The organism is Halopenitus salinus (assembly GCF_042662125.1).
GTDB classification, from domain to species: Archaea; Halobacteriota; Halobacteria; order Halobacteriales; family Haloferacaceae; genus Halopenitus; species Halopenitus salinus.
On sequence record NZ_JBHSXL010000009.1, the window covers coordinates 399,248 to 454,024 of the forward strand.

Consider the following 54,777-nt stretch of genomic DNA (forward strand, 5'->3'; position numbering starts at 1 on the left):
CGCGGTCCCGCCGTGGACGGTGACGGGCAGTTTCCCCTCGAGATCGCGGTCGGGGATCCCGTAGACGTGGACGTCGACTCCACGGCTGCCGACGGTCTCGTAGACCGCCCTGGTTCCGCGTTCGTCCTCGATGCGCGAGAGGCGCTGGAACGACGATCGAAGGGTCCCGGAGCTCGCCTCTGCCGCTGTACGCTCGATCACGCGCGAGATCGTGATCAGCAGCAGCTTCTCCTTGTTCGATTCCGGGTACCCCCGAACGTGAAACGGGACGTCGTCGAGCCGCTCGAGCACCTCGGGGAGTTCGACCTCCGAGAGGGATCGGCCGCCGGTGGTATACAGATCGGAGTTGACGAGGAGGACCGCAGAGAGCAGCTCGTCCATCGTCGATCGCGCCAGAACACGGCCGTCCTCCACGAGCAAGACGACGTCCTCCTCGACCACCTCCTCGTCCGGGTCGAACGATTCGTGCACCGGAACCGGCTGGTTGTCGAGGAGGTCCTCAAGGAGGTTGCGGGCCGCCTCCGGGGAGGATCGATTGTGGACCACGAGCGAGCGTTCGGGATCGTCGAGCCGGTCGAGGAACGCACGCAACGAGTCGGCCATCGTCCGAACACCGTCTTCCGGGTACAAAAACGATCCCCACCCACTCCGCGGTCGTCCGATCGACGCTTACGAAGCCGTTTACGTCCGTGTGAGTGCTGCTGTGGCGTCTCGAGGACGATCCGAGCGGCGACACCGGACCCCCGAACGCGGCGATCGACCGCGTTTCAGGCGTGAACACCTCCGCGCCTCCTGTGGGCTGTCGAGCCGCGGCGACGCGAACCGACGCGGTCGAGATCGTCCCGGGCGATCGGTCGTCGACGCGTCGACTGGGGTGGAACGTCGTGCGCCGGGTCGAAACCATATACCGTTACATTCTCGTGTGAACATCTAACAGCCTGCGGCACCAATATAAGGAACGACCATTACATGACCGAATTCGGCGGATACCGCGACCGGGTGGCACAGATCGACCTCGGGGAGGGCGACGTCTCCTACCGGGGGATCGACGACGAGGACGCGAAGAAGTACATCGGCGCGCGCGGGCTCGGCGTCAAGTACGTCTTCGAGAAGGGACCGGAGGTCGACCCCGACGGCCCCGAAAACCGGCTGGCGTTCATGACCGGACCGCTGACCGGCACGCAGGCCGTGATGAGCGGTCGGATCGCGCTCGTGACGAAGTCCCCGCTCACGGGGACGGTCACCGACTCCCACCACGGCGGCTGGTCCGGCGCGCGGCTCAAGTGGGCCGGGCTCGACGGCATCCTGCTCGACGGCGAGAGCGACGAGCCGGTCTACCTCGTCGTCGAGGACGGCGACGTCGAGGTGCGCGACGCCTCCCACGTGTGGGGCAAGGGCGTCCACGAGACGATCGATACCCTCGGCGAGGAGGTCGAGGGGACCGTGGGACGAAACGTCTCCGTGATGGCGATCGGACAGGGCGGCGAGAACGGCGTCCGGTACGCCTGCGTGGTCAACGAGGACGACCGGGCGTCCGGCCGCGGCGGAACCGGCTGCGTGATGGGAAACAAGAACGTCAAGGCGGTCGTCGTCAAGTCCGGCACGAACATGCCGGCGCCGGCCGACCCCGAGACGTTCCAGGAGGGCCACCAGCAGTCGATGCAGGTCATCCAGGAGTCCGACGTCACCGCCCCCAACGAGGGCGGGCTCTCCCAGTACGGGACGAACGTCCTCATGAACATCACCGAGGAGATGGACGGCCTGCCGACGAAGAACGGCAAGTACACCTCCACGCGAAGCTACGAGGACGCGGAGGGCGTCGACATCGACGCCGAGCGCGTCTCCGGGGAGAACGTCCGCGAGAACATCCTCGTCGACGAGCCGACCTGTCACTCCTGTCCGGTCGCCTGCAAGAAGGAGGTCGAGGTGCAGACGATGCACAAAGGCGAGGAGATGAACGTCCGGATGGAGTCCTACGAGTACGAGTCGGCCTTCGCGCTCGGCCCGAACTCCGGACACACCGAACGCGACGACATCGCCCTCATGATCGACCGGTGTAACGACGTCGGCGTCGACACCATCGAGGTCGGCAACATGATGGCGATGGCGATGGAGATGTCCGAGCAGGGCAAGCTCGACGACTACGGCGATCTCGAGTGGGGCGACTCCGAGACGATGGTCGACCTCATCACGGAGATCGCGACCCGCGAGACCGAACTTGGGGACCTGCTCGCGAAGGGCACGGAGCGGGTCGCAGACGAGGTCGGCGCCCACGACAACAAGCTGTCGGTCAAGGGCCAGACCATCCCGGCCTACGACCCGCGCTGTATGAAGGGCATGGGCATCGCGTATGCGACCTCCAACCGGGGCGCGTGTCACCTCCGCGGGTACACGCCGGCGGCCGAGATCCTCGGCATCCCGGAGAAGGTCGATCCCTACGAGTGGGAGGGGAAGGGCGAGCTCACCGCGACCTTCCAGGACCTCCACGCCATCTCCGACTCCTTCGACATCTGCAAGTTCAACGCGTTCGCGGAGGGGATCGAGGAGTACGTGCTCCAGTACAACGGGATCACCGGACGCGACGTCTCCGAGGACGACCTGTTCGCGGCCGGCGAGCGCGTCTACAACCTCGAGCGCTACTACAACAACCTCGCGGGACTCGACGGCGAGGACGACACCCTGCCGAACCGGTTCCTCGACGGCCACCCGGACGCGGTTCCGGGCCAGGGCGCAAGCGAGGGCGAGCTGTGTGAACTCGAGGAGATGAAGGCCGAGTACTACGAGACGCGCGGCTGGGTCGACGGCGTCGTCCCGGACGAGAAGCTCGACGAGCTCGACATCGACGTCGGGCCCGGTACCGGCGTCTCCGCCGGCAGCGGCGCGGCGCCCGCCGACGACTGAACCGGCCGGCACTCCTCGGGAGCGCCAGCCGATCGCCACGTACCTTTTTATTTACACCCACAGAGGAAGTCGTATGGCCGACCGCCGACTCGTCGCCGTCGGGACGGCGACGACCACGTTCCTCGTCGTCGCGGGCGCGATCACGGGAGCCCTCGAGTCCCGGATCGCGTTTTCGGTGCTCGTCGGGCTCCCGATCGGGATGCTGGTCGGACTCCTCGCCGGACTGGTCGCGTACAGAGCGAGCCCCGGACTCCGCGGGGTCCGCCGCGGACTTCTGGACGGGTTCGCCACGGTGGGTCCGACCGCGCTCGGGCTGTTCACCGTTCGGTACGCGATCGCCTCGACGCGGGGGCTCTTGAGCGGCCGCGTCGTCATGGTGGTCGCGATCCTCGCGGGCGTGATGGTGGCGGCGATCGAAGCGACGTCCGAGTGAGGTCGGCGTTCGAATCGTCGCGGGATGAAAAACCAAAGGAACGTCGAAACAGGCGCCGCGAGGCCGTCTCGGAGCCGATCAGGCGTCGACGTCCGTGTTAGACTCCTCGAGATCCGCGTCCGAATCCTCGGCGACCGCCTCGATCGTCTCGATGCTGCCCGTCAGCTCGCGGTGGACGTAGGGCATGTCGATGCCCGCGTCGTCGAACCGATCTTTGACCGTCCGGACGTACTCCGAGCGGACGCGGACGAAGTCGCCCCGGTCGGGATCGTCGATCCACCACCGCGACTGGAGGCCGACCGCCGAGTCGCCGAGCTCGACGAGACGGACGGAGGGGCCGGGATCCTCGAGGATCTCCGCGTGAGCCTCGGCCGCCTCGACGATGATGTCGGTCGCGAGGTCGATGTCGTCGTCGTAGCCGATCCCGAAGACGAACTTCTGTCGGAGCGTCTCGTAGGCGACCGGGTTCGTGACCGCGTTGTTCGCGAGCTCGCCGTTTGGAACGGTAACGCGCTCGTTGTCGAAGGTACGAACCCGCGAGACGCGGAGGTCGATGTTCTCGACGCGGCCGCTTTGCCCGTTCCACTCGATCCAGTCGCCCACCTGGAAGGGCTTGTCCTTGAGGATGAAGACGCCGGCGACGAAGTTGCCGAGCAGGTCCTGGGCGGCGAAGCCGACCGCGAGCGCGACCGCGCTGCCGAAGACGGCGAACGCCGAGAGGAACGTTCCGTACCCGGCGACGGTCAAGGCGATCGCGAGCGCACCGACCCAGACGACCGCGTTCGCGACGCTTCCGGCCAAGCTCACGACCGCGTCGTCGAATCCCCTCGCGTCGAGCACCCGTCGAACGCCCGGCACGAACGCGAGCCGACCGAACAGTAGCACGACGACGAACCCGACGACGAACGACGCGATCGAGACCCCGATCCCGGCCAGATCGATCGACTCCGCGATCGCCCCCGCCTGTAGTGGTGTCATGTGCGATGCGTTCGTCCGCATTTATAAAGAAAGCACGGTCCGGTCGAGCGCGCCGTCGGCACCCCGCCGAGATCGGAATCGGTCGAGAGCGCACGGCTCAATCGATCGATAGCACGACGGCTCAAATCTCGAGCGGGCCCTCGCGGCGGGCGACCCCCCGAAACCGACGACCGTGGACGTCCCCCTCCAGGATCCGATCGCGGATGGACGCCGCGATCCATTCGCGGTCGTCGGGCGAGCCGGCTGACGCCGCCCCGGATCTGCGGATCTCGTCCGGGAGGTATCGGTCGTGGACGGGGAGCCGCTCGTGGAGGGTCATGTCGCCGGCGTGCGCGACGGCGCGAAGCTCCTCGAGGGCCGGCCACTCGTAGGCCGGGTTGACGTAGTCGTCGGTGACCGGCGAGACGCCGCCGAGGTCGTCGATCCCGCAGTCGACGAGTTCCGCGGCCGGCGAGAGGTTCGGCGGCACCTGTATCGAGACCTCCTCGGGAAGCGCCGCTCGGGCCATCGAAACGACGCGCCGCATCGTTTCGAGGCCGGGGCGCTCGAAGTCCGACCGCTCGTTCTCGACGACGTTCTGGACGATCACCTCCTGGACGTGGCCGTATCGCTCGTGAAGCTCGCGGATCGCGAGGAGGCTCTCCGCCCGGTCGCGCCACGTCTCGCCGATGCCGACGAGGATGCCGGTGGTGAACGGGACGCCCACGCGACCCGCCGCCCGGATCGTGTTGAGACGCTGTCCGGGCGTCTTGCGACGGCCGCCCGCGTGGGCGTCGACGTCCGCGGTCGTCTCGAGCATCACGCCCATCGAGGCGTTGACTCCCCGGAGCCGCTCGAAGGCCGCTTCGGTCAGATCGCCCGGGTTCGAGTGGGGCAACAGCCCCTCCGAGAGGGCGATCGAACACGCCTCCTGCAGGTACTCGAGAACGGAGTCGTGGCCCCACTCGGAGAGCTGCTCGTGGATCGCCGTATACCGGTCGTCCGGCGCGTCGCCGAAGGTGAAAAGCGCCTCCGTACAGCCGGCGTCCGCGCCGACCCGACAACGGCGGCGCACCTCCTCGGGCGAGAGGAGGCTCGCCTCGCCCGGGACGTCGTAGTAGGTGCAGTAGGTGCAGGTGTACCGACAGGCCGTGGTGAGCGGCACGAACACGTTCCGCGAGAACGTGAGCGCGTCCGCGGGCTCGACGTCCGCCGGCGTCACCTCGAGCAGGCGGTCGACGGCCTCGGGGTCGGGCTCGACCGCGATGTCGTAGCGCTCGGCCGCGGGGAACACGCCTTCGAGTCGGCGTCCGAGGCCCAAAAGGATATCACTCCGATCTGACGACCGTCGTGTCCCCGCCGTCGGTGGCGACCTCGAAGCCGGCCTCGAGGAGCCATTCGTGTGCGCGTCGCTCGCCGTGAACGAGCACCTCGAGGAGGTCCTCCCGGTCGTCGACGTCGCTCGCGAGGCGGCGGGAGTCGACCTCGGCGAGGGTCGCCCCGATCGACCGGGCGTTTCGGCGATGATCGCGGATCGAGACGCCGTGGTAGTCGACCCGAAACGACGGGTCGCGAGAGACGAACGCGTTCGTGCCGCCGCCGCGACCCGGCGCGAGCACGACCTCGCCGTCCGCCTCGAGGAGCCGCCGGAGGCTCGCGGGCGTCGCGAGCGGGAGGTCCGCCATCACGACCGCGACCGGCGGTTCGAACGCGTCGGTCCCCTCGAACGCCGTGGCGACGGCGGCGTTCACGGCGGTCGTGAGATCGCGATCGTCGACGATCACGTCGAGGCCGGAATCGAGACTTCCGGCGAGATCGGACTGGAAGGAGCGATTCGAGTTCGGATCGGCATCTCGGAGCGCCTCAAGATCGTGATCGAGCGGGCGGGTCGCGAGTACGTGGGGTGTTCCGCCGGCGGCGACGATCGACTCGAGCACGTCCGCGAGCATGACGCGTGCGAACGCGCGCCGTTCCCCGGGATCGAGAACGTCGGAGAGACGGGTCTTCGGGTCGTGAGCGGCGAACGGAACGATGACGTCCATCGGGACGTGGTGACGCCGAGTTAGAACAGCGACTCGAGCTCGTCCTCGCCGTCGTCGACGAGTTCCTCGAGGTTCTCCTCGCTCTCCTCGCGGATCTCCTCGAGGTTGTCCTGGGCCTCGATGGCGACCTGCTGGAGCTCCTTGATCCGGGGGACGTTCGTCACGCCCGCGAGCAGGATGACCGAGGCGACGAACCCGGAGCCGCGGTAGGGGTAGTCCCCGCCGCGAACCTCCATCGAGCCGGTCTGCTCCTCGAGCCACTTGCGCCCGCGCTCTATGCCCTTGCGGTTGAGGTACTCCGGCGGGCCGGCGAGCACGAGCAGCGCGCGTTCGGCGCCCTCGATCTCACAGGGGAGCGTCAAGCGACCGAGCGCCGCCTTTCGAACCAGGCTCGTGATCCGGTTCGTCGTGTGTGCGGTGTCGAGCTCCTCGGCCGACTCGTCGTTTCGGAGCCGCGAGAGGAGGCCGCCGGAGCTCGTCTCCTCGACCTCCTCCTCGGCGTATCCGACCGTCGAGACGCCGCCGCCCGAGAGCGTGTTGATGATCTCCGAGGAGTCGACGACGCTCTCTGCGACCTCCTGGCCCTGCTTGACCTCGCCGGCGCCGAAGAGGATGCCGAACCGCCGGACGATCTCCTCGTTGATCTGTTCGTAGCCGCCCTGGACGGACTCGCCGGTCTTGCGCCAGGCGTCGTTGTCGAAGACCATCAGGTTGTCGACCTCGCGGACGAAGGTCTGGAACGAGCGCGCCGCGTTCAGGGTGTAGATCCCCCCCTCGTCGCTGCCGGGCAGGATGCCGAGGCCGTAGACCGGCTCGGTGTAGATGCGTTTCAGGTGTTTCGCCAACACCGGCGCGCCGCCGGAGCCCGTACCGCCACCGAGTCCGGCGACCACGAGGAACGCGTCGACCTCGTGAACCGGGATCGAGTCGATGGCGCCCTGCACCTCGTCGATGTCCTCCTCGGCGATCTCCGCGCCGAGCTCGTTGTCGGCGCCGACGCCGTGGCCCTTGACGCGGGACTGTCCGATGAGCACCCGCTGTTCCTCGGAGACGTGTTCGAGGCCCATCAGGTCGGCCTTGGCGGTGTTCACCGCGGCCGCGGCCCTGACGATCTCGGAACCGGTCCGTTTGTCGTACTCGAGAAACTTGTCGACGACCTTTCCCCCCGCTTGCCCGAAGCCGATCATTGCCAGTTTCATGGAATCCCCCAGTCGGTCTTTGAAAAGACCACAGTAGCATGGCAAATATAAGCCTTGTGATGGTGGCGACCGGCGACGCCGGACGAACGGGCGATAAATCGGCTGAAGGCGGCGGATCGTCGGTTATCAGAATTTATTTTCACGCCGGACGGGAGCGAGTTCTGTATCGACGAGTGAATATAAATGATCAACGGTATCACGCCTCACGCCATCCCGAGAAATCGGTCGGGGCGGGATTCGTCTGACGCGCCCGCGCGTCCGTTCCCGTGTCGTCCGACGCATCCCCGTGGAGATCGCGATCAAGATGTCACGGGATCCCGTTCCGCGATCGGGATCCCTCGAAATCGCGTTCGAGCCGGGAGCGACGCGGGGTCCGACACCCGCTCACTCGGCCGCCGTCCCGGACAGGTACTCCCCGAAGGTCGTAAGATCGTCCTCCGTGAGGCCGAAGACGCCGACATCGTTGTTCTCGGTGGTGTTGTCGAACGTCAGCGACCGGTATTGGTCGGGGCCCATCGGGAAGCCCGGAACCACGCTCAACGTCGTGAGGCCGACCCTCGCGAGCGACATCGGTAACGAGACGATCCGCACGTCCCGTCCCTCGGCCGCGTAGACGAGCTCCGTGACCTCACGGAGGGTGAGCCGCTCCGGGCCGCCGAGCTCGTAGGTCTCGCCCGCGTGTTCGGGGTCCTCGATCGCCGTTGCGAGCATCGGGACGAGGTCCTCGACGTGGATCGGCTGGAACCGCGTTCGCCGCCCCCCTCCGGGGAGCGGATAGACGGGGACGCCGGGAGCGAACCACGACTTCAGCCGCTTCGTGAACCCCACGAACTCCCCACCGTCGCCGAAGACGACCGACGGGCGGACGATCGTCTCCTCGAGGTCGGCCTCGCGAACGATGTGCTCCGCGCGACCCTTGGCACGGATGTAGTGTGTCGGACCGTCGGGATCGGCGCCGAGCGCGCTCAACTGGAGGAACCGATCGACGCCGCCATCCTCGGCCGCGGCGACGAGGTTCTCCGTCCCCCCGCGGTGGATCGTGTCGTGGAGCTCGTTGCCCCCGGAGGGCTCGAAGAGCGGCGAGAGCGCGACCAGATTGACGACGGCGCCGTGACCCGCCACCGTCTCGCGGATGGAATCGAGCGCGGTCACGTCACCGACCGCGGTCTCGATCGAGTCGGCGTCCTCGAAGACGTCCTCGGGCGACCGCGAGAGCGCGGTCACCTGGTGGCCCCGGTCGGCGAGTTCACGGCACAGATACGATCCGATGAAGCCCGTCCCGCCGGCGACGAGGATATCCATGACGATCCAATGGGGCAGAAACCACCTAAAACTACCGCGGAATTCCAGTTCGGTTATGTGAGTGGGCCGCCCACCCACAGGCATGCTCGTCACCCTCGAGGGGCTGGACGGAAGCGGGAAGACCACCGTCTGGGAGGCGCTCCAGGCGTCGTATCCGGACGCGACGTTCACCCGCGAGCCGACCGATTCGTGGTACGGTGACGCCGTCTACCGCTCCATCGGCGACGACGACGCGGATCCGATCGCGGAGCTGTTTTTGTACACCGCCGACCACGCGAACCACCTCTCCGGAACGATCGAACCGGCGCTCGAGGCGGGACGTCTCGTGATCTCCGATCGATACAGCGACTCGCGATACGCCTATCAGGCGGCGACGCTCCGCGAGACGCGGATCGACCGACCGATGGAGTACGTCCGGTCGATCCACGAGCCGTTCACGCGCGCTCCCGACCTCACGATCTACCTCGATCTCGACGCCGAACGCGCGGCGGAGCGGTCCGGATCGACGAACAAGTTCGAGCGCCGGGAGTACCTCTCGGTCGTTCGCTCGAACTACGAGCGACTGATCGAGGAGGAGCCGGAGCGATTCGTCCGCGTGGACGCGACCCAACCCCCCGAAGCCGCCCTCGAACGCGTGGAGTCCGCGATCGAGAGGAGACTCGAGGAGTGATCGCCCCCCGCGTCGTCACTCCGCGGGCTCGGGAAGTTCGTACTCGTCGGGATGTTCGACGTAGAGGAGGTCTATCGCCACGCCGAGCGTGCCGGGAAGCAGGATCATCACGGCGAGGACGGCGGTCGGGGTCCCGAGATTCACGCCGATTCCCAACGGGCCGCTGAACACGAGCGTCGAGACGAACAACACGACGGGGACGAGAAACGCGACGTAAACCGCGGTGCCCCAGGTCGTCGCGAGACGCAGCCGGAGATACCGGGTCATCACGGCGGCGATCAGCGTGTGGATCCCCAACACCACGAGAAACGCGAGCACGCCGAGGATCGAGGCCATGACCCCAGTAGCGTCCGCGCGCTTTTTCGTCTATCGGCTCGTGTCGGACGGTCGCTCATCGGCTCGTGTCGGATCGTCGGTCACCTCGAAACGACTCACTCCTCGTCGATGGCGACGTACGTCTTCGTGTCGACGACGCCCGAAAGCTCCTGTAGCCTCGTCGCCGCGGTCGAGAGCACGTCGTAGACCTCCGGCGTCTCGATCTCGACGATGACGTCCCAGTCGCCCGCGACGACGTGTGCCGTCTCCACCGGCTCCACCGAACGGCTCGCCTCCGCGATCCCCGCCGCCGCTCCCACGTCCGCTTTGAGGAGCACGTATGCTCTGACCATGTGTTACCATACACCATGGACCGCAAAAACCTTCGCCCCGGGAGAAAGGTTATTTTAGCAGCCGTCTGTAGGATCTTTCATGAGATTTGTTAACATTGGCTGGGGGCGGGTCGGACGTCGGACCGCCCGCGTCCTCGCGGAGGAGGGCCACACGGTCGTCGTCGTGGAACGCGACCCTGAGACGGCCAGACTGGCGCGCGAGGCGGGTTTCGAGGTGGTCGAGGGGGACGGGGGGAGAGAGGAGGTACTCGAGAAAGCCGGGATCGACTCGGCGGACGCAGTCGGCGCGCTCACGGGCGATCTCAACGTCAACTTCGCCGCGTGCATGATCGCCAAACACCACGGCTGTAGAACGGTGATGCGAATCGACGAGGACTACCGCGAGGAGATCTACCGGAAGTACGCCGACGAGGTGGACGAGATCGTCCACCCGGAGCGGCTCGGCGCCATCGCCGCGAAGAACGCGCTCCTCGGCGGGAACATCCAGGCGATCGCCGACGTCGCCCAACACCTGCAGATCCTGCTCGTCACGGTGACGTCCGAATCCCCGATGCGGGGCTACACGATGTCGGAGGTCGCGCTCCCGGCGGCCTCCCGGATCCTCGCGTTCGGAAAGGCGGACGGCACGCTCGGGATTCCCCTTCCGGACGATACGCTCGAGGCCGGCGACCGGATCGCCGTGCTGGCGGACCACTCCGTTCTCGACGACGTTCGCCAGCTGCTCGTGGGGGACATCGAACCCTCGACCACCGCGGCGACCGCGGGAGGTGAACCATGAGCGTCACCGCCTACGTGATGGTGAAGGCCAACACGGGAGAGGCCGACCGGTTGAAACAGCAGATGGCCGCGATCGACGGCGTCGAGCGGGTGAGCATCGTCGCGGGCGACGTCGACTTCATCGTCACGCTCTCCGTGGAGACGCCCGCGGACGTCAAGGACGTCGCGGCGGCGTCGATCCAGGGGCTCGACGGCATCGAAAGCACGCAGACGTACGTCGCTATGGACTGAGACGTCGAGCGCTCTCTCGGTGGTTCCCTCGCCGAGATTTATACCCGATCGCGAACCAGCGTCGTCGTGTCTTGAACGTCGCCCCGGATCGGACGAGACGGTTGTGTGGCGCTCCGACCGGGAACCGTATCGCCACCTGTCCGCCATTTCACGTCGCAAGCGGCGTGTCGAGCGGTCGTCCCCCGATCAGACGTGCTCCGATCAGATGTGACCCGATCAGACATCGCCGGCGGTTCCCTGCGTTCGGGCCCGCGAGAGGAGCCCCGCGACGGGATCGGCGTAGTCGTATCCCGGAATGATCCCCTGCACGTACGTTCCCTCGACGAAGTCGACGAAGGCGCGTGCGTCCTCGACGCCGCGTTCCGGGTTGGCGTCCGCCAGAGAGACTTCGACCACGATGTCGTCCCCGTCACGACGGACTCCCGGATCCAGATCACGCGAGCGTCGCGTGATGCCGGAGACGTCCTCGATCCGTCGCTCGAACGTGTCGAACCACCCGTCCTCGACCACCTCGGCGACGGCGTCCTCGGTCACGGCGTCGAGCATGGGGACGACGACGGTCACGTCGAACGCGAAACGGACGGAGGGGTCCGGGTCCGTTCCATCGGCGTCCGAACCGGCCTGATCCGAACGGTCCCGAGTCGTTCGTTCTTCATCCGACCCGGCCACCGCTATCGGTTCGGCCTCGATCCGTCCCTCGAAGGCGGTGGTCGTCGAGCGCCAGGTCGTCTCGTCGATCTGCTCGAAGGATCCGGCCGTCTCGAAGGCGTTCCGGACCCGATCCGATGGCTCACGCATACCGATCGGAGGGTGCGAATCGCCAAAAGATCGTCGTGTCGGCGTCCGAGATCACGGTCGCGATCGCAAGCGCCGGGAAGTCGGTCCGCGATCCGATCCGGATCGGTTCTCGGCCGATTCCGTCCCCGGCCGATTCAGTCCTCGACGACGACCTCGACCGGTTCGTCCTGGTCGGTATCGGCGGATTCGGCTTCTTGGGCCGACTGCTTACCCTGCAGGTAGAGTCCGACCGCAACGGCGATGACGACCCACGATCGCCAGTTGGCCAGGTTCAGCGTGTAGCCGATCCCGAAGGGCTTCTCGACGAGCATGCCCCGCCCGGGCTTCCAGTACGAGGAGATCAGTCGGCCGAGGCTCGGCCGATCGAAGTTGTATGGGATCCCGAAGAGTTCGCCGGATGAGGGTTTCTCGACCATACCGTACCTAACGGCACCGGGTGGTAAATCGTTTTGGCTCGAGCGGCCGACCATCGATGACGCCCCGGCCGCTCACGTCGCGTCACCGATATCGACCACGTCCCTCGATCGTTCGGAGCCGGTCGATCACGGCCGAGTCGCCGACCGAGAGATAGCCGGACTCGAAGGCGTCGAGGAGCGACTCCGGATCCATCGCGGTACCGGCGACGGCCTGCTCGAGGACGTGGAGGTCCATCGCGTGGTCCTCGACGTGGCCCGTGTGATAGCCCAGGCCGAAATCGATCAGATACGTATGGGGGCGCGAACCCGGAGCGTCGGCGATCGTCCCGTCGACGTTCGCGTCGGGCTCCTCGATCGATCGGATCCGGACGTTTCGCGTCGTCGGATCGCCGTGGACGATCCCGGCATCGTGGAGCCGTGCGAGGTGTCTACCGACGGTCCGAGTGTGGACCCTCGAAGCGTCCGTTCCGTGCGCGAGCGCGTCGGCGAGATCGCGCTCGCCGACGTGCTGGAGCGTCAACGTCGCGTTCGCAACGTCGACGTCGTGAACGAGCGGAGTCGGAACGCCGGCTCGGCGCGCCTCGTTCAGCAGCCGCGCTTCGAGGGTGGTACGGCTCCGGCGGAGGGTCCCGTCGAGCTCCGGATGTCGGTAGGTCCGCGAGCGGCGACGTTTCCGGACGCGGTTGTCTCCGAGGAGTTCCACGGTCGCCTCGGCGCCGGTGTGATCGCGGTCGGTGCGTTCGACACCGTCGCGAGCCCGCTCAGTGTGCTCCGTTCGAGGGCCCTCCCGGATCGACTCGTCCCCCGGACGCCACGTGACCGGAACCTCGTCGGGCCGGAAGTTCGGATCGACCGACGACTCGCGGATCGGTACGACGTCACCGGCAGCGGCCATCTTCGCGCCGAGGACCGCGATCATGCCCGCGTTGTCGCGAAGGAACCGCGGTTCCGGCGCGAAAAAGGACGCGCCGCGTTGTGTACACATCGCCTCGAGCATCTCGCGGAGGCGATCGTTCTGTCCGACGCCGCCGCCGAGGACGAGCTCGTCGGCGCCGGTGAGCGATAGCGCCCGCTCTGCGACCTCGGTCAACATCGCGAAGACGTGTTCCTGGAGGGCGAAACAGACGTCCTCGACCGGGGCACCCTCGTCGTATCGGTCCTTGGCAGCCGACATGATCCCGGAAAACGAGAAGTCCATTCCCTTGACGACGTACGGGAGTTCGAGGAACTCGCCGTCGGCGGCCGCGGCCTCGACCTTCGGACCGCCCGGATGCGACCAGCCGACGTGGCGGGTGAACTTGTCGATCGCGTTGCCGACGCCGGTATCCATGGTCTCGCCCAGGACGCGATAGCGGTCGTCGTGATAGCCGAGCACGTGGGCGTTCGCCCCCGAGGCGTTCAAACAGATCGGATTCTCGAATCCCGACCGATGGCGACCGATCTCGAGGTGTGCCACCATGTGATTGACGCCGACGAGCGGGACCGAAAGCGATCCGGCGAGCGACCGGGCCGCGGTCCCGGCGGTTCGCAGGCAGGGTCCGAGACCCGGACCGCGAGAGAACGCGACGGCATCGATCGAAGCGCGGCCGTACTCCCGTTCGGCGTATGAAAGCGCCGCGTCGACGACCGACGGGAGGGCGTCGGACATGTGCTCTGCGGCCTCACGGGGGTGAATGCCGCCGCTATCGGGTAGATACGGATCGGATTCGATGTGGACGTCGTCGGTTTCGGAATCGTAGACGGCGGCGCTCGCACACCAGGCCGTCCCCTCGATCCCGAGAACGCGCATTCGGAAGCCGTCGGGGCCGATCAGGCTTCCTCGGCTTCGGCCTCGACGTCCGCCTCGTCGTCGACGCCGATCTTGTTGCGCTCGAGCATGTACTCCTGTTCGACGTCGCGGGCGTGTTCGGGCGTCTCGTAGGCCTTCGCGTAGCCGACGGTCTTTCGCATGCCGAACTTCGTGTCGAGCTCGTGGATGACGACCTCGTCGGAGTCCTTATCGAGGGTGGCCGCGAGCGAATCGCGGACGGAGAGCCTGGAGGGCGTCGCGTCCTCGTGGACGATCTCGAAGCGGATGTCCGTTCTGTGCAACATGGGGTTTTCCTCCTCGGAAACGATGTCGATCTCCATGGTCAGTTAGCGTTATCTCCCCGCGAAAGAGCTAAAAGGATTTCGAAGCCGGGACCTCGCCGCCGGTTCGACCGCCACCTGACGGCGCGTTGGGCGGCGAGGAGTCGGTGGCGCGGCGTTTTTATCTCCGAGCGGCGAAGGCGAAGCGTGGACGTACACGTTCGGTACGAGGGCGACGACGACCCGGAAAAGTGCACGGCCAGGAAGCTCGCCCGCTTCGATCTCGCGACCCTCCACCGGACGGACGGGGCGACGCCCTACGGCATCGTCTTGAACCCGCACGCCGAGCGAGCGCTGTCGCCGGCGGATGCTGGGAACGCGGGCGACGATGAGGAAGGCGGACGAGAGAACGCCGACGGGGGCAACGACGTGCGGGGAGACGGAGGCGACGGGGACGTACTGGTCGCGCTCGATTGCTCGTGGGAATCGGCGGGCGAAAAGCGGTTTTCCCTCCCCGGCGAGCACCGTGCGCTGCCGTATCTGGTCGCCGCGAATCCCGTGAACTTCGGGCGTCCGATGCGGTTGACCACCGTCGAGGCACTTTCGGCCGCGCTCGTGATCCTCGGTGAGCGGGTCCACGGCGAGCGACTCCTCGAGAAGTTCACGTGGGGAGAGACCTTCCTCGAGCTCAACGAGGAGCCCCTTCGTCGGTACGCGGCCTGTGAGGACTCCGCTGCGGTCGTCGACGTGCAACAGGAGTACCTCGACCGCTGACCGGTCGATCCTCGTGTGGTAACCTATCGTTTAATAAATACACCCACATTATTTATTAGTAACACCCAAATTTCGGCCGGGAGTTGACAGTTGAGTTAATAACGATCGAGCGTCTACGTCGAACTAATGAGCGACGACGACCGGCGCTCCGCCGGGGAGACGTGCGGGTGTGGCGGACACGCCGACGCGGATGGGGATCATCCCGAGCGGGACGGACGTCAACCGGGGCCGCCGGCATCCGGATCCGACGACCTCCGATTGTCGGTGCCCGACATGGACTGCAGCTCCTGTGCGGGGAAGGTGGAGTCCGCGCTGTCGGACCGAACGGGTGTGACGGGGATCGACACGCGTCCGACCAACGGGACGGTCGACGTACTGTACGACCCGGAGCGGACCGCCCCCAGCACGATCGTCGAGGCAGTTGAATCGGCCGGTTACGCGGTCGAGCGGGGAGAAACGACGCGGCTGTCGGTTCCCGACATGGACTGTAGCTCCTGTGCGGGGAAGGTGGAGTCGGCCCTCTCCATCGACGGCGTCCTGGACGTGGACACTCGGCCGACGACCGGCACGGTGGTGATCGACTACGATCCGCGGACGATCGGAGCCGACGGACTGATCGCGGCGGTCGAGTCGGCAGGGTACGAGGTGGAGAAGTCCGAGGACACCGTCGGTGGAGACGTGCCGATACATCGGACGCCGCGGGCGATCGCGACCGGGATCGGGGCGATCCTTCTGGCCGGCGGACTGGTCCTCCAGTGGGCGGTTCCCGTCCTCGATCCGTCGTTCGCGACGGTCGGTCCCTGGGCGATAACGGGGTCGTGGCTCGCCTACGTCCTCGCCGTCGCGGCCGCCGCGCCGCCGATCCTCCGAGCGGGATATTACTCCGCGCGCAACCGAAACCTGGACGTCGACCTGTTGATGACGGTCGGAGTGGTGGGCGCGCTCGCGATCGACGCCCCCTTCGAGGCCGCCACGCTGGCGGTGTTGTTCTCGACCGCGGAGCTGCTCGAGCGGTTCTCGATCGATCGGGCGCGAAACTCCATCGAGGAGCTGATGGAGCTCTCCCCGGAGACCGCCACCGTGTTGCGTGACGGAGCCGAGGAGACCGTTCCCGCGAGCGAGGTCGCGGTCGGCGAGCGCGTCGCCGTCCGTCCGGGCGAGAAGGTCCCGCTCGACGGGGTCGTCGTCGCCGGGTCATCCGCGGTCGACGAATCGCCGATCACCGGCGAGTCGGTTCCGGCGGGAAAGGTCGAGGGGGACGAGGTCTACGCGGGATCGATCAACGAGGAGGGCTACCTCGAGGTCGAGGTGACGGCCCCCGCGTCCGAGTCGACGATCGCGAAGGTGGTCGAGCTGGTCGAGGCGGCGAGCGCCGAGGAGACCGAGGCCGAACGGTTCGTCGACCGGTTCGCCGGGATGTACACGCCGATCGTGGTCGGGCTCGCGATCGCGACCGTGGTGCTCGGCACGGTCGTGGCCGGCGGGGGGTTCACGCAGTGGTTCGTCCGCGGACTGGCACTGCTCGTCATCGCCTGTCCGTGTGCGTTCGTCATCTCGACGCCGGTGAGCGTCGTCTCCGGGGTCACCGCCGCCGCCCGCAACGGCGTCCTAATAAAGGGCGGCCAGCACCTCGAGTCGGCGGGCGAGATCGACACGGTCGCCCTCGACAAGACGGGGACGCTCACCACCGGCGACCTCGGCGTGACGGACGTGATCGCGATCGGCCACGAGGACGACGAGGCGGTGCTCGCGTGTGCGGCCGCCCTCGAGCGCCGCAGCGAGCACCCGATCGCGCGGGCGATCGTCTCCCACGCCGAGGCGGCAGGCGTCCCCGACCGGGAGGTCGCCGGGTTCGAGGCGATGGCCGGCGAGGGCGTTCGAGCCGAGGTCGACGGCGAGACGCACTACGCCGGAAAGCCCGGGCTGTTCGCCGATCTCGGGTTCGATCTCGAACACGCCCACGTCCGAACCGACGGCGGAGGGACGCTCACCAGCGAAGAGACGACCGGTATCGAGACGGCGGACATCGAACCGGACGCCTGCGAGCACGGCGCCTACGTCGACCTCGTCGGCGGGACGATCCCGCGGCTCCAGCGGGAGGGAAAGACCGTGGTGCTCGTCGGAACGGCCGAGACCATAGAGGGCGTCATCGCGGTCTCCGATACGGTCCGACCGGAGGCCGCCTGGACGGTCGACCGACTCCACGAACTCGGGATCGACCGCGTCGTGATGGTGACCGGAGACAACGAGCGGACGGCCGCCGCGATCGGCGAGCAGGTCGGCGTGGACGAGGTCCACGCGGACCTCCTGCCGGACGAGAAGCTCGACGTCATCAGGGAGCTTCGCGAGGCGAGCGACGGCGGCGTGTTGATGCTCGGGGACGGCGTCAACGACGCGCCCGCGCTCGCGACGGCGACGGTCGGGGTCGCGATGGGGGCCGCGGGGACCGACGCGGCCCTCGAGACCGCCGACGCCGCGTTGATGGGCGACGACCTCACCCGGCTCCCGTACCTGATCGATCTCTCCGATCGGGCCTCCCGGGTGATCCGGACGAACATCGTCGCCTCGCTGGGCGTGAAGGCGCTGCTCGCGGCCGGCGCTCCCTTCGGCTACGTCACGATCGCGATGGCGGTCCTCGTCGGCGACATGGGCATGAGCCTCGGGGTGACCGGGAACGCGCTTCGTCTCGGCCGGATCGAACCGGCGGAACCCCCGGTCGCATCGGGGTCGGAGCTCGAGGACGGTTCCGAGGGAGCGGAGGCCGAAACGGCGGGACGGACGAGCGAACCGAACGAACCGGAGCGAGCGACGAGCCCATAGCGTGCAAGCGATCGAAATCCGGTAGCGCGCGTCGACGTGGCGATCCTGAGGATATGCACGCTGCGTGAAACACCTCCATACTCATATACGTGCAGCACTAACGTGGCACATGGACGCTCGTCGTCTCGAGTCCGCGCTGGCCGAGGAGTTCGGCGGCAGCGACGCCGAGCGACGAGTGGTCGCCCGCCAGGCCCGTGATCTGGCCGACTCGGGCAAGCCGAAACGCGACCGCGGCCACGCTCTCACGGTGCCGGACGTCCTTCGACACCTGCGGGACGCGCCGGAGGGATCCACGCTGGCCGAACGGTGGAACTGGTGGATCGGGGCGCTCGAGACTGCCTACGGCGGCTACGACCGATTTACGGTTCGTGTCGTCGCCGACGACGACGAACTCGACGTGAACCGGTGACAGGTCCCGACCGGACCGTTCCCCTCCTCCCGTTGTGCCGTCCCGCTTGCCGGCGTCCTGATCGCCTTAGGTACGTTTCGTTCGCCATTGGTACGTCCCGATCGACGTCGCGTACGTTTCGATCGTCGTCTCGTTCGTGGGTTTCAGCCCGCCCCATTTTCAGTTTCACTTTCAGTGCGCTGTTGGATGAGGTATACGTGCGGCGGCGACGAACGTTCGAGTATGAGCACCGAGGCACCGACGTCGATGCGGTATTTCGGGCGAACGCGCGTGGACGTGACGGAGTACGCGGCCGGACGCATCCCCGAGCGGATCGAGGAGAACACCGTCCCCGGGACCGAGGTCTACCTCGAGCGCCGCGGCGGACGGACCTACCTCGTCACGGACGCGCGGTAGCCGGTCCCGGACGCGAGGTGGGGACCGCTCGGCCGCGGCCGAGCCGTTGCGTCGCGGATCGATGCCCACTAGCGTGGGCCGACCCGAGGATCGGTCGATGAAGCTGCGGTTTCTCGGCGGCGCCCGCGAGGTCGGCCGGAGCGCCCTCCTCGTGAACGACTCGCTGCTCGTCGACTTCGGGAGCCTTGCGTCCAACCCGCCGCAGTTTCCGGTGGAGACGCCCGATCCCGACGCAGTCGTCGTCTCCCACGGACACCTCGATCACGTCGGCGCCGTTCCGGCGCTCCTCTCGGGGACGTCCCGGCCGCCGATCCACTGGACGCCGCCGACCCGCGAGCTGGCGCTCACGCTCGCTCGCGACACGCTGAAACTCCACGGCGGGACGCTTCAGTGTCCCTTCACGGAGAACGACGTCCGACGCGTGACGGAGACGTCGCGGACTCACGGGTACCGGGAGCCGTTCGAGGCCGCCAACCACGAGGTGACGTTCTATGACGCCGGCCACATCCCCGGAAGCGCCCACGTCCTCGTCGACGACGGGGACACCCGACTGCTCTATACCGGGGATTACCACACCGACGACCAGCGTCTCGTCTCGGGGACGACGGCGCGTCCGGAGGCGGACGTCGTCGTCTGTGAGAGCACGTACTCGGACGTCGATCACGAGGATCGAGGCGACGTCGAGGAGCGGTTCGCACGGAGCGTGGAGACGACGCTTTGGGAGGGCGGGACGGTCGTCATCCCCGCGTTCGCGATCGGACGGACACAGGAGATGATGCTCGTCTGTGAGGAGTACGACATCCCCTGTTACGTCGACGGGATGGGTGCGCAGGTGACCGAGATGCTTCGGAGACATCCCGAATACGTCCGCGACGCCGACGCGCTTCGGCGTGCGAAATCACACGCCCGGTTCGTCACCGGCCGCGACGGACAGCGCAAGCGTATCACCGATCAGAAGGCCGCGATCATCACCACCAGTGGAATGCTGTCCGGCGGCCCCGCCATGACCTACATCCCCGAGATCCGGTCGAACCCGGTGAACAAGATCACCCTGACGGGTTATCAGGTCGAGGGAACGCCGGGAAGGGACCTGCTGGAGACGGGCAGCGCCGAGATCGACGGTCGCGTGATGCCCGTCAGCGCGCAGGTCGAACAGTACGACTTCTCCGCCCATGCCGACCGCGGCGGACTGGTGGACTTCCTCGACGCCTATCGGGACGTCCCGGTGCTCGTGAACCACGGCGATCGATGCGGGCGGTTCGCCGAGGAGCTGCGGGCCGACGGGTTCAACGCGTCGGCGCCCTCGATCGGCGAGCCGATCGAACGGTGACGGCGGGTCCGTGAGACTCGAGAAAGCGGGGGAACGGCGGAGGACGTCCCGCCGCCGCGGATTTTGCCGGTGATCCGGAGGGCGAATCGTTCACCGCCCCGGCGAGCAGATCGTCCGCCCGCCTCGGCTCCATCGGAGATTCGACGGGTGGTCGAGACGGTTCCGGTCGGGAACGTCCGAGTCCCGCGTGTTCGCTCGTCACCGACGGTCACAGCGTTTGCCAACTGGCGAGGGTATTTTGGTCGTGGGTGCCCACGAACGCGTATGCCCGAGGAGCCACGCGCCGACCGACGATCCCCGGTCGGGGAACCGGTCGTCCGTTCGGACCCGGAGATCACCGGCGAGCGCGCCGCCGAGGCGATCGGTTTCGATCCCGACGACGAGGAGAGCGTCGCGGAGGCGAGCGAGGTCGTCCACCGGTTCGCCACCGGCGACGTCGGCGGGGACGATCACGTCCTGATGTTGCGCGGGGCCGCGGCGTGTGCCGCCCTCGTTCGTGGGCTCGGCTCCTACAAGCAGGCGGCCGAACGCGCCGGTGACGGCGTCTCCGTCGCGTTCATCCGCAAGTGGGCGCGCGTACACGATCTGCCACAGGCGATCCGACGCCACGTCGCCCGCGGCCACATCGCGCCCACGGCCGCGAAACACATCGCCCGTGTGAACGGCGAGAACCGATATCTGATCGCCTGGGGCGTGCTGGACGGCGATCTGACGGTTCGTGACGTTCGGTCGATCGCCTCGGACGTGAACGACGGGACGGCGATCGAGGACGCGATCCGCGATCACGGCGTCACTCCGGGACGGATGAGCCTGGACCTCCCGGCGGACGTCTACGTCGACCTCCGCAGGGAGGCGTCGATGCGAAACGAGCCCCCGGAGACGATCGTCGCCGAGGCGCTCTCGAAGCACCTCTCCGAGGAGTGAACCCGGCGACGCCGAGCGGACGTTCGGGTCCGAAACCGGCGTTTCCAAAGGTCTTTGCCCCTCGCGATCCACGTCGAAAGTGATGGATGACGTCGTGCGGGCTCGTGATGCCGCACGCGAGGCGCTCGCCGACGTGGAGCCGACGCGTCTCCGTACGGTCCTCGACGACAGGCTCGTGGATGCGGCCGTGACGCCGGGCGTTCTCGCGATCGTCACCGCGCGAGCGCTCGCTCCCGAGATCGCCGCGGATCGGGTCGCCGAACGTGCGGCCGGCGTCCAGCTCATCTACGAGGGGCTCAGACTCACGCGTCGGCTCGCCCACGAGGAACCCTGGTTGACCGCCGAGGGGTCTGCGGACATCGACGCGGACCTCGACGTGCTGGCCGCGGACGTGCTCGTCTCCCGCGGGTTCTCGCTCCTCTCGCGGACCGAGGCCGCCGGCGCCGCCGTCGAGGTCGTCCGTTCGTTCGGCCGCGATCAGACCCTTCGTCGCCGCCGCGACGCCGACGTCGACGCCCTCGATCGCAACCTCGAGGAGGACGTCTTCGAGCTCGCCGTCGTCGCCGGCACGACCGCGGTGGGAGGCGATCCGCCCACGGAGCTGCTCGCGTACGCCCGGGAGCTGGCGGCCGACTACGACGGCGGGTTCCCGCCCGCCGGACAGGCGCTCTCCGACGGGACGGCCGACCGGATCGCGACGCTGTCCGAGGAGCGCGCGTGACCGCGATCGGTCGGTGGCGACGAACCGCCATCCCTCCCGCGATCCGTCGACCGTGTGAGGACGTCGCGGTGGTCGATCGGATCGAAACGCCTAAAGACGAATCCGGCCAACCACCATCCGCGCCTGGGTAGCTTAGCGGTAAAGCGCGTCCTTGGTAAGGACGAGAGCCGGGGTTCAAATCCCCGCCTAGGCTCTTTCCTCCGTACACTCCTTGTACGAACACTTTTCTGACTACAGTCGTCTGAACGAAACCCGTTCAAGATTCGCTTCTCTCGCTAAACAGGGCATCCCTCGCCGTAATGCGATTCGGTGATGTATCAGGACACATAAACTAATTCACAGACAGCGACGGATTAGACCCGAAATCGACCGGGGGCGCGTCCCCTCAAGCGACACCCCGGATTTCGCTAACCCGCGCTCACGGAGGGATGACTGAATCGTAGTCAGTAATGTGATAGAAATGCTCCTCGATGCGGCTATCCACGTCGGTTACGCGGTGAGTGAGCCTCCGCCGAAACGATTATTGGTAAGACCAGCGTATTACGTCTATATGTCTGAAGCAGCTACGAATGACGACGGTGGGGACGACATCGCCACGGTCAACTTCAAACTCACCGAGTCGTTCCTCGAACAGATAGACGACACGTGGCAGGGACGCGGGTTCAACAGCCGGAGCGAGTTCATCCGGTACACACTTCGGGACGCCGTTGAGTTCCCGACGTTCGACCGCGACGAACTCGTCGCCCTGCTCGAAGCCGAGGAAGACATCCGCGAGGGACGAACGACGAGCGCCGAGGAAGCCCGCGAGCGGTTCGGCACGAGCGATGAGTGACGACGGGTGGACGTGGGAACTCTCCACGACCGCCGAAGACGACCTCGACGGACTGTCCCCTACCGACCAAGACCAGATACTCGACAAGCTCGATGAAATCGTCTCCTCGCCGTGGCGCGACCCGCCGGACTACGGTGAGCCGCTCCAGAACAGCCCGTACAAGAAGATACGCGTCGGGGAGTTTCGGCTCTCAGTGAGCTTCCGGCAGGACGACGGGCGGCTCGTCGTCGCACGTATCAAGCGTCGGGGCGGCGCGTACACCGCTGACGACGACTAGGTGACGAAAGGCCCTCGATGTGGGGAGTTACCTTCGGTAAGTACTGGCGAAGCAAAGCTCGCTCTGTACAGGCTATTAATTAAGTAGGTTCGCTAAGATTGTATTGCTACCCTCTCCCAGATGAGTTGGAATATTGCTAATCTTTTTAAAAGGAAAGACGGGAACCGTCCACCAGTAGATATTCTCGGCCTTGTAGCTGGATTGGTGGTGTTTGCAGTCATTTCGTTTTGGTTAGCCTTTCTGGTTCCATTCTCAGGGCCGGCCATTGAAGCGGGAAGCAGCTATCAGATACTTGCCGGCTTACAATGGGTTGTCGCAGGGGCTATATTTATTTTCTTAGCAATTCGAATATATCAGCAGAGACGTATCGGTTGGTATGGGACACTCGCAGTTGCAGTATTCGCATTAATTCGAGCGACACTTGATAGCTTTACTTTTGGTTTAGTTCCGGTAGTCTATATCGCAATACCGTTGGTTGTAATCATATTCTTGCTGATTCGCCGTGGCCTATTTTTGAACGGATAGTTCACACGCTCTACTTTCCAGCTGATTCACCACCGCATATCTGAAGCCAACATGGTACTCCCCAGTCGATGAAGTGGGACACACGTATGAACTATACAACACCCCTCACAATTATGATGTGTCGAATAGGACAACACTCACCCGAACACGTTTGTCGTTTTCCGGTGTCCACAGACGGCATACGGGGCCGAATACCCAATTCTTTTATAAGTAGCGTTGCTAATAGAGAGATAAGAAGCACGCAAAGTGGGCGTTTGCGGCAACGGTAGCCGCTTTCAGGGCCGAAGGCCTCCTCGGTAAAGCAAGTCCTTGGTAAGGACGAGACCCCGGGTTCAAATCCCGGCCTAGGCTCTTTCTGCCGTACACCCCTCGGGCGTACATCTTCATGACTGACTTGTCCGAATAGATCTCCGACTTTTATTTTCGTAGATTCCGTATAAGTAACTGAAACGTTTATCTCCTCTCGGACCCTTTATATACGTGATTCTCGCCGAACCGGCCGTTTGAGCCACGTTCGAGGTTTGGACGACTATTTCCTGAGAATACACGGAGAGAGCAATGTCAACAGATACACGATCGCCAGAGAAGCAACCAGTCCACGGTATCGACGTGGCCGCCCACGAAGAGTTCCTCGCGTTCGCCGAGGAGAATCCGGAAGCCGTCCAGTTCGTACTGAGCGCGGTTGGTACCGACGAGGGTCGCGTGCTGCATACCCGCTCGAAGACGCAGTCGTATTCGCTTGGCGGCCAAGAGATCGACCGCTTCGGTCGCGAGTACACCCAGCACTTCGGCGGGCACAAGGAGGTCGAAGAGCACGTCGGATTCGTCGATCCGACGGACAGAGAAGAGGCCATAGAGGTCGCCCTCGCTGCCCTGACCGGGTGCATCAACGGCTCGATCTCGCTGAGTGCCGTACAGTCCGGCGTCGACATCGACGACCTCGAGACGACAGTCTCGGTCGACTTCGACCCGTCGGTGTTCCTCGGACTGGGGGAGGTCAACGATGCTGACGGAGCCCCGACGAATATGTACGGAGACCTTCAGATAGACGTCCGTGTCAGCGGTGCGGACATCGACGACGAGACCCTCGACCGGATCCGGGGATGGGTCAATCGCTCGCCCGTGTACAATCTGATGACGCACGGACACGAGGCCACGCCGCAGGTGTCCTTGAAATCCGAACGGGCGAGCTAACGTCCCAACGCCGGGATTCCCGCTCCCTAACGCCGGGATTTCCGCATCTTCACGCACGGGACGTGGTCGGCGATCCACTTCGTCGACTTCAACGATCCACTTCGTCGACCGGAGCGGACGGGAAGCGGAACCCACCGGATCGTCGCGTGGGCTCCAAGGTCGTCGTTTCGAGTTGGTAGGCTCTATCCGTCGCCTTGATCGCCTCGATCACTTCCTCGGCGATCTGCGTCTCCTCCTCGAGGTCCAGAGACTGGAGAACGGTCGCAAGCCGCTCCGTGGCGTCCCGGATCCGTTCCGGACGGCGTCGGCGTGAGTCGACCGCGATCGTATGGTCGTGCGAACGGGTCATGTTCGCCGAAGGGGGCCCTACCGGTGTAGTAATGATGTGCCTACCGGTTCCGCTCCGGTCGCTCCGACCGCATTACGTCCCGCCGAGAACCCGGTCCCAGAGTCCGGGAAGGTCGTCGATACGCCTCCAGCCGGCCGCCTCGTCGACGTCCTCGTCCACGATCGTGATCTCCGAGAAGTACTCGTCGAGGACCTCGGCACGCTCCATCGCCAGCGGCGGAGTGCAGTAGTCCTCCTCGATCCAAACCGCCTCACCGGTCTCCGGATCGAAACGGGCGCGCTCCAGAGCGGTCGTCAACGCGCGGCCGAACGGGTCCATTCGTTCGATCTCATCACCGTCCAGTCGGTCGCGCAGTTCGGGGAGGCGCTCCCGGTTTGGGTTCGCACGGACGAATCTGTACGCCATATCCCCCGATACGGGGCCACCGGACAAAAACGCATCAGCGCGGCGATCGATCCTCGATCGTGAGAGATATACATATCGAGGAACGAATCGTTAAATACTTCGGCCGATTACTACCGAATTGGTAATCATGTCGGGAAACGGCGTCGAGAGCCGATCACGGGTCTGTGAACTCGAGTTTCAGGTTCACGGCGGGGAATACCCGTTCGTGAGCGTATCCGAGGAGGAGGACTGTACGCTGGCGCTCACGGAGATGTTCCCGCGCCCCGACGGCCGATACGCCGAGTTCTTCAACGTACGCGGGACGGAGCCCTCCCGGATACTCGAACGGGCCGGCACACACGATTCCGTGGAGGCGTCGATCGTCGCCGAGTACGACGACGGGGGGCTTCTCGAGTTCGTGGTTTCGGACAGCTGCCCGGCCTTCCGGCTGGCCGAGCTCGGCGCGCTGCCGCGAGAGGTCGAGGGGCGGGACGGGAGCGGTCACATCGTGGCCGAGGTCCCGCCGGGAACGGACGAGTCGGCGGTCGTCCGATCGTTCGTGGACGAGTACCCGGACGTCGAGTTCGCCGCCAAGCGGAGAAAGGACGCCGTCGAACCGCGCTTCACCCGATCGAGGATCCCCCGGGTGCTTCGCGAGAACCTGACGGAGCGGCAATACGAGGTGTTACGGACCGCCTTCGAGAGGGGCTATTACGACTGGCCGCGCGGCTGTACGGGCGAGGAGATCGCCGACGATCTCGAGATCACGTCGGCGACCTTCTCCGAACACATCACGGCCGCCGAACGAAACGTGCTTTCGGCCCTCTTCGCCGAACGCGATCCCGAAGACGCCGACGTGTCGTGATCGAATGGGACGGTGACCGGATGGGCGTCGGCATGACCGGACGGGACGTCGGACGGGAGATCGACGATCGGGATCTCAAGCACCGTCGTCGGCGTCCGGCGGTGTAACGACCGTTCGACCGTCCGCGTGAACGGTGACCTCACACCCCTCGAAGTGAAACGTCACGCGTCCCGTTGAGGACTGCCGAGTTCCGGCCGAGACGGGCTCGAAGAGCCGATCGAGCGCGTCGGGATCGATCGACTCGTACAGCGGATCCATCCGTCTCGGATCCTCGTCGATCGCCTCCGAGACCGCCTCGATCACGCGCATGGACGGCGATTCAGCGGGCGGGTCGCGGTCCGGTGACCGATTCGGCACGGTCGTCGACCCGGGGTCGTCGGACGAATCCGGTTCGGCCGTCGGATCGGATTCGGCTGCCGGATCCGATCCGGAAGTCGGATCGAATTCAACCGTCGGATCCGATCCGGAAGTCGGATCGAATTCGACCGTCGGATCCGATCCGGAAGTCGAGTCGGTTCCCGTCCCGTCCTCGCCTCGAGTGGTGTCGCGTGGAATCATGGGTCGTGTACCGGTCGAGCGTCCCCCGTTTGAGAGGAGGACGACGGGACGGTTAACTCGAGTCCCTACAGCTCAAGGTCCCCGAGGGGACGGATCACCGACGCCGCCAGTTTCGGTACCCGAAGATCGAGCTCGTCGCGACCAGTCCCCCGGTGAGAAGCGAGACGGGTTCGAGCGGGCCGCCCCGCGTGGGCTCGACGTTACGTTCGAGAATCCGGGTCTGGGGGTCGCTCGTGGTCGTGTTTCCGGCGCCGGAGTCCGACTCGGCGTCGGCGAACCGAACGGAGCCGTCGGCCTGTCCGGTACTCGTTGCGACCCGATAGGTGGCGGTGACGGTCGCGGAGCCGGAGGGCCGATCGTTCACGGCGACCGTCGACGTGTCCGAGGTACCCGGGGGGACCTTCGAGATCACGGTAGTGGGTAGCGACGAGCCGACCGTGGCGCCCGAGAGGACGACGTTTTCGATCGGCGCGTTTCCGTGGTTGTTCACCCGATATCGGAGGACGGTCGAGTCGTTTTGCTCGATCGCGGTCGCGTGAACGGTCACGTCCTCCCGGAGGGGCCGTACCGTCACGTCCTTCGAGAGGGTAACCGTCTCCCCGTCGCCGTACTGCAGGGTGGCGTTGATCGACTGCTCTCCGGGCGTCGTCGGTCGAACGTCGAACTCGAAGGTGCTCGAGTTGTGCGTCCCGAGAGCGGGTCGCAGTTTCGTTCGGTCATAGGTGCCATCGAGCCCGTGCAGCCGAACCGAGAGATCGGTGAGTTCGTCGTCGCCGCCGTTCGAGGCGACGACCCGGACGGTCGATTCCGAACCGACGGTCAGCGCGTCGGATTCGACGTTCAATCGCGGGTCCGTCTCCGTCGGCGTCGAGGGTTCCCAGACCGAGACGTACGTCGGACGTTTCGTGTGAATGATCTGAGTCAGCCGACCGTCGGAGTTGTACTGGACCCCCCGGACGTGAACGGTCAGCTTGTGGTGGCCGGACGCCGACGGCGTCGCGGTGAGCGGCACCTCGATCGAGTCCCCGGTTCCGAGGGTGCCGAGGTCGCTCGCGGTCGCATGGCGCGTTCCGCTCGCGTCCGTCACGGTCACCTGTGTCACCTCGAAGCTCCCGCTTCCCGAACTGGAGTGTCTGATCGTGGGAGTGACCGTGATCGTGTCCCCGACGACCGGTTCGTCGTCGGAAACGTCCACCGACCCGACGGAGACGTGTGGCGGGGCGGCGGCGGCGACGGGCGCCATCGTGGCCAGAAGTACCGTACATGCGAGAGCCGCACCGAGCGCGACTCGGACCGTGCCGTTTCGAACTGCGCTTGGCATCATTTTTTAGGCTAACCTAAAAGAATAAAGCCCCATCGATCTTTAGGTTAGCCTAAAACAGGGAAGGGAAAGTCGACCCGGGACGAAGGACGTTCGTCTCGAGACGTCGACGGCGGGCGCTCGGATTGAACGTCCCGGGCCAACGACGGGATTTCGCCCGACCCCCGCGTTGTTTAGGCCCGCCTAATATTCGAAGGCGATTTATGCTTTTAGGTTAGCCTAAGTCATATGACGAAGCGATCCCTCGGGGAACCGACGGCGTGTGGATCGACGGGACGACGGGACGGGCGTGCTCCGACCGCAGGTGGCCGTCGATGAGCGTGGACGCCGATCACGACGTGGCCGTCGTCGGTGGCGGGCCGGCCGGCTGTTCCGCGGGCGTGTTCACCGCGCGGGAGGGCCTCGACACCGTCATCTTCGATCGCGGCCGGTCGTCGATCAAGCGGTGTGCACACCTGGAGAACTATCTCGGATTTCCCGGCGGTATCGACGTCGAAACGCTGTACGGACTGATGCAGGACCACGCGGAGACGGCCGGGTGTACGGTGATCCAGGATCGCGTCGAGTCGATCGATCGGCTCGACGACGGTGACGGATTCACGATCGATCGCCAGGAGGGCGAGACGGTCAGCGTCCGCCGCGTCGTCGCCGCGACCCGCTACGGCGGCGAGTACCTGCGCGGACTCGACGACGATGCGGCGATGTTCGAGACGTACGAACACGACGGCGAGTCGAGCGAGCGCTTCGATCGCGAATACGCGGATCGCGACGGGACGACGCCGGTGGACGGCCTCTACGTCGCCTCCCCGTCCCCGGAGGCGGACACACAGGCGATCATGGCGGCCGGACGCGGCGCGCGCGTCGCGCGACGAGTGATCGCCGACGCCCGGTCGGATGCGGGACGGTGGGAATCGGTCGCCGAGGGCGTCGACTGGATGCGTCGAGAGTCGACGGTCGACGGGAAGTGGACGGAGCGGGCGGGCTGGATCGAGTGGTTCGACGAGCATCACGGCGAGTCGGCACCGGTCGATCCCGACTCGGAGCGGTTCGAACGCGTCCGGGAGGCGTACGTCGACGATCGGCTCTCGGCGTACCTCTCCGACGAGAAGATCGACTCGCGCGCCGCGCGAGGACGGAAAGCGCTCCTCGAACACCTCGATCCGACCCTCGAGGAACTCGATCCGGAGCCGGAGACGATCGTCGATTCGGTCGGTACGAGACGTCTCCTGGGGGCGATCGACGTCGCGGAGATCGAGGCGCACCTCGAGGAGAGGACCTCTCAGACGGGGGCGGGAACGCGATGAGCCGTCAAAACGTGGGTACGGACCACACGGGGAGAACGCGCACGGACCGGCGGTTCGGCTGGCTGTTCGACCCGAAGCTCCTCACCACGGCGATGGGAAGCCTCGTGGTCATCACCGTCGCGGGGCTGGTGCAGGTGAGCTTCGGGGCGTACTCGATGACCTTCACGCAGGCGTGGAGCGCGGTCTTCGATCCGAACGTCCTGTTGAACGGGCAGGTGTGGAACGCGTTCCTGTTCGGCGGAGAGTTACCCGAGATGAGCCGCGAAAGCCTGATCGTCTGGAACATCCGGCTTCCCCGGGTGTTCGTCGGGATGCTCGTGGGGATGAACCTGGCAGTGTCGGGGGCGATCTTCCAGGCGATCACCAGAAACGAGCTTGCGAGTCCGTTCATCCTCGGCGTCTCCTCCGGCGCCGGATTGATGATCCTGTTGACGCTCGTGGTCTTCGGCGGGCTCTCCGCGTTCCTCCCGGTCATCGCCGCGGTCGGCGGCGCGGTCGCGTTCCTGATCGTCTACGCGATCGCCTGGAAGAACGGCACCTCGCCGGTCCGGCTGGTGCTCGCGGGCGTGATCGTCGGGACCGTCTTCAACAGCCTGCAGACGGCGCTGTTCTTCTTCGCCGACGACATCGGGATCGTCCAGTCGGCGATCGCCTGGACGACGGGGTCGTTGACGGGGACGGACTGGGAACAGGTCCGGCTCGCGCTCCCGTGGTCCGTCGTTGCGGTGCTGCTCGCCGTCGCCGGGTCCAGACAGTGTAACGTGTTGTTGCTCGGCGAGCAGACCGCGAGGTCGCTCGGAATGTCGATCGAGAGGGTGCGCTTCGCCCTGTCGGGAGTCGCCGTCCTGGCCGCGGCCGCGAGCATCGCGGTCGCCGGGATCGTCGGCTTCGTCGGGCTGATCGTGCCGCACGTGGTTCGAAACCTCGTCGGAAGCGACTACAGGAAGGTGGTCGTCGGCTGTCTGTTCGTCGGCCCGGCGTTGATGGTCGGAGCCGACGTCGGCGCGCGGCTGGCGCTCAGCCCGGTTCAGATCCCCGTGGGGATCGTCACGGGGCTCGTGGGCGGCCCCTACTTCCTGTATCTGATGCGGAAGCGGCAGAACATGGGTGAGATCTGAGATGACACGCGACCAGAACGCGATGGAGGCGGCACGAGACGTGAACGCGATGGAGACGGCACACGAGCGCAACGCGTCGACGGACGGATCGGCCGCCAGCACCCTCGCCGGCCAGGAACTCGTGTTGGAGTACCCGACGGCGGACGATCCGATCATCGACGGCGAGACGATCGTCGCCGAGACGGGGTCGGTCACGGCCCTCGTCGGTCCGAACGGGTCCGGAAAGAGCACGCTGTTGAAGGGGCTCGCAAAGCAGCTTCAGCCCTCCGAGGGCTCGGTACTGATCGACGGTCGGGACGTCGACGCGATGGACACGAAGGAGCTGGCCCGACGGCTGGGCCTCCTCTCCCAGGAGCGCACGTCGCCGGAGGAGATCACCGTCGAGGACCTCGTGTACCACGGACGGTATCCCCACCGCGGGTTCTTCGAGCACGTGAGCGACGCGGATCACGAGGCGGTCGATCGGGCGATCGGGCTCGCGGGGTGTGGACACCTTCGCGACCGTGAGATCGGAAGCCTCAGCGGCGGACAAAAGCAGCTCGCGTGGATCGCCATGGCGCTCGCCCAGAAGACGGACGTGCTCCTCCTCGACGAGCCGACGACGTTCCTCGATCTCCACCACCAGCTGGAGGTGATGGAGATCGTCGAGACGCTCCGTGAGGACGGCGACATCACGGTGATCATCGTCCTCCACGACGTCGAGCAGGCCGCGCGGTTGGCCGATCGGGTGGTCGCGCTCAAGGACGGCGCGATCCACGCGCGTGGAACGCCGGAGGAGGTCATCACGAAGGAGCTACTCGCGGAAGTGTTCCGCGTCGACGCCGAGGTGGAGACGACCGACCGGGGACCACGCGTCACCCCGCTCCGTGCTCGACACGGGAAACCCGCGTCGGGAGAAAGCGACGGTCCGGTGGAGAGCGTGCGGGCGGACGACGACTGAGCGATGCGGGGCTCGAGGCGACGCGCGCCGCGGTCGAAGACCACCGACGATCCTGCCCAGGACTATTTGGCCGGCCTAAAAATCGGAACCCATATATTGTTTTAGGTGAGCCTAAAAACATGGGAGAACACGTCCCGAACGGGGAACGATCGACGCGACGCGAGTATCTGAAATACGGCGGTTCGGTCGTCGGAGCCATGGTGCTCTCGGGCTGTCTCGGCGGAGGCGGTTCCTCCTCCGAACCGGCCTCGGCGGGAGGGGACTCGACGGCCGAACCGAACGAGGAACCGGACGAGCAGCCGACCGAGGGGCCCGACGGGGAGTCGAACGAGGAGCAGGACGGGGGAACCACCGAGGAATCGAACGAGATCGACCCGTACACCGTCTCCATGGAGCCGGTCGGCGAGGTGACGTTCGAGTCGGTGCCGGAGCGGTGGGTCGCATACGACGGCGGGTTCGCGGACATGGCCGTCGCGTTGGGACGGGGCGACGGACTGGCCGGCGTGGGGAACGCCGACCGGTACTACACGTACGTCTACGACGAGCTTCCCGGCGTCGAGGTCGAACGCGACGCCGTCGAGGCGTACCCGGAGGTCCGAACCAAAGAGGAGTTCTACGAGCTCGACGCCGACGTCCACCTCTATGACCCGCAAATGCTCGTCAACTGGTTCGACTGGGCGGAGGCGGACGTCGAGGAGATCCGCGAGAACGTCGCGCCCTTCTTCGGGAACCTGATCTTCCGTCGCTCCGACGAGTGGCACGACTACCGGTACTACACCCTCTACGAGGCGTTCGAGCTGGTCGCGGAGGCGTTCCGCGAGCGCGAGCGGTTCGAGGCGTTCGCCGAACTGCACGAGGAGTTCATCGCGGAGGTACAGACGCGGCTGCCGCCGGCCGCAGAGCGGCCGAACGTCTTCCTCACCTTCGAGGGTACCGACGAGCCCGAGACCTTCTCGCCGTATCGGCTGATCGACAAGGGAACGAGCAAGAAACAGTGGCTCGACCTGGGGGTTAACGACGCGCTCGCGGGAACCGACATCGAGAACCTCAGCACCACCAACCGCGGCGAGCTCGACTACGAGAACCTCCTCGAGATCGACCCCGACGTGATCCTGGTCCGCGGCCACGAGCGGAAGTCGCCGACGGAGTTCCGCGAGACGGTCCTCGCCTACATGGAGGACCACCCCGTCGGCGGGGAACTGTCGGCCGTCCGAAACGGCCGGGTGTATCGGGGCGGTTACCTCTATCAGGGCCCGATCCACAACCTCTTTTTGACCGAACGGGCGGCCAAACAGCTGTACCCCGACGAGTTCGGCGAGGTGACCGACGATACGAAGCTGTTCGACCGCGAGCGCGTCGCCGACATCGTCGCGGGGAATCTCGAGGAATGAGCGACGATGCCGACGGACCGCCGGAGACGCCGACGAGGCGGTCGTACCTGAAGGCCGGCGGGTCGGTCCTCGCCGCCGGACTGCTCGCCGGCTGTACCGGCGAGACGGGAGAAAACTCGGTCAACGGCTCGGATCCGGCGACGACGAGTTCGGAACCGACGGCGGAATCGACGACGGCGGAATCGAGCACTGACACCGATGCCGGTACCGAGGACGGGTCCTACGCGGTCTCGATGTCGCCGATGGGGGAGGTCGCCTTCGAGGAGCCGCCGGAGACCATCTTCACGCGGTTGACCCACCACGCGGGCATGGCCTTCGCGTTGGGACGTGGTGACTCGATCACGGCGATGCACGCGCCCGAGTACTACGACGGGCTGTGGAACCAGTTCGTCAAGCGCCTCCCGGGAGTCTCGCTCGATTGGACCGGGCTGTACTCCTCGTGGGAGCCGAGCAAGGAGAAGCTCTACGAGCTCGACAGCGACGTCCACCTCGCGGACCCGGCCTGGATCACGAAACAGGACGACTGGAACGTGGACGAGATCGAGGAGATCGCCGCCACCGTCTCGCCGTGGTTCGGGAACTCGTTGAGCGATCGACACGCCGAACCAGCCCCGGCCTACGCCGACGGCTACGAGTACTACACGCTCTGGGAGCAGTTCGAGCTGGTCGCCGAGGCGTTTCGAGAGCGGGAGCGGTACGACGCCCTCGCGACGGTCCACGAGGAGCTGTTGGCGACCATCGAGGACGGCCTCCCCGTCGAGTCCGAACGCCCCTCGGCCGTGATGCTGGCGTCGGCCGATCTGAACGAGATCTACGCCTACACGCTGAGCAATCCCGGATTCTTGACCGCCCACACGCGGCCGCTCGGCGCCCGCGACGCCTTCGAGGGGTCGGTGGAATCGAACTCCGTGGTCGACTTCGAGACGCTGCTCGAGGCCGACCCCGACGTCATCCTGTTCCTCGGCGGCTTCGAGCCGGGGACGAGCCTCCCGAGACGCCGCGAGGCGTTCCGCTCCGACCCGGTGGCCTCGGAGATCACGGCGGTCCAAACCGGCCGGATGTATCCGCAGGGAGCCAGGTACCAGGGGCCGATCCTCAACCTGTTCCAGCTCGAGATGACCGCCAAACAGCTGTATCCCGACGCCTTCGGCGAATGGCCCACCTACGAGGAGGGACCGTATCCGGAGATCCCCGCGGAGGAGCGGCTGTTCGACCGGCAGCGCGTCGCCGACGCCATCAACGGAAACGTGTAGGGGCGTGACCGACGGAATCCGGTAGGGCGCGCCATCGACGGAAGCGCGTAGATGGGTCGGCGTACCTGAACCCCGCGGCGACCCCGTGAGAAAAGGATTAACCGTCGGGGGCCGAACCCCCGTTCGGATGCAGGTCACGCTTTTGGGAACCGGCGACACGACCGGGACCCCGACGGTCGGCTGTACGTGTGAGACCTGCCGGACCGCCCGCGATCGCGGGATCTCCAGATCGCGGTTCTCGGTCCACGTGCAACACGAGGAGACCGGCGAATCGCTGCTCGTCGACTTCAGCCCCGACTTCCGCCAGCAGTTCCTCGAGAACGACGTGCCGCTTCCGGAGGCGGGGATCGTCACCCACGTCCACTTCGACCACCTCGACGGGCTCGGAAACGTCTATCGCGTCCTCGACTCGCTCACGGTCCACGCCCCGAGCGAGGTCGACCCCGTCACCGAGGAGAGCGTCGCGGGGACGATACGGAACAAGTTCCACTACCTCGAGGACCGGGTCGGCGTCGCTGCGTGTGATCCCTTCGAGCCGTTCGAGACCTGCGGGTTCGAGGTTCGGTTCGTCCCGGTCGACCACCCGCCGCTTCGCTGTTACGGCCTCGCGGTCGAGGAACCGGAGACGGGCGCCAAGCTCTCCATCACCGGCGACACGAGCTACGACGTCCCCGAGCGCTCCCGAGAGATACTCGCGAACCCCGACCTGCTTTTGGCCGACGCCATCGTGCCGGCGTCGCTTTGCGATCGCCACCCGATCGGCGGGCGTCACGAACGGCCCGACGGAACGCCGCGGACCTTCGGGACGAAGCACATGACCCGCGAGGGAGCGCTCGACCTCGCCGACGAGCTGTCGGCGGACCGGACGCGCCTCGTCCACCTGGCGCACTTCTACCCGGCGGAGGAGGCCTTCGAGGAGCCGCTCGCGGTCGACGGCGAGCGGTATCATCTTGAGTAGCTACGGACGAGCGACGCTTTCGACTCCGAGAGCGTCACCCAAGCCGGTCGAGTCGCGATTCAGCCGAACCGATCGAGCCCCGACTGACGCCGAGGGGCGGAGGAAGGATCGCGGACCCAGGCCGAGTTCGCCTCGCGGAGCGCCTCGCAGTCGATCGCGGGCGGATCGTCGCTGTGATAGGCGCGACAGCGCTCCCCGCAGTCCGATCCGGGATCGACGACGCGCTCGAACCGCTCGCAGTACGGCCGGCCGTCCGCCGTGCCGGTCGCGTGGGCGCACGCCGGCGGGTCGGGTCGCCAGCCCCGTCCGTAGGCGCGTTCGGCGATCCGGCGTCGCTTTCGGGCCTTCGCGTCCGGGCTCACGATCGCCACGTCGGTGCGGAGACCGTGGTCCTCGCCGATCTCGACGCCGGGATCCTCGGCGGGAAGCGTCGCCGCCTCGCGGACGACGCGGCGGTCGCCGGTCCGGGGATCGACGCGGCGGACGCCGACCGCCTCCGGGATCCGGTTGAGGTGGGCCCGCGTGACGTGGGAGGCCGTCGCGAGCCACACCTCCTCGAAGAGCCCGAGCGCGACGTCGAACCGGAGCTGCGACCGGAGGTCCCCCGGCCGGCCCAGGTCGGGTTTGTTCTCGATCGCGACGAGCCGGTCGAACCAGTCGTCCGGATAGCGGGCGGTCGCGCGGACCAGATCGCGGCCGTTTCGACGCTCGCGTTCGAGGTAGCCGACGTCGACCGCCCGATCCACGACGCCGCGCGCGCGGTCGGGCGGGAGGTCGAACGCGTCGGCGACCGGAACGGCGGTTCCGGGACCGACTCCCGCCTCGAGGGCGGCCGGCGGGATCGAGTCGGCCGTGATCGCCGCGCGGTCGTCGAATCCGGGTCCGGGCTCGAGGACGCAGACGTCGACGATCCTGGCGCCCGGGGTCGCCACCGCGCCGCCGAGCTGTCGGGCGACGACGCGGTCCTCGCGTTCGAGCGCGGCACAAAGCGCCAGCTCGAACTGGAACTCCGAGTCGAACCGGTCGGAGTCCTCGGAGCCGTCGGAGCCGTCGGTCCGGCCGTCCATGTCGGCACGCGGCGGGCGACGGAGAAAAACCCTCGGCGGCCGTGGCGGCGTCTTGGACGCCCCGGACGCCTCGGACGCCTCGGGCGTCGATCCGTCTCCGAAACCCGTATTCACGGCGAGGGCCTACGGCGGATATGCGTCCCGTCACGCGAAATCTCGTGATCGCGATCGTCGTGGTCGTGGTCGCGCTGCTCGCGCTCGGCGCCCTCCCGAGCTACCTCGGTTCCGGCGAGCCGTACCACCTCACAGCCGAGGAGACGACCGCCGAGGGGCCGGCGGTCGACGTCACGAACGTCACCGACCGCCGGTACCCGTACCTCACGGAAGCCCTCGAGTCCGAGGACGGCCGCTCGGCGGGGTACCGGGAGGGCCCCTTCGGGATCAAGGAACACTTCACCCACACGCCGTTCGACGAGGTGGACGCCCTCCGCCAGCGCAGCTCCGCGGCCGTCGCCGAGGACGGGCGAGTGCTCGTGAGCCACGAGGACGAACGCTACTACCTCGAGGTCACACAGGGGGGCTCATGAGCGACGATCGACCGATCGATCACGAGCCGAGCGCCGACCTCCGGGACGTGGACGCGTTTCGCGACGGCCGCCTCCACTCGCTGCCGGGCGAGCCGGAGTGGCCGGTCCGGGAGGTGGCGATCGAGTACGAGACCGGGTGGCTCACGGCGGGCTACGACCGCGTCGAGCAGCCGGACGGCACCGAGAAGGACTACTACTGGGCGGAGCTGCCGCCCGCGACGGTCGTGGTCGCGCTCGCGGAGGGCGACGTCCTCTTCGTCGAGCAGTACCGCCCGACGATCCGGCAGCGGCAGCTGGAGCTTCCGGCGGGGATCGTCGAGCCCGGCGAGTCCTACACGGCGGCCGCCGAACGCGAGCTCGCCGAGGAGACCGGGTTCTCGCCCGCGAACGTCGCCCTGCTTCAGGAGGTGTGGTGTTCGACCGGCGTGCTCAGACACCGCCGGGGATACGTCGTGGCGACGGGACTCGAGCCGGTCGAACGGAGCCTCGATTCGAACGAGTTCCTCGAGCCGCGGGCGGTGCCGGAGGGGGAGGCGCTCTCCGTCGCGCGGGCGCCCTCGTGTAACGACGCGACCCTGGAGGGCCTGCTGCTCGCCAGGGAGGACGGATTCCTGGAATAGCCGTTGACGATCGGCGGTCGATCGCGGCGAAACCGGACGTTCGTTGGGGTTTTTGCGCCATCGGTAGCCTATTAGGCGGCGGCCGCATAACCGGGGAGCGATGACGCACCACTCTTCGGGCTCCGTGTTGTTGAGGGAGGATCCGCCGCTCGATCTCCGGCTCTCGGAGTCGGAGTTGGAAGCGGCCCGCGAGCGAATCGTCTCGTTCATCGCCGAGACGGTCGAGGCGGCCGGCGCCGACGGGGCCGTGTTGGGCCTCTCCGGCGGGATCGACTCGACGCTCACCGCCCACCTCGCGGTCGAGGCGCTCGGCGAGGACGGCCTCCACGGGATCACGATGCCGGCCACGGTCAACGACCCGGAGACGATGAGCGACGCCGAACGCGTCGCCGAGAACCTGGGGATCGACTACGACGTCGTCGAGATCGATCCGATCGCGGAGACGATCTTCGATCGCTATCCGGAGGCGGCCGAGGACACGACCGCGAAGGGGAACGTCTACGTCCGGACGCGGGCCGTGCTCAACTACTTCGTCGCGAACGCCGAAAACCGGATCGTCCTCGGGACGGGAAACCGGTCGGAGGCGGCCACCGGCTACTTCACGAAGTACGGCGACCAGGCGGTCGACTGCAACCCGATCGGCAACCTCTACAAGATGCAGGTCCGCCAGCTCGCCGCCCACGTCGGCGTCCCACACGACCTGGTGATGCAGACGCCGACCGCGGGCATGTGGGTCGGCCAGACCGACGAGGAGGAGATGGGCGTCGACTACGACACGCTGGACGCGATCCTCGCGGTCCACGTCGACGGCCCGCTCTCGAAGGACGCGACGGCCCGGGAGCTCGGCGTCGAACCCGAGCAGATCGAGACCGTCGTGGACCTCCACGAATCGAGCGCGCACAAACGTCGGATGCCGCCCGCGCCCGAGCGGTAGCCGGATAGGAGATAACGCCGGATAGGAGATAACGGTAGCACGAACGGAGGAAGGGACGGACCGTCAGCGGCTCGCGGCGTGCGCGTGGACGAACTCGCGGAGGAGCTTGCCGGCGAGCGCCGCGGCCTGCCCGTCGTCGCGGTCGTTCACCTCGACGACGTCGAACCCCTCGGTGTGAGGAGCCACGGCGCGAACGACCTCTCGCATCTCGCGCGCGTCGAGGCCGAACGGCTCCATGGTGCCGGTTCCGGGCGCGTACGCCGGGTCCGCCGCGTCCACGTCGACCGAGAGGTAGACCGACTTCCCGTCGAACGGCTCGCGTTCCGAGAGCGACCGCGCCCACTCGCCGGCCTCTTCCGGGGGAACGACGGTGACGTCCGCCGCCTCGGCGCGGTCCCACTCCTCGGGCGAGCCCGTTCGCGCGCCGATCACGTGGGCGTGATCGACGACCTCGAGCGCACGGCGGGCGATGCAGGCGTGGTTCCAGGGGTTCCCGCCGTAGGACTCCCGCAGGTCGAGGTGGGCGTCGACGACGACGAGCGCGTCGGGTTCGACGGCCTCGACGCCGGCGCAGGTCACGGTGTGTTCGCCGCCCATCGCCACCGGGACGGCGCCGTCGAGGACGGCGCTTCGAAGCTCCGCGGCGAGGTGGTCGAGATAGTCGCGGACGTCGTCCCAGGGGTGGACGTCGCCGGCGTCGTGGACGCCGAGATCGGTGAATCGGCTGTCGGTCGCGCGGTGGTAGTCGTCGTAGGATTCGGAGAAACGCCGGATCCGGTCCGGTCCGAACCGGGTGCCCGGCTGAAAGGTGGTCGTGGCGTCGAGCGGAGCGCCGACGACCACGTAGGAGGCAGCCTCGCGATCGGTCGTCGCTCCGGGAAACATCTCGACTACCCGACGATCTTGCGCTGTCCCTCGTACTCGAGGTACTCGATCTCGTCGTCGGAGGCGAAGTCCTCGTCCTCGGGGATACGCATCGTGAACGTCTCGTAGGTGTCGAGATCCATCACCTGTGCGTCGTTGCCGGAGACCGAGACGACCTGGCCCTGCTTGCGCTCGATGATCGGGACCCACACCTTCGCGTCGACGGGCTGGGAGAGCGACCGCTTCCTGTCGTCGAACACGCCCTTGCCCTCGATGCGGGCCTTGGCGCTGCCGTGTTTGCCGGGCTTTGCCGTACTGTAGTGGTTGATCTTACACGGCGATTCGTCCATCATCACGTAGCTGCCCTCCTGCAGTTCGCGAACCTGCTTTTGCTCACGAGGCATGTCCTCCGGTTCCCACGCAGCGGGTATAAACGGTTTGGAACGCGCCGAAGGCGTTCGAAACGGGTGAGGAGGGCGGGACGCGCGGCTCCCGGGATAGGTCACTCCTCGTCGTCCGAGTCCGGCGGCACGAACTGGCCGGTGATCAGGTAGCTCACGAGGAAGAAGACGATGAACCCGGCGCCGACGGCGGCCACCGACTGCACGACGAAGGGAATGTCGTGGTACCACGCGTATCGGTCGACCACGACGATCGCCGCGATCGCGGCCACGATCGCCTTCTGTTCGTCGGTCGGGTCCCGCACGAGTCCCACGAGGTCCTCCACGAGTTCGTTGACGAATCCCATCGGTCGCTCGATCCTACGGCGGGGAGCCGGAACCGTCTTTCGTTCGGAGTGGACGTCCTGTGGGTGGCTCGGGTCCGGGGAAGACGGTCTCGCGTCAGGGGGAGGGAGTCGGCGCGGCCTTCTGGAGGGCGGTCTCCGCGACGTTGCCCCCGTAATCGGCGCTCCGGAGGACGGAGTCGACGACGAGCCCGAGCAGCTGGGCGCGGGCCGGATCGAGATCGCGGAGCAGTTCGTCGATCTGTCGAACCCGGTCGTCGATGTCCCTGACGTGCTCGCGCGCGTCGTTCGCCAGCCGGGTCGCGGCGTCGCTGTCGGATTCGAAGAGGGCGTCCATCGCCGTGTCGATCACGTCCTCGGCCTCCTCGTGGAGGTCGCCGATCGCGTCCAGGACCTCCTCCGGGAGCGGCTCCTCGATGTTGAGCGTCAGGTGGGCGATCTTCGTGGCGTGATCGCCGATCCGCTCGAGCTGGCGGGCGCTCGAGTGATAGTCGAAACAGACCTCCCGGGGGAGGCCGAGCTCCTCGGCGGCCTTCGGGGTCCGGAGCGTCGAACGGAAGATCCGCGAGACGACCATCCACAGCCGGTCGAGGTCGTCGTCGCGCTGGATGACGTCGCGCGCGAGGTCGTCGTCCAGCTCGCGAAGCGCCGAGAGGGCGTCCTCGAGCATCGACGTCGAGATGAGCCGCATCCGGGTGACCGCGTTGTGGATCGACAGCTCGGAGGAGTCCAGGAGGTCCCGGATCACGACCCGGTCGCGCGTCTCCTCGAGGACCTCCAACCCGACGAGGCTCTGTGTGGCCTCGCGGATGGTCGAGCGCTGTTCGGTGGTGATCTTCGAGCCCTCCAGGGCGATGACGTCGAACCCGCTCACGTACATCGTCATCACCGCCCGGGTGAGCTCGCGCTCCTCGAGGTCCGTGATGTCGAGCGTCCCCTCGGTCCGCTCGGCCTCCGAGCGCGGGCTGAGGAGCAACGAGTCGCCGTCGGGATAGAACTCGACCTCGCTTCCCGCCTCGACGTCGTTCTCGTTCGCCCACCCCTTCGGGATCGAGACCGTATACGTGGATCCGCCGGTGACCTGCACCTTTCGGGTCTCCATGTTCGATACTCTATCGAGACTATGTATAAAGTTGTCTGAGTATATATCGTCTGCTCTACCGCCGTGTCTCGCCGTCGAGTCGAGGGACACACACGAATTAGACGCGTCTCCGACCCAGGATATGTGGATAGAGACGTTCACAAACATATCTATATATAGTCGTTATAGTAGAATATTTATGGGCACGCGACCCGTCGATCGAACGATGGAGGAAGACGAGCCCGACGTCGAGGCGGGGTCGGCGGCCGTCTCGCGGACCGAGGCCGACCACGGCCAGTCGAGGGCGGACCATCGCGTGAACCCACATCCATGAGCGACAGTTACCACGTCCACGAGACCGACTCCGAGGAGAGCGGCGCCGGCGACGGGGAGACGGACGCCGAGGGGACCGGCTCCGCGGTCGACGAACGAATCGAGGACCGCGAGGACTCGTCCGTGACCCCGAGCGACGACGAGGATCTCACGCCGTCGATCCAGGAGGTTCCCGACTCGCGCGCGGTCATCCGCGCGGAGGAACTCTCCGTCCACTACGGCGAGGAGGAGGCGCTCCAGCCGGTGACGATGGGGATCCCCGAACGCGAAGTCACGGCGATCATCGGTCCCTCGGGCTGTGGCAAGTCGACGTTCCTCAGGTGTATCAACCGGATGAACGACATGATCGACGCCGCGCGCGTCGAGGGGAGCCTCCGGTTCCGGGGCAAGGACGTCTACGACGAGGACGTCGACCCGGTCGCGCTCCGCCGCCGGATCGGCATCGTCTTCCAGAAGCCGAACCCCTTCCCGAAGTCGATCCGCGAGAACGTCGCCTACGGGTTGAACATCCAGGGCTACGACGGAGACGTCGACGCGCGCGTCGAGGAGGCGCTGAGGAACGCGGCGCTTTGGGACGAGGTGAAAGACCAGCTCGACAGCTCCGGACTCGACCTCTCGGGCGGCCAACAACAGCGGCTGTGTATCGCCCGAGCGATCGCCCCCGACCCGGAGGTCGTCCTGATGGACGAGCCAGCCTCGGCGCTCGATCCGGTCGCGACCGCGAAGGTCGAGGACCTGATCGCGGACCTCTCCGAGCAGTATACGGTGATCATCGTCACCCACAACATGCAGCAGGCGGCGCGAATCTCCGATAAGACCGCCGTGTTCCTCACCGGCGGCCAGCTCGTCGAGTTCGGCGACACGAACCGGATCTTCGAGAACCCGGAGAACCAGCGCGTCGAGGACTACATCACCGGCAAGTTCGGATAACGAGGACATCCCGGGAGGGGATTCCGGACCGTCGCCGGGGTTCCGGGAACACGTTTAACTGCCCCGGTCGAGTCGACCGGAACCGATGGACGAATCGCGAGCGAGAACGGACGCGACCCGATAGAAAACGCGATCGACACCGATGGTACGAAAGGAATACCAGACCCAACTCGACGAACTGCGCGACGACGTCCTCTACATGAGCGAGGTCGTCGCGGAGCGTCTGCGAATGGCGCTCGACGCGCTGGAACGACAGGACGCGGAGCTCGGCGAGGAGGTGATAACCGGGGACGCGGAGGTCAACGAGCTGTACCTCGAGCTGGAGCGGGACTGCATCGACCTCATCGCGCTCCAACAGCCGGTCGCGGGCGACCTCCGGTTCATCGCCGCTTCGTTCAAGATCATCACCGATCTCGAGCGGATCGCCGACCTGGCGACGAACCTCGGGGGATACGCGGGCGAGGCCCACCAGGAGGTCTTTCCCGACGTCGACATCCAGCTGATCGGCGAGAAGACCCTCGACATGCTCGAGGCCGCGATGGAGGCCTACCACACCGAGGACGCCGATCGGTGCTACGCGGTCGCGGACATGGACGACGAGGTCGACGAGCTGTGTGAGGCCGCAAGCGAGGCCGTCGTCCGGGACCTGATCCAGACGGAACACCTGGATGGCGACGAGGACTTGCAGGCGACCATGCGGGACGTCTCGAGGCTGCTTCTCACGATCCGGGACCTCGAGCGCGTGGGCGATCACGGCGTCAACATCGCCGCGCGGGGGGTCTACATGATCGACAACGACGACGACCTGCTGTACTGACGGTCGACGGCGGATTCGGGAGGTCTACGTCGATCGCTCGTCGGCGTCGGAGTTCGATTCGACGTCGATCTCCGTCTCGGAGTCCAACTCGGCGTCCGCGTCGGGGTTCGTTTCCGCCTCGTCGCCCGTCGAGTCGATCTCGGCCTCGAGGTCGGCGAGTTCGGACTCGACGTCCGATTCGGCATCGGACGGTTCGGAGTCGGTTCCCGATCCGGCCTCGGATTTGAGCGTCTCGAGTTCGGCCTCGACCTCGCGGTCCGAGGAGATCTGATCGAGCTCGCGGTCGATGCTGTCTTGATCCGAGAGCGCGTCGTCGAAGGCGCCGGTGTCCTCCAGCTCGTCCATCGCCTGTGACCGCGCCTCCATCTCGTCCGTGCGATCCTCGGCACGCTCTATGGCACGGCTCACGTCCTCCATCTCGTCGCCGACGCCGGTCACCGCCTCCGAGACGCGCGTGGAGGCCTCGGCGGCCTCATAGCGCGCCTTCATCGTCTCCTTTTTCGTTCGGAACTCCTCGATGCGGCCCTGGAGCTCGTTTTTCTTCTCGACGAGGTTCTCCTGGGTGTTCTCGAGTTCAGCTATCTGTCCCTCGAGGTCCTCGATCTGTTGCATCTTCGAGTTCTTCTTCTCGAGGGCCTGCCTGGCGAGGTCGTCGCGGTCCTGCTGGACGGCCTCGCGCGCCTGTCGGTTGTGTTTTTCGACGTTCTCCTCGAGGCGTCGCTTCTGGATCTCGAGGCGCTTCTTCTGTGTCGTCAGGTCGGCGATCCCCTGTTTGACGTCCTGCAGCTCGTCGCGCATCTGTTCGTAGGAGTAGTCGAGCGTCTCGGTCGGGTCCTCGGTCCGGTTGAGGATCGCGTTGACCTTCGACCGGATGACGTAGGAGGCGCGTGAGAGGATTCCCATATACCGTCTACTCGGGCCGTCCAGTAAAAAGCGGTGTGCCTGCGCGGGTGGACGATCGCGGCGAGACGAACGCGGTGGAGCGGGACGGACGATCGCGGCGAGAGTGGCGGGGTGGCCGTTCGAGCGCGACGCCCGTGGGCGGTCTCCACACCAGTTAAATACCTGACTGGAAACGGATCACCATCGATGGTTGGTGAGGGCCATCCCGGGGAGCGTGGGTTTCCGGAACGGTCGACGTCGGAGGTGGATCCGCGATCGTTCCCGGCGGTCGTAGAGAGCGCCGGCCACTCCATCTACTGTACGGACCCCGACGGGGAGATCGTCTACGTGAACGCCGCCTTCGAGGAACAGACCGGATACGACGCCGAGGAGGCCCTCGGTCGCAACGCGAGCCTCCTCCAGTCGGGCGTCCACGACGAGGCGTTCTACGCCGACCTCTGGGAGACGATCCTCGACGGCGACGTCTGGACCGGCGAGATCGTGAACGAGCGCAAGGACGGCGAGCGATACACGGTGAGACAGACGATCTCCCCCATCGTCGACGAGGACGGCGAGATCGCCCAGTTCGTCGCGGTTAACGAGGACGTCACCGAGATCCACGAGTACCAGGCGGAACTCGAGGCCGAACGGGACCGCTTCGCCGCGCTCCTGGATGCGGTTCCGGCACCGCTCGCCCTCGTGAGCTTCGAGGAGAGCGATTCCGGGCCGCTCGAGTCGACGGTGAAAGGGGTCAACGAGGCGTTCCTCGAGACGTTCGGCGGAACCGAACGGGAGCTGATCGGGGAGCCGCTCGACGAGCACATCGTGACCGACGACGAGTCGAACCGGTCGCGGAAGATCAACGAGGTGTTGGGCCGCGGCGAACCGGTGCGCGAGGAGGTCGTCCGCGAGACGCCCCGGGATGGGGAGCGAACCTTCGTACTCGAGGCGAGACCGTTCGGGACCGACGCGAAGGAGGCGCTTGCGACCTACACCGACATCACCGAGCGCAAGCGGGCCGAGGAGCGGCGACGGCTGGTGATCGAGGTCAGCCGTGCGATCCGGGAGGCGGAGACGTTTCGGGAGGGCCTCCAGCGAACCCTCCGGACGATCTGTTCGTTCACCGAGTGGACCTGCGGTGAGGCGTGGATGCCGGACGGCGACGGGGAGACGCTGGAGTACCTCGTCGGCCACACGAACGTCGAGGCGTGTCGGCGGTTCATCGACGCGAGCCGAACGAGGACGTTTCCCGCCGGCGAGGGACTGCCGGGGCGCGTGTACGCGTCGGGGACTGACGAGTGGATCCCGGACGTCTCGGCGGTTCCCGAGGCGACGTTTCACCGCACTGCGCTCGCGAGCGAGGTGGGAATACGTGCCGGCTTCGGCGTCCCGCTCGTGACGGAGGACGGCGTCGTCGCGGTCCTGGTCTTCTTCCTCCGCGATCGCCGCGATCACGACGAGCGGTTGGTCGAGGACGTCTCCGACGTCGTCGAGAGCGTGTCCGGGCTCGTCCTCAGAAAGCGCGCCGAGGAGCTGTTGAGACGGCAAAACGAGCGGCTTCGCGAGTTCGCCGACGTCTTGAGCCACGACCTGCGAAACCCGCTGAACGTGGCCGAGGGACACCTCGAGTTGCTGCGGAGTTCCAGCGAACCCGACGACCGGACGGACCACATCGAGGCGATCGAAACGGCCCACGCCCGAATGGAGGAGCTGATCGACGACGTCCTGTTGCTCGCGAGGGAGGGGAAGGCGGTCGAGGAGGCGTCGGCGATCGACCTGTCGGAGTGTGTGAGCCGGGCGTGGGAGAACACGGAGACGGGGGACGCGAGCCTCGACATCCGGACGTCACGGCACGTTCGCGCCGACGAGAGCCGCCTTCGGCGGCTGTTCGGAAACCTGATCCGGAACTCGGTCGAACACGGCTCGACCGGTCAGCGCTCGGGCGCTCGCGAGGGCGAAGAACACGGCTCCGTCACGACGGACCACGGCCCCCTCACGGTCACGGTCGGCGACCTTCCCGGGGGGTTCTACGTCGCCGACGACGGTCCCGGGATCCCCGAGGAGAAGCGCGAGCGAGTGTTCGCCTCCGGATACACCTCGAGGGAGGGCGGGACCGGCCTCGGGCTCGCGATCGTCCGCGAGATCGCCGAGGCACACGGGTGGGAAGTGACCACGACCGAAAGCGTGGACGGGGGAGCCCGGTTCGAGGTCACGGGCGTCGACTTCGTCGAGTGAGCCGAGCGATTCACCGCCGGCGAGCGTCGGAACCATCGTGATCCTCGGCGTCGGGGTCTCGAGACGAGCGAGCGGCGACGTCCGCGAACACGTCAGGTGCGCTCGAGAGAAGCGATCCGAGGTGGTCGTCGCCCTCGAGGACGCGCAGGCTGGCCGTCGGAATCCGGGAGACGAACCGGCGGACGTCACCGATCGGGACGTTCGTGTCCGCCTCGCCGTGTCGAAGGCGGACGTCCGTCCCGATCTCGGAGACGGGAATCCCCCAGTCGGCGGCGAGCATGGCGAACTCCGCCACGGCGCCGCGCCGGGATCGCGCGAAGGCCTCGAGGAAGTCCGCCCGAACCCCCTCCGCGACCGCGTCCGGGATCACATCCGCTCCGCCGTCCGCCGTGTACTGTGAGACCACGACGGAGGGATCGAGACGGGCCGCGAGCCACGCCTGTCCCCGAAGAAGCCCGCGGAGCGCGATCGGCGTTCTCGCGGCGAGCGTTCCCAGAAGCCGCTGTGTTCGGGGCGTCTCCTCGCTCACCGCCGGCGGGGTCGCGCCGGCTATCACGTCGACGCCGGCCACCCGATCGGGAGCGGCGATCGCGGCGGCCAGCGCATGGGGACTCCCGCCCGAGAACGCGACGAGGTGGGCGTCCCGAACGCCGACGTCGTCGAGGACGGGCGCGAGGAACGCCCCGGCGTCCAGGAACGATCGGTCGTCCCACGGCGGAGAGCGGCCGTATCCCGGCCGATCGACGGCGAGCACCCGAACCCCGCGTTCCGCGGCCGCCGGATGGAGGAGCCGCCCGGAGAGACGGGAGCCGGGCGTTCCGTGGAAGAAGACGACGGGGATCCCGTCCGGGTCGCCGTATTCGGCGTACGCGATCCGTCGATGGTCGTCCGATCGAGCGAACGTCGTGCGGCTCTCGTCCGGAAACATCTCCGTGGGTGTTTGGGGATTCAGCTCGCGACCCCGATCAGGAGGTCACGAACCCGAGCAGGTCGTCGCGTTTCTCCTCGCGAAAGCGGGTTCGCAGACACTCGAGGAGGGGCTCGATCGAGCCGCGCTTCGCGCGGATCGGCGCGACCGTCTCCTCGCGCCACTGCTGCCAGGGCGGGTAGAGCCCGAGCCGGTCGCAGATCTCGTTCAGCCGCTCGTCCGCGTCGTCGACCTTGTCCATCTTGTTGACGGCGACGATCGGTTCGATCCCGACCTCCCGCAGGAAGTGGAACATCTCGACGTCGTGGGGGACCTCGCCGCGGTCGGCGTGGCGATCGATGATCTCGACCGCGCTCTTCCCGTCGAGGACGAGCACGCCCGCGAGGATCCGGTCGGCGTACTCCTCGAGGTAGCGGACGATCTCCGTCTGTATCTGCTCGCGGCGCTCGTCCTCGACGCCCGACATGAACCCGAAGCCGGGCAGGTCGGTGAACATGAAGTCCTGGGCCGCCCAGTCGAAGTGGTTGGGCTGGCGGGTCACGCCCGGCTTCGAGCCGGTGGAGACGTCGTGGCCGGTCAACTCGCGCATCAGCGTCGACTTCCCGACGTTTGATCGGCCGACGAGGACGACCTCCGCGTCGCGGTTCGGCCGATTCTCGAACATACCCGGCGTAGGCGGTCCGAGCGTTTAAACGACCCGTGTTCGTCCCTCCGACGCCGACCGAACGGTCGGAGAGGATCGCCGTGGTTGCGGTCGGATTCCCGCTCGTCGGGACGACTCGCAAACCCCTAAGTCCCGGCGTGTGAAAGACGGGTATGGTCGAGGCGCCACAAACCGACGAAGGATGGTTCGCCCTCCACGACTTCCGGTCCGTCGACTGGGACGCCTGGCGGGCGGCACCCGAACGCGAGCGCGCTCGAGCGATCGACGAGGGGACGCGGTTCCTGTCGGCCCGCGAGTCCGTCGCCGACGCGGAGGCCGGCGACTCCGCGGTCTTTTCGATCCTCGGGCACAAAGCCGACCTGCTCTTCGTCCACTTTCGCCCGGAGCTCGACGACCTGTCGGCGATCGAGCGGCGGTACGAGGACGTCGCCCTCGCCGACTTCACCGAGCAGGAGACCTCCTACGTCTCCGTCACCGAGGTCTCGGGATACGTCTCCGACGACTACTTCGAGGGGAACGAGGCGGACGTCGACGAGGGGCTCCGCCGCTACATCGAGGGGAAGCTGAAGCCGGAGATCCCCGACGACGAGTACGTCTCGTTTTACCCCATGAGCAAGCGGCGCGGCGAGGAGTACAACTGGTACGACCTGTCCTTCGAGGAGCGCGCGGAGTTGATGGCCGGCCACGGCGACGTCGGGCGCGAGTACGCCGGGCGGATCAAGCAGGTGATCGCCTCGTCGGTCGGGTTCGACGACCACGAGTGGGGCGTCACGCTCTTCGGCGCCGACCCGACGGACCTCAAGGACATCGTCTACGAGATGCGCTTCGATCCCGCCTCCTCGCGGTACGGCGAGTTCGGCGACTTCTACGTCGGCCGGCGGTTCCCGCCGGCGGATCTGGGGGCGTACCTCTCGGGTGCAAAGGTCCCGACGAACGAGTACGGCGGCGGACGCGACCACGGCGACGGCGACCACCACGGAGGCGACCATCACGGAGACGACGGGCACGGCGACGGCGATCACCACGGTGGCGGGGACGGCCATCACGGTGGCGATCACCACGGTGGCGAGGACGACCACCACGGCGGCGACCACGGAACGACGGACTCGTCGACCGGAAGCGCGGACGGCGACGGGAACGTCGACGAGGAGGCGATCCGCGGGGAGCTTGAGGACCTCGACATCTACGCCGGCAAGCCGCACGGCGAGGACGTCTACGCGACCGTCCTCTACAGCGAGGCGGACGTCGGGGAGCTCTTCGAGGAGGTCGACGGCCTGCGGGGCAACTTCGACCACTACGGCACGCACGTGAAGACGGCCGTCTACGAGGCGAACGAGGGCGACCGGAGCGCGGTCGTCTCCATCTGGGAGACGGCCTCGGCGGCCGAAACCGCGGCCGGATTCCTCTCCGAGCTGCCGGAGATCGTCGAGCGCGCCGGCGAGGAGTCGGGGTTCGGAACGATGGGGATGTTCTACACCATCCAGCCGGAACACCGCGAGGAGTTCCTCGAGAAGTTCGACGAGGTCGGCGGGCTCCTCTCGGAGATGGACGGCCACATCGAGACCGATCTGATGGTGAACCACGAGGACGAAAACGACACGTTCATCGCCAGCCAGTGGCGCTCGAAGGACGACGCGATGGAGTTCTTCCGCTCGGACGCGTTCCACGAGACGGTCCAGTTCGGCCGGGAAGTCCTCGCGGATCGACCCCGACACGTCTTTTTGGCCTAGCGGCGCCGCGTTCCCTCGCCCTCGCGTGAGGGCGCTCCGGTCGACCGGTCATCGGCCGATCGAGGCGATCGACGATCCGGTTCGAGACGATCGACCATCCGGTTCGAGGCGGCGACGCAGCCGAGCGCGAGGACGATGCCGCCGAGAACGTCGATGAGCCAGTGGATGCCGAGATACATCGTCGCGAGCATCACGGATCCGGCGATCCACGCGGACATGACGGTCCAGACGGGATACTCCTCGCGGGTGAGGTACGCGAAGGTCGCGACGGTCATCGACAACGAGGTGTGAAGCGATGGGAAGACGTTGGCGTTCTCGTTCACCTGGGCCGCGAGCTCCTGAAAGCCCGGATTGAACGTGAAGAGGAGGGACGTGACGATGCCGACGTTTCGAGGACCGTGCGCGAAGACGAGGGTGTAGACCACGAGGCCGATCGCGTAGTTGAGGGCGTAAGCCACGAGCAGCCGCTTGAGCGTTCGCGGACTCGAGAGCGCGCCGTAGGCGAGAACCGGAAACGCGAGCAGGAAGACGTAGGCGTAGATGTAGATCCACGAGAAGTAGACGGTGGCGACGGGCGAGAGGAGCGTTCCCTGGATCCACGCGACGAAGCCGCCCTCGATGGCGAAGATGGTGCCGGTGGCACGCCAGCCGTACACCTCGGAGACGGCCTGGAGGCCGCCGCGTCCGGCCGCGCTGGTGAGGAGCACGGCGACGAGGAGCGCGATCTGGCGTCTGGCGTTCCACAGGTACGGTCGGAGGTTCGCGCGAAGCCGATAGAGTCCATCGCGGCCGAGGATCGCCACGGAGGCGACGAGACACGTCGAGGCGACGACGGCGAACAGGTACGCGAGGACGGAGAGGAGGACGGCCACGGAACTACCCCTCGCGAACGAGGAGATCCCCCTCGCCGTCGTATCGATATCCGATCTCCCTGATCGCCCCCGTGGCCGCTTCGACGTCCAGCTCGCCGTCGGAACCGAAAAACGGCGTCGCCGGATCGCCGTCGTCCCACCGCAGGTCCTCGTTTATCCACCGCTCCGAGAGCGCGAGCGGCGACGCCGCGGGACGCGCGTAGCCCTGGAAGGCCGAGCGAACGACCCACTCCTCGTCGACGAGGCGAGCGATCACCTCACGGAGGTTCGGGTTCGAAAGCGGCTCGCTTCGGGTGTTGAACCCGACGTGATAGAACCCCGCCGAGGGGGTGCTCACGAGCCGCACGTTCGCCTCGCGGCCGATCCGGGGAACGGCGTCCGGTCCGAGGTTCGAGGTCGTCGCGTCGGCGAGTCCCTCCTCGACCCGCTGGACGCCGACGATGTCCGATGGAACGACCGTGAGCTCGAGCGCCTCGAAGGCGGGCTTGCCCCGGAACGGTTCCGGAAACTGCGCCGGCCGGGTCACGATCGGGTGGTCGTCGTTGCGCTCGAAGACGACCCGCTCTTCGGGCGTCCGCTCGCGAAACTGCAGCGGTCCCGACCCGATCGGCTGGGGGTTCTCCCAGACCTGTGCGTCGGTCGTCCGCTCGTTGAGTTCGATCCCCGCCGGAAGCGAGACGAGGTCGGTCCGGGAGTCCCAGACGTGCTCCGGAAGGATCGGAACGGTGAGCGAGCGAATCTGGACGGCCGGATTCACGTCGGCGAAGGTGATGTCCACCGTCCGATCGGAGATCGTCTCCGTGTCCTCGACGACCATCGACCGCCCACGAAACCGCGGAGCGGGGATCGCCATCTCGGCGTTCCCCATCGAGGTATCCGCGAGGAAGGCGTAGGTGAACGCCACGTCGGACGCGGAGACCGCCGTCCCGTCGTGCCAGGACGTCGACCGGAGTTCGACGCGGACCGTCCGGTCGTCGATCCGGGTCCAGTTGTGGGCCAACCAGGGGAGCACGTCGGCACCGTGGCGTCGAACCAGCGGGTCGTAAACGATCCCGGTGAAGGTGCCGCGTCCGCGATACTCCGGGGCGATGGGGTTCAGGTTCGTGGTGGGACGGGCGTCCGTGGTCGCGAGCCGAAGCGTTCGCCCGTCGTCGGCCGCGGTCCCGTCCGCGCCACCGTCGCCGGAATCGGTCTCCGAGGGAGTCACGGCCCGTCCGGCCGAAAGCTGCAGGAGTCCGAGGGGATCCATCGCCCATTCCCGGTTCCACCCGGAAAACGTGCCGTCGTGGACGGCGGTAAGCGTGTCGGGAAACGCGATCACCGAGAACGGGTGGTGGAGAACGAGTTCGTCCTGCAGATCGTCGACGACCTCCTCGCGATCCGCACCGGAGACGCGTCGTTGCTCGACGAGGAGATCGTCGACGTGCGGATCGGTGAATCCGAAGGGGTTTTGCCACCCCGGCTCGGCGGCGAAGGTCGAATGTAAAAGCGGGTACAGCACGTCCGGATCGAACGGTCGGGTTCGCGGGAAACGACCGACGTAGACGTCGAAGTCGTGGTTGAGGAGGACTTCACGATAGAGCCCGGCCTGGTCGACCGTTCGCAGGCGGGGGGCGATCCCGACCGCCTCGAGGTTCTCCGCCAGGTGGCGCGCGATGCGGATCGCGTGCGGATCGCTGTCGGCCGGCCGCGTCGTGATCCGGATCACGACCTGGCTGGGCTGATCGCGTCCGGCGACGTTCTTCGCGCGACCCAGACACCCGGGAACGCCGACGCTCGCCGCCGTTGCTGCGAGCATGCGTCGGCGAGTCACGGCGTCGCGCATTCTTCCGATCGATTTCGGGACGGGCCGTATAACAGTCCTGCGGTCAGCCCCGCTCCGTGCCGGCATTCCGAGGACGGATCCGGCTCCGGCGTCGACGGGGATGCGGTTCGCGAGGTGGCCCGGTCACACGACGCCCGCGAGCGGCAACGCGAGCACGATGATCCACGCGGCCACCCCGACGATCGCGACCCCGTTCTCGACGAACGGCGAATCGCCGTCGCTCGCCCGGCCGGCCGCGATGATTCCGATGGCGGCGAGCACTGCAAGCCGGTGGGCGATGAGATCCGGGGGGGCAGCCACGCCGAGGGAGGCCAGATCCACGAGGAAGCCGCCGCCGAGCCCGACCGCGGCGCCGAGGAAGGCGGCCACCGGGTCACAGCGCGAGCCGACGTGCCAGCTCAAAAGCGGCAGCCCGGCGGCGATCACGAGGTACAACGGCGCGGCGATGAGCTTGGGCGGGAGGACCGGATAGGCAGTCTCCAGAGCGACGCCGGCGGCACGAACGCCGAGATAGACGGCAGCAAGTCCGACGCCGAGCGTCGCCGCGTCGCGGTGGCGAGCCGCGTCCGTCCGCACCCGCGAGAGGGCGCGACGCAGCGATCGTCGCGTCGCCGGGCGAAGAACGGCGGCAACCGGAAGCAACGCCGCCAGCCGGATCACGGACAGCCAGCCGTCGCTTCGTCCTCCCTCTATCCCGCGGTACTCGCGGCGAACCTCGGCGTCGGAGGCGATGAAGTCGTCCTCGACGGTTCTCGCCGACTCCGAGACGTCCGTGACGGTGTGGCGGAGGCGGAACCAGTCGTAGTACTCGCCGTGTGCCTGTACGGCGGTGTAGCTGCCGTCGGGAGAGCCGTACGCGCGGACGTGATACCGGGTTCCGAGATACGTCCCGGCGTGGAGCTGGGCGGTCTCGTCGGTCCAGACGCCCTCGCCGGTCTCGTCCTCGAAGTAGACGTACCGCGTCGACCCGTGCGCGCGCTGCCAGTCCGTGGTGACGACCTCCTCGACGAGTTCGGCGTCGACGTCGCTCGCGTTGATCTCGCTCGCGTTCACTCCCTCGGTCGTCGCGTTCGGCTCCGATTCGGTCGTTCCGGACTCCGACGGCTCCTCCCACTGTGAATCCGACTCGTCCCGGAGCGCCGCGACGACCGACTCGGGGTCGTTCTCGAAGACGACGTTGATCGCGAGGGTCCGCCCCGTCGCGGATTCCGTCCGGCTGGTGTAGGGCCACAGCTCGTACTCGCCGTCGACGCTGAGTAGCTCGCTTTCGGAAACCGGCCGGTCGCCGGGCGGCCCCTCGATCGGACCCGTTCCGGGTCCGTCCGTCGTCTCGGTGAACGCGCCGGAGGCCGCGAGCCCGATCGCGACCACGCCGAGAAGAACGGCGAGCGCGACGACCGACCGTTTCATGACCGAACCTGGGGACGACGGACCAAAAGTCGTCCGCCGACGTCGGAGGATCCGATCCACGGTTCGCATCGCGTCCCGGTTCGCGTCGACCCCGGTTCGATCCGCTCCCCGTTCCAACGTCTCCTCGCCGGGCTTTTGGCCCGTCGACGCCAAGTGGAACCATGACCGATCAGCCGCTCGTCGTGTATTCGGATTACGTCTGTCCGTTCTGTTACCTCGGCCGCGTGGCGCTGGAGCGCTACGAGGCGGAGCGTGGATCGCCCGTCGAACTGGAGTGGCGACCCTTCGACCTCCGCGGGCACGAGCGCGGTCCGGATGGCGAGATCCGGACGGACGTGGAAACCGGAAAGGACGAGGAGTACTACGAGCAGGCCGAGGCGAACGTCCGGAAGCTGCAGGACCGGTACGACGCGGAGATGGCACAGGCGCTTCGGCGCGACGTCGACTCGTTTTCGACCCAACAGGCCTCCCTGTACGTCCGCGAGACCGCGCCCGGGACGTGGCGCGCGTTCGACGAGGCGCTTCTCGACGCGCTCTGGAAAGAGGGGCGCGACGTCGGCGACCGCGACGTGATAGCGGACGTCGCCGCCGACGTCGGGCTCGACGCGGAAGCTGTCCGCGGGGCGACCACCGACGACGAATGGGAAGACCGCCTGCGCGAGGCGTTCACGGCGGCCCGCGAGGTCGGCGTGTCCGGCGTTCCGACATGGGTCTACGGCGACCACGCCGCCCGCGGCGCGGTCCCGCCGGAACACCTCGAGCGGCTGATCGAGGGCGAGAACGGGAGCGCGGGAGCCGGAAACGGCGCCGCCGCGGCCGATCGGTAGATTGGGGCGGGCCACGGCCGGCCGAGACGCCGCGTCGGTGCCACGATCGTTCCGGCGACCAACAATCCCTGCTGGCGACCACTACTCCCTTCGAGGACCACTAATCCCTAATACCACGACTGAATATCCTCGGACATGACCGAGAGGGACTCCGACGACGATCCGCGCGACTACGATCCGATCGAGCCGCCGGTCGCGCTCGCGATCGCCGGAAGCGACAGCGGCGGCGGGGCGGGGATCCAGGCCGACCTCAAGACGATGACCGTCCACGGCGTCTTCGGGACGTCCGCGATCACCGCCACGACCGCCCAGAACACCCGCGGCGTGAGCGACGTCGCGCCGGTGGACGTCGAACACCTCGAACGGCAGTGCGAGGCGG

At 66.9% G+C, this 54,777-nt stretch carries 59 protein-coding genes and 1 tRNA gene (2 of these 60 only partly in view); 33 read left to right on the forward strand and 27 right to left on the reverse strand.

All coding sequences use genetic code 11. From position 1 onward, the window contains the following. A protein-coding gene (locus tag ACFQE9_RS11470) for a DICT sensory domain-containing protein (RefSeq protein ID WP_379744537.1) crosses the window boundary here: on the reverse strand, positions 1 to 603 show its 5' portion. 177 nt of this gene lie to the left of the window's left edge; only the first 603 of its 780 coding nucleotides appear in the window; its start codon is at positions 601 to 603; its stop codon lies off the left edge, out of view. 366 nt (positions 604 to 969) lie between these two features. On the opposite strand from ACFQE9_RS11470, the gene ACFQE9_RS11475 reads away from it, so the two are divergent. Further along, entirely contained in the window at positions 970 to 2,901 is a 1,932-nt protein-coding gene (locus tag ACFQE9_RS11475; protein ID WP_379744539.1) for an aldehyde ferredoxin oxidoreductase family protein, read from the forward strand. A gap of 73 nt (positions 2,902 to 2,974) precedes the next feature. Next, entirely contained in the window at positions 2,975 to 3,334 is a 360-nt protein-coding gene (locus ACFQE9_RS11480) for a DUF8147 domain-containing protein (RefSeq protein ID WP_379744541.1), read from the forward strand. A gap of 78 nt (positions 3,335 to 3,412) precedes the next feature. Here the strand turns inward: ACFQE9_RS11480 and ACFQE9_RS11485 are convergent, their stop codons facing one another. The 5 genes from ACFQE9_RS11485 to ACFQE9_RS11505 form a co-directional block, all read right to left on the reverse strand. After that, positions 3,413 to 4,312: a mechanosensitive ion channel family protein gene (locus ACFQE9_RS11485; protein ID WP_379744543.1), complete on the reverse strand. Its 900-nt coding sequence runs from the start codon at positions 4,310 to 4,312 to the stop codon at positions 3,413 to 3,415. Between the two features lie 121 nt (positions 4,313 to 4,433). Next, positions 4,434 to 5,585: a 7,8-didemethyl-8-hydroxy-5-deazariboflavin synthase subunit CofG gene (cofG, locus tag ACFQE9_RS11490; RefSeq protein ID WP_379744545.1), complete on the reverse strand. Its 1,152-nt coding sequence runs from the start codon at positions 5,583 to 5,585 to the stop codon at positions 4,434 to 4,436. A 34-nt stretch (positions 5,586 to 5,619) separates the two neighbouring features. Further along, complete coding sequence (gene cofC / locus ACFQE9_RS11495) at positions 5,620 to 6,333, reverse strand: 2-phospho-L-lactate guanylyltransferase (RefSeq protein ID WP_379744547.1); 714 nt, start codon at positions 6,331 to 6,333, stop codon at positions 5,620 to 5,622. Positions 6,334 to 6,353: 20 nt separating this feature from the next. Then, on the reverse strand, positions 6,354 to 7,532 hold the full coding sequence (locus ACFQE9_RS11500; RefSeq protein ID WP_379744549.1) for a tubulin/FtsZ family protein: 1,179 nt from the start codon (positions 7,530 to 7,532) through the stop codon (positions 6,354 to 6,356). Positions 7,533 to 7,916: 384 nt separating this feature from the next. Further along, on the reverse strand, positions 7,917 to 8,834 hold the full coding sequence (locus ACFQE9_RS11505; protein WP_379744551.1) for a complex I NDUFA9 subunit family protein: 918 nt from the start codon (positions 8,832 to 8,834) through the stop codon (positions 7,917 to 7,919). A gap of 82 nt (positions 8,835 to 8,916) precedes the next feature. Between ACFQE9_RS11505 and tmk the strand changes: the two genes are divergently transcribed. Further along, on the forward strand, positions 8,917 to 9,504 hold the full coding sequence (gene tmk / locus ACFQE9_RS11510; RefSeq protein WP_379744553.1) for a dTMP kinase: 588 nt from the start codon (positions 8,917 to 8,919) through the stop codon (positions 9,502 to 9,504). Positions 9,505 to 9,519: 15 nt separating this feature from the next. Here the strand turns inward: tmk and ACFQE9_RS11515 are convergent, their stop codons facing one another. Together ACFQE9_RS11515 and ACFQE9_RS11520 are read right to left on the reverse strand one after the other, a co-directional pair. Next, entirely contained in the window at positions 9,520 to 9,840 is a 321-nt protein-coding gene (locus tag ACFQE9_RS11515; protein WP_379744555.1) for a hypothetical protein, read from the reverse strand. 95 nt (positions 9,841 to 9,935) lie between these two features. Further along, positions 9,936 to 10,172 carry an Lrp/AsnC ligand binding domain-containing protein gene (locus ACFQE9_RS11520; protein ID WP_379744557.1) on the reverse strand — a complete coding sequence of 79 codons (237 nt, stop codon included), beginning with the start codon at positions 10,170 to 10,172 and terminating at the stop codon, positions 9,936 to 9,938. 79 nt (positions 10,173 to 10,251) lie between these two features. Between ACFQE9_RS11520 and ACFQE9_RS11525 the strand changes: the two genes are divergently transcribed. Together ACFQE9_RS11525 and ACFQE9_RS11530 are read left to right on the forward strand one after the other, a co-directional pair. Beyond that, positions 10,252 to 10,950 carry a potassium channel family protein gene (locus ACFQE9_RS11525; RefSeq protein ID WP_379744559.1) on the forward strand — a complete coding sequence of 233 codons (699 nt, stop codon included), beginning with the start codon at positions 10,252 to 10,254 and terminating at the stop codon, positions 10,948 to 10,950. Further along, positions 10,947 to 11,180 carry an Lrp/AsnC family transcriptional regulator gene (locus tag ACFQE9_RS11530; RefSeq protein ID WP_379744561.1) on the forward strand — a complete coding sequence of 78 codons (234 nt, stop codon included), beginning with the start codon at positions 10,947 to 10,949 and terminating at the stop codon, positions 11,178 to 11,180. Before ACFQE9_RS11525 ends, ACFQE9_RS11530 begins: the two co-directional genes overlap by 4 nt. Positions 11,181 to 11,396: 216 nt before the next feature. Here the strand turns inward: ACFQE9_RS11530 and ACFQE9_RS11535 are convergent, their stop codons facing one another. From ACFQE9_RS11535 to ACFQE9_RS11550, 4 genes are all read right to left on the reverse strand, one after another. After that, entirely contained in the window at positions 11,397 to 11,978 is a 582-nt protein-coding gene (locus tag ACFQE9_RS11535) for a DUF5813 family protein (protein WP_379744563.1), read from the reverse strand. A gap of 134 nt (positions 11,979 to 12,112) precedes the next feature. Further along, entirely contained in the window at positions 12,113 to 12,394 is a 282-nt protein-coding gene (locus ACFQE9_RS11540; RefSeq protein ID WP_379744565.1) for a DUF5808 domain-containing protein, read from the reverse strand. A gap of 82 nt (positions 12,395 to 12,476) precedes the next feature. Next, positions 12,477 to 14,183, reverse strand: coding sequence for a bifunctional N(6)-L-threonylcarbamoyladenine synthase/serine/threonine protein kinase (locus ACFQE9_RS11545; protein WP_379744567.1), 1,707 nt, complete (start codon positions 14,181 to 14,183; stop codon positions 12,477 to 12,479). 20 nt (positions 14,184 to 14,203) lie between these two features. Further along, the gene (locus tag ACFQE9_RS11550; protein WP_379744569.1) at positions 14,204 to 14,524 is read right to left on the reverse strand and encodes a 30S ribosomal protein S24e; all 321 of its coding nucleotides are present in this window, start codon (positions 14,522 to 14,524) and stop codon (positions 14,204 to 14,206) included. Positions 14,525 to 14,671: 147 nt separating this feature from the next. On the opposite strand from ACFQE9_RS11550, the gene ACFQE9_RS11555 reads away from it, so the two are divergent. The 12 genes from ACFQE9_RS11555 (at position 14,672) to ACFQE9_RS11610 (ending at position 24,666) form a co-directional block, all read left to right on the forward strand. Then, on the forward strand, positions 14,672 to 15,238 hold the full coding sequence (locus ACFQE9_RS11555; protein ID WP_379744571.1) for a ribosome biogenesis domain-containing protein: 567 nt from the start codon (positions 14,672 to 14,674) through the stop codon (positions 15,236 to 15,238). Between the two features lie 126 nt (positions 15,239 to 15,364). Then, positions 15,365 to 18,058 carry a heavy metal translocating P-type ATPase gene (locus tag ACFQE9_RS11560; protein WP_379744573.1) on the forward strand — a complete coding sequence of 898 codons (2,694 nt, stop codon included), beginning with the start codon at positions 15,365 to 15,367 and terminating at the stop codon, positions 18,056 to 18,058. Positions 18,059 to 18,167: 109 nt separating this feature from the next. Continuing rightward, entirely contained in the window at positions 18,168 to 18,467 is a 300-nt protein-coding gene (locus ACFQE9_RS11565; protein WP_379744575.1) for a hypothetical protein, read from the forward strand. A 222-nt stretch (positions 18,468 to 18,689) separates the two neighbouring features. Next, on the forward strand, positions 18,690 to 18,863 hold the full coding sequence (locus tag ACFQE9_RS11570) for a hypothetical protein (protein ID WP_379744577.1): 174 nt from the start codon (positions 18,690 to 18,692) through the stop codon (positions 18,861 to 18,863). Between the two features lie 97 nt (positions 18,864 to 18,960). Next, positions 18,961 to 20,193, forward strand: coding sequence for an MBL fold metallo-hydrolase (locus tag ACFQE9_RS11575; RefSeq protein WP_379744579.1), 1,233 nt, complete (start codon positions 18,961 to 18,963; stop codon positions 20,191 to 20,193). A 264-nt stretch (positions 20,194 to 20,457) separates the two neighbouring features. Then, a complete protein-coding gene (locus tag ACFQE9_RS11580; RefSeq protein WP_379744581.1) occupies positions 20,458 to 21,117 on the forward strand; it encodes a DUF7119 family protein in 660 nt (219 codons plus the stop codon). 82 nt (positions 21,118 to 21,199) lie between these two features. Beyond that, a complete protein-coding gene (locus ACFQE9_RS11585; RefSeq protein WP_379744583.1) occupies positions 21,200 to 21,838 on the forward strand; it encodes a DUF7114 family protein in 639 nt (212 codons plus the stop codon). Between the two features lie 121 nt (positions 21,839 to 21,959). After that, positions 21,960 to 22,031, forward strand: a tRNA-Thr gene (locus ACFQE9_RS11590). 357 nt (positions 22,032 to 22,388) lie between these two features. Beyond that, the gene (locus ACFQE9_RS11595) at positions 22,389 to 22,670 is read left to right on the forward strand and encodes a ribbon-helix-helix domain-containing protein (RefSeq protein ID WP_008307424.1); all 282 of its coding nucleotides are present in this window, start codon (positions 22,389 to 22,391) and stop codon (positions 22,668 to 22,670) included. Continuing rightward, positions 22,663 to 22,947, forward strand: coding sequence for a type II toxin-antitoxin system RelE family toxin (locus ACFQE9_RS11600; protein ID WP_379744585.1), 285 nt, complete (start codon positions 22,663 to 22,665; stop codon positions 22,945 to 22,947). The genes ACFQE9_RS11595 and ACFQE9_RS11600 overlap by 8 nt, the downstream gene beginning before the upstream one ends. Before the next feature lie 120 nt (positions 22,948 to 23,067). Next, positions 23,068 to 23,472 carry a hypothetical protein gene (locus ACFQE9_RS11605; protein ID WP_379744587.1) on the forward strand — a complete coding sequence of 135 codons (405 nt, stop codon included), beginning with the start codon at positions 23,068 to 23,070 and terminating at the stop codon, positions 23,470 to 23,472. Positions 23,473 to 24,030: 558 nt separating this feature from the next. Further along, a complete protein-coding gene (locus ACFQE9_RS11610) occupies positions 24,031 to 24,666 on the forward strand; it encodes an OsmC family protein (RefSeq protein ID WP_379744589.1) in 636 nt (211 codons plus the stop codon). 88 nt (positions 24,667 to 24,754) lie between these two features. Here the strand turns inward: ACFQE9_RS11610 and ACFQE9_RS11615 are convergent, their stop codons facing one another. Both ACFQE9_RS11615 and ACFQE9_RS11620 read right to left on the reverse strand, forming a co-directional pair. Next, complete coding sequence (locus ACFQE9_RS11615) at positions 24,755 to 25,015, reverse strand: hypothetical protein (protein ID WP_379744591.1); 261 nt, start codon at positions 25,013 to 25,015, stop codon at positions 24,755 to 24,757. 72 nt (positions 25,016 to 25,087) lie between these two features. After that, the gene (locus ACFQE9_RS11620) at positions 25,088 to 25,420 is read right to left on the reverse strand and encodes a hypothetical protein (protein ID WP_379744593.1); all 333 of its coding nucleotides are present in this window, start codon (positions 25,418 to 25,420) and stop codon (positions 25,088 to 25,090) included. Between the two features lie 127 nt (positions 25,421 to 25,547). On the opposite strand from ACFQE9_RS11620, the gene ACFQE9_RS11625 reads away from it, so the two are divergent. Beyond that, complete coding sequence (locus ACFQE9_RS11625; RefSeq protein WP_379744595.1) at positions 25,548 to 26,264, forward strand: helix-turn-helix domain-containing protein; 717 nt, start codon at positions 25,548 to 25,550, stop codon at positions 26,262 to 26,264. A 75-nt stretch (positions 26,265 to 26,339) separates the two neighbouring features. Here ACFQE9_RS11625 and ACFQE9_RS11630 read toward each other — a convergent pair whose 3' ends face one another. Both ACFQE9_RS11630 and ACFQE9_RS11635 read right to left on the reverse strand, forming a co-directional pair. Next, on the reverse strand, positions 26,340 to 26,822 hold the full coding sequence (locus ACFQE9_RS11630) for a HalOD1 output domain-containing protein (protein ID WP_379744597.1): 483 nt from the start codon (positions 26,820 to 26,822) through the stop codon (positions 26,340 to 26,342). A 94-nt stretch (positions 26,823 to 26,916) separates the two neighbouring features. Continuing rightward, entirely contained in the window at positions 26,917 to 28,143 is a 1,227-nt protein-coding gene (locus tag ACFQE9_RS11635) for a COG1361 family protein (RefSeq protein WP_379744599.1), read from the reverse strand. A gap of 314 nt (positions 28,144 to 28,457) precedes the next feature. On the opposite strand from ACFQE9_RS11635, the gene ACFQE9_RS11640 reads away from it, so the two are divergent. The 6 genes from ACFQE9_RS11640 to ACFQE9_RS11665 all read left to right on the forward strand — a co-directional run bounded on the left by ACFQE9_RS11640 (position 28,458) and on the right by ACFQE9_RS11665 (position 35,107). Further along, positions 28,458 to 29,447, forward strand: coding sequence for an NAD(P)/FAD-dependent oxidoreductase (locus ACFQE9_RS11640; protein WP_379744601.1), 990 nt, complete (start codon positions 28,458 to 28,460; stop codon positions 29,445 to 29,447). After that, positions 29,444 to 30,565, forward strand: a complete 1,122-nt coding sequence (locus tag ACFQE9_RS11645; protein ID WP_379744603.1) for a FecCD family ABC transporter permease — start codon at positions 29,444 to 29,446, stop codon at positions 30,563 to 30,565. The genes ACFQE9_RS11640 and ACFQE9_RS11645 overlap by 4 nt, the downstream gene beginning before the upstream one ends. Position 30,566: 1 nt before the next feature. After that, complete coding sequence (locus ACFQE9_RS11650; protein WP_379744605.1) at positions 30,567 to 31,505, forward strand: ABC transporter ATP-binding protein; 939 nt, start codon at positions 30,567 to 30,569, stop codon at positions 31,503 to 31,505. 119 nt (positions 31,506 to 31,624) lie between these two features. Then, positions 31,625 to 32,896 carry an ABC transporter substrate-binding protein gene (locus ACFQE9_RS11655; protein WP_379744607.1) on the forward strand — a complete coding sequence of 424 codons (1,272 nt, stop codon included), beginning with the start codon at positions 31,625 to 31,627 and terminating at the stop codon, positions 32,894 to 32,896. Then, the gene (locus tag ACFQE9_RS11660) at positions 32,893 to 34,149 is read left to right on the forward strand and encodes an ABC transporter substrate-binding protein (RefSeq protein WP_379744610.1); all 1,257 of its coding nucleotides are present in this window, start codon (positions 32,893 to 32,895) and stop codon (positions 34,147 to 34,149) included. The genes ACFQE9_RS11655 and ACFQE9_RS11660 overlap by 4 nt, the downstream gene beginning before the upstream one ends. 127 nt (positions 34,150 to 34,276) lie before the next feature. Further along, positions 34,277 to 35,107 carry an MBL fold metallo-hydrolase gene (locus ACFQE9_RS11665; RefSeq protein WP_379744613.1) on the forward strand — a complete coding sequence of 277 codons (831 nt, stop codon included), beginning with the start codon at positions 34,277 to 34,279 and terminating at the stop codon, positions 35,105 to 35,107. 59 nt (positions 35,108 to 35,166) lie between these two features. Here the strand turns inward: ACFQE9_RS11665 and ACFQE9_RS11670 are convergent, their stop codons facing one another. Beyond that, a complete protein-coding gene (locus ACFQE9_RS11670) occupies positions 35,167 to 36,174 on the reverse strand; it encodes a DUF5787 family protein (protein WP_379744615.1) in 1,008 nt (335 codons plus the stop codon). A 134-nt stretch (positions 36,175 to 36,308) separates the two neighbouring features. Between ACFQE9_RS11670 and ACFQE9_RS11675 the strand changes: the two genes are divergently transcribed. From ACFQE9_RS11675 to ACFQE9_RS11685, 3 genes are all read left to right on the forward strand, one after another. After that, positions 36,309 to 36,701 (forward strand): hypothetical protein, encoded by a 393-nt coding sequence (locus tag ACFQE9_RS11675; protein WP_379744618.1) that lies wholly within the window; start codon positions 36,309 to 36,311, stop codon positions 36,699 to 36,701. After that, a complete protein-coding gene (locus ACFQE9_RS11680) occupies positions 36,698 to 37,321 on the forward strand; it encodes an NUDIX hydrolase (RefSeq protein WP_379744621.1) in 624 nt (207 codons plus the stop codon). The genes ACFQE9_RS11675 and ACFQE9_RS11680 overlap by 4 nt, the downstream gene beginning before the upstream one ends. Positions 37,322 to 37,421: 100 nt before the next feature. Further along, positions 37,422 to 38,255: an NAD+ synthase gene (locus ACFQE9_RS11685; RefSeq protein WP_379744624.1), complete on the forward strand. Its 834-nt coding sequence runs from the start codon at positions 37,422 to 37,424 to the stop codon at positions 38,253 to 38,255. Positions 38,256 to 38,318: 63 nt separating this feature from the next. Here the strand turns inward: ACFQE9_RS11685 and speB are convergent, their stop codons facing one another. The 4 genes from speB to ACFQE9_RS11705 all read right to left on the reverse strand — a co-directional run bounded on the left by speB (position 38,319) and on the right by ACFQE9_RS11705 (position 40,966). Next, entirely contained in the window at positions 38,319 to 39,140 is an 822-nt protein-coding gene (gene speB / locus ACFQE9_RS11690; protein ID WP_379744627.1) for an agmatinase, read from the reverse strand. A 5-nt stretch (positions 39,141 to 39,145) separates the two neighbouring features. After that, positions 39,146 to 39,523, reverse strand: coding sequence for a translation initiation factor IF-5A (locus ACFQE9_RS11695; protein WP_379744630.1), 378 nt, complete (start codon positions 39,521 to 39,523; stop codon positions 39,146 to 39,148). Positions 39,524 to 39,621: 98 nt separating this feature from the next. Next, complete coding sequence (locus tag ACFQE9_RS11700) at positions 39,622 to 39,867, reverse strand: hypothetical protein (protein WP_379744633.1); 246 nt, start codon at positions 39,865 to 39,867, stop codon at positions 39,622 to 39,624. Positions 39,868 to 39,961: 94 nt separating this feature from the next. Next, a complete protein-coding gene (locus ACFQE9_RS11705) occupies positions 39,962 to 40,966 on the reverse strand; it encodes a PhoU domain-containing protein (RefSeq protein WP_379744636.1) in 1,005 nt (334 codons plus the stop codon). 309 nt (positions 40,967 to 41,275) lie between these two features. Between ACFQE9_RS11705 and pstB the strand changes: the two genes are divergently transcribed. Together pstB and phoU are read left to right on the forward strand one after the other, a co-directional pair. Then, positions 41,276 to 42,208 (forward strand): phosphate ABC transporter ATP-binding protein PstB, encoded by a 933-nt coding sequence (gene pstB / locus ACFQE9_RS11710; protein ID WP_379744639.1) that lies wholly within the window; start codon positions 41,276 to 41,278, stop codon positions 42,206 to 42,208. A gap of 142 nt (positions 42,209 to 42,350) precedes the next feature. Next, positions 42,351 to 43,025: a phosphate signaling complex protein PhoU gene (phoU, locus tag ACFQE9_RS11715; protein WP_379744642.1), complete on the forward strand. Its 675-nt coding sequence runs from the start codon at positions 42,351 to 42,353 to the stop codon at positions 43,023 to 43,025. Positions 43,026 to 43,049: 24 nt separating this feature from the next. On the opposite strand, the gene ACFQE9_RS11720 is transcribed toward phoU, so the two are convergent. Further along, positions 43,050 to 43,928 (reverse strand): PspA/IM30 family protein, encoded by an 879-nt coding sequence (locus tag ACFQE9_RS11720; RefSeq protein ID WP_379744645.1) that lies wholly within the window; start codon positions 43,926 to 43,928, stop codon positions 43,050 to 43,052. Positions 43,929 to 44,114: 186 nt separating this feature from the next. Here ACFQE9_RS11720 and ACFQE9_RS11725 point away from each other — a divergent pair, with 186 nt between their 5' ends. Further along, complete coding sequence (locus ACFQE9_RS11725; RefSeq protein WP_379744648.1) at positions 44,115 to 46,142, forward strand: PAS domain S-box protein; 2,028 nt, start codon at positions 44,115 to 44,117, stop codon at positions 46,140 to 46,142. Between the two features lie 10 nt (positions 46,143 to 46,152). On the opposite strand, the gene ACFQE9_RS11730 is transcribed toward ACFQE9_RS11725, so the two are convergent. Together ACFQE9_RS11730 and engB are read right to left on the reverse strand one after the other, a co-directional pair. Then, entirely contained in the window at positions 46,153 to 47,070 is a 918-nt protein-coding gene (locus ACFQE9_RS11730; RefSeq protein WP_379744651.1) for an alpha/beta fold hydrolase, read from the reverse strand. A gap of 37 nt (positions 47,071 to 47,107) precedes the next feature. Then, entirely contained in the window at positions 47,108 to 47,734 is a 627-nt protein-coding gene (gene engB / locus ACFQE9_RS11735) for a GTP-binding protein EngB (RefSeq protein ID WP_379744654.1), read from the reverse strand. A 152-nt stretch (positions 47,735 to 47,886) separates the two neighbouring features. On the opposite strand from engB, the gene ACFQE9_RS11740 reads away from it, so the two are divergent. Beyond that, positions 47,887 to 49,464: a heme-binding protein gene (locus tag ACFQE9_RS11740; RefSeq protein WP_379744657.1), complete on the forward strand. Its 1,578-nt coding sequence runs from the start codon at positions 47,887 to 47,889 to the stop codon at positions 49,462 to 49,464. Here the strand turns inward: ACFQE9_RS11740 and ACFQE9_RS11745 are convergent. From ACFQE9_RS11745 to ACFQE9_RS11755, 3 genes are all read right to left on the reverse strand, one after another. Continuing rightward, on the reverse strand, positions 49,461 to 50,336 hold the full coding sequence (locus ACFQE9_RS11745; protein WP_379744660.1) for a phosphatase PAP2 family protein: 876 nt from the start codon (positions 50,334 to 50,336) through the stop codon (positions 49,461 to 49,463). The two genes, ACFQE9_RS11740 and ACFQE9_RS11745, sit on opposite strands and share 4 nt — an antisense overlap. Positions 50,337 to 50,340: 4 nt before the next feature. Then, complete coding sequence (locus ACFQE9_RS11750) at positions 50,341 to 52,161, reverse strand: ABC transporter substrate-binding protein (RefSeq protein ID WP_379744663.1); 1,821 nt, start codon at positions 52,159 to 52,161, stop codon at positions 50,341 to 50,343. 123 nt (positions 52,162 to 52,284) lie between these two features. Further along, entirely contained in the window at positions 52,285 to 53,571 is a 1,287-nt protein-coding gene (locus ACFQE9_RS11755) for a hypothetical protein (protein WP_379744666.1), read from the reverse strand. A gap of 161 nt (positions 53,572 to 53,732) precedes the next feature. Here ACFQE9_RS11755 and ACFQE9_RS11760 point away from each other — a divergent pair, with 161 nt between their 5' ends. Continuing rightward, complete coding sequence (locus tag ACFQE9_RS11760; RefSeq protein ID WP_379744669.1) at positions 53,733 to 54,398, forward strand: DsbA family oxidoreductase; 666 nt, start codon at positions 53,733 to 53,735, stop codon at positions 54,396 to 54,398. A 135-nt stretch (positions 54,399 to 54,533) separates the two neighbouring features. Then, positions 54,534 to 54,777: the 5' portion of a bifunctional hydroxymethylpyrimidine kinase/phosphomethylpyrimidine kinase gene (thiD, locus tag ACFQE9_RS11765; protein WP_379744672.1), read on the forward strand. It continues 593 nt past the right edge of the window; only the first 244 of its 837 coding nucleotides appear in the window; the start codon lies at positions 54,534 to 54,536; the stop codon falls past the right edge of the window.

Coding starts and splice junctions, on each gene's coding strand:
- ACFQE9_RS11700 (WP_379744633.1), bottom strand. CDS start 39,867: ATGGGATTCGTCAACGAACTCGTGGAGGACCTCGTGGGACTCGTGCGG.
- ACFQE9_RS11600 (WP_379744585.1), top strand. CDS start 22,663: ATGAGTGACGACGGGTGGACGTGGGAACTCTCCACGACCGCCGAAGAC.
- speB (WP_379744627.1), bottom strand. CDS start 39,140: ATGTTTCCCGGAGCGACGACCGATCGCGAGGCTGCCTCCTACGTGGTC.
- ACFQE9_RS11650 (WP_379744605.1), top strand. CDS start 30,567: ATGACACGCGACCAGAACGCGATGGAGGCGGCACGAGACGTGAACGCG.
- ACFQE9_RS11685 (WP_379744624.1), top strand. CDS start 37,422: ATGACGCACCACTCTTCGGGCTCCGTGTTGTTGAGGGAGGATCCGCCG.
- ACFQE9_RS11695 (WP_379744630.1), bottom strand. CDS start 39,523: ATGCCTCGTGAGCAAAAGCAGGTTCGCGAACTGCAGGAGGGCAGCTAC.
- ACFQE9_RS11475 (WP_379744539.1), top strand. CDS start 970: ATGACCGAATTCGGCGGATACCGCGACCGGGTGGCACAGATCGACCTC.
- ACFQE9_RS11545 (WP_379744567.1), bottom strand. CDS start 14,183: ATGCGCGTTCTCGGGATCGAGGGGACGGCCTGGTGTGCGAGCGCCGCC.
- ACFQE9_RS11550 (WP_379744569.1), bottom strand. CDS start 14,524: ATGGAGATCGACATCGTTTCCGAGGAGGAAAACCCCATGTTGCACAGA.
- ACFQE9_RS11580 (WP_379744581.1), top strand. CDS start 20,458: ATGCCCGAGGAGCCACGCGCCGACCGACGATCCCCGGTCGGGGAACCG.
- ACFQE9_RS11620 (WP_379744593.1), bottom strand. CDS start 25,420: ATGGCGTACAGATTCGTCCGTGCGAACCCAAACCGGGAGCGCCTCCCC.
- ACFQE9_RS11565 (WP_379744575.1), top strand. CDS start 18,168: ATGGACGCTCGTCGTCTCGAGTCCGCGCTGGCCGAGGAGTTCGGCGGC.
- ACFQE9_RS11740 (WP_379744657.1), top strand. CDS start 47,887: ATGGTCGAGGCGCCACAAACCGACGAAGGATGGTTCGCCCTCCACGAC.
- ACFQE9_RS11480 (WP_379744541.1), top strand. CDS start 2,975: ATGGCCGACCGCCGACTCGTCGCCGTCGGGACGGCGACGACCACGTTC.
- ACFQE9_RS11665 (WP_379744613.1), top strand. CDS start 34,277: ATGCAGGTCACGCTTTTGGGAACCGGCGACACGACCGGGACCCCGACG.
- cofC (WP_379744547.1), bottom strand. CDS start 6,333: ATGGACGTCATCGTTCCGTTCGCCGCTCACGACCCGAAGACCCGTCTC.
- ACFQE9_RS11640 (WP_379744601.1), top strand. CDS start 28,458: ATGAGCGTGGACGCCGATCACGACGTGGCCGTCGTCGGTGGCGGGCCG.
- ACFQE9_RS11675 (WP_379744618.1), top strand. CDS start 36,309: ATGCGTCCCGTCACGCGAAATCTCGTGATCGCGATCGTCGTGGTCGTG.
- ACFQE9_RS11595 (WP_008307424.1), top strand. CDS start 22,389: ATGTCTGAAGCAGCTACGAATGACGACGGTGGGGACGACATCGCCACG.
- ACFQE9_RS11750 (WP_379744663.1), bottom strand. CDS start 52,161: ATGCGCGACGCCGTGACTCGCCGACGCATGCTCGCAGCAACGGCGGCG.
- ACFQE9_RS11540 (WP_379744565.1), bottom strand. CDS start 12,394: ATGGTCGAGAAACCCTCATCCGGCGAACTCTTCGGGATCCCATACAAC.
- ACFQE9_RS11670 (WP_379744615.1), bottom strand. CDS start 36,174: ATGGACGGCCGGACCGACGGCTCCGACGGCTCCGAGGACTCCGACCGG.
- ACFQE9_RS11720 (WP_379744645.1), bottom strand. CDS start 43,928: ATGGGAATCCTCTCACGCGCCTCCTACGTCATCCGGTCGAAGGTCAAC.
- ACFQE9_RS11705 (WP_379744636.1), bottom strand. CDS start 40,966: ATGGAGACCCGAAAGGTGCAGGTCACCGGCGGATCCACGTATACGGTC.
- ACFQE9_RS11660 (WP_379744610.1), top strand. CDS start 32,893: ATGAGCGACGATGCCGACGGACCGCCGGAGACGCCGACGAGGCGGTCG.
- engB (WP_379744654.1), bottom strand. CDS start 47,734: ATGTTCGAGAATCGGCCGAACCGCGACGCGGAGGTCGTCCTCGTCGGC.
- ACFQE9_RS11645 (WP_379744603.1), top strand. CDS start 29,444: ATGAGCCGTCAAAACGTGGGTACGGACCACACGGGGAGAACGCGCACG.
- ACFQE9_RS11515 (WP_379744555.1), bottom strand. CDS start 9,840: ATGGCCTCGATCCTCGGCGTGCTCGCGTTTCTCGTGGTGTTGGGGATC.
- ACFQE9_RS11560 (WP_379744573.1), top strand. CDS start 15,365: ATGAGCGACGACGACCGGCGCTCCGCCGGGGAGACGTGCGGGTGTGGC.
- ACFQE9_RS11485 (WP_379744543.1), bottom strand. CDS start 4,312: ATGACACCACTACAGGCGGGGGCGATCGCGGAGTCGATCGATCTGGCC.
- ACFQE9_RS11680 (WP_379744621.1), top strand. CDS start 36,698: ATGAGCGACGATCGACCGATCGATCACGAGCCGAGCGCCGACCTCCGG.
- ACFQE9_RS11655 (WP_379744607.1), top strand. CDS start 31,625: ATGGGAGAACACGTCCCGAACGGGGAACGATCGACGCGACGCGAGTAT.
- ACFQE9_RS11520 (WP_379744557.1), bottom strand. CDS start 10,172: ATGGTCAGAGCATACGTGCTCCTCAAAGCGGACGTGGGAGCGGCGGCG.
- phoU (WP_379744642.1), top strand. CDS start 42,351: ATGGTACGAAAGGAATACCAGACCCAACTCGACGAACTGCGCGACGAC.
- ACFQE9_RS11570 (WP_379744577.1), top strand. CDS start 18,690: ATGAGCACCGAGGCACCGACGTCGATGCGGTATTTCGGGCGAACGCGC.
- ACFQE9_RS11530 (WP_379744561.1), top strand. CDS start 10,947: ATGAGCGTCACCGCCTACGTGATGGTGAAGGCCAACACGGGAGAGGCC.
- ACFQE9_RS11625 (WP_379744595.1), top strand. CDS start 25,548: ATGTCGGGAAACGGCGTCGAGAGCCGATCACGGGTCTGTGAACTCGAG.
- ACFQE9_RS11725 (WP_379744648.1), top strand. CDS start 44,115: ATGGTTGGTGAGGGCCATCCCGGGGAGCGTGGGTTTCCGGAACGGTCG.
- ACFQE9_RS11585 (WP_379744583.1), top strand. CDS start 21,200: ATGGATGACGTCGTGCGGGCTCGTGATGCCGCACGCGAGGCGCTCGCC.
- ACFQE9_RS11605 (WP_379744587.1), top strand. CDS start 23,068: ATGAGTTGGAATATTGCTAATCTTTTTAAAAGGAAAGACGGGAACCGT.
- ACFQE9_RS11730 (WP_379744651.1), bottom strand. CDS start 47,070: ATGTTTCCGGACGAGAGCCGCACGACGTTCGCTCGATCGGACGACCAT.
- ACFQE9_RS11535 (WP_379744563.1), bottom strand. CDS start 11,978: ATGCGTGAGCCATCGGATCGGGTCCGGAACGCCTTCGAGACGGCCGGA.
- ACFQE9_RS11615 (WP_379744591.1), bottom strand. CDS start 25,015: ATGACCCGTTCGCACGACCATACGATCGCGGTCGACTCACGCCGACGC.
- ACFQE9_RS11635 (WP_379744599.1), bottom strand. CDS start 28,143: ATGCCAAGCGCAGTTCGAAACGGCACGGTCCGAGTCGCGCTCGGTGCG.
- ACFQE9_RS11630 (WP_379744597.1), bottom strand. CDS start 26,822: ATGATTCCACGCGACACCACTCGAGGCGAGGACGGGACGGGAACCGAC.
- ACFQE9_RS11505 (WP_379744551.1), bottom strand. CDS start 8,834: ATGGATATCCTCGTCGCCGGCGGGACGGGCTTCATCGGATCGTATCTG.
- ACFQE9_RS11525 (WP_379744559.1), top strand. CDS start 10,252: ATGAGATTTGTTAACATTGGCTGGGGGCGGGTCGGACGTCGGACCGCC.
- tmk (WP_379744553.1), top strand. CDS start 8,917: ATGCTCGTCACCCTCGAGGGGCTGGACGGAAGCGGGAAGACCACCGTC.
- ACFQE9_RS11500 (WP_379744549.1), bottom strand. CDS start 7,532: ATGAAACTGGCAATGATCGGCTTCGGGCAAGCGGGGGGAAAGGTCGTC.
- pstB (WP_379744639.1), top strand. CDS start 41,276: ATGAGCGACAGTTACCACGTCCACGAGACCGACTCCGAGGAGAGCGGC.
- ACFQE9_RS11610 (WP_379744589.1), top strand. CDS start 24,031: ATGTCAACAGATACACGATCGCCAGAGAAGCAACCAGTCCACGGTATC.
- ACFQE9_RS11760 (WP_379744669.1), top strand. CDS start 53,733: ATGACCGATCAGCCGCTCGTCGTGTATTCGGATTACGTCTGTCCGTTC.
- ACFQE9_RS11755 (WP_379744666.1), bottom strand. CDS start 53,571: ATGAAACGGTCGGTCGTCGCGCTCGCCGTTCTTCTCGGCGTGGTCGCG.
- ACFQE9_RS11575 (WP_379744579.1), top strand. CDS start 18,961: ATGAAGCTGCGGTTTCTCGGCGGCGCCCGCGAGGTCGGCCGGAGCGCC.